52 protein-coding genes (1 of these 52 cut by a window edge) are annotated in these 55,453 nt (G+C 74.6%); 27 read left to right on the top strand and 25 right to left on the bottom strand.

The genetic code is table 11. The annotated features are described in order from the left end of the window. Positions 1-1,405, top strand: the 3' portion of a protein-coding gene (locus tag AC3EVP_RS29585; RefSeq protein ID WP_435135131.1) for a carboxylesterase/lipase family protein. The gene continues 326 nt to the left of window position 1, outside the view; 1,405 of the gene's 1,731 nt are visible here — the last part of the coding sequence; its start codon lies beyond the left edge, outside the window; it ends in the stop codon at positions 1,403-1,405. 67 nt (positions 1,406-1,472) lie between these two features. On the opposite strand, the gene AC3EVP_RS29580 is transcribed toward AC3EVP_RS29585, so the two are convergent. Further along, positions 1,473-2,207 (bottom strand): dienelactone hydrolase family protein, encoded by a 735-nt coding sequence (locus AC3EVP_RS29580; protein ID WP_435135129.1) that lies wholly within the window; start codon positions 2,205-2,207, stop codon positions 1,473-1,475. 338 nt (positions 2,208-2,545) lie between these two features. On the opposite strand from AC3EVP_RS29580, the gene AC3EVP_RS29575 reads away from it, so the two are divergent. Genes AC3EVP_RS29575 through tgmC form a run of 3 tightly spaced genes read left to right on the top strand, consistent with a single transcriptional unit; the run spans position 2,546 to position 4,853 of the window. Continuing rightward, complete coding sequence (locus AC3EVP_RS29575) at positions 2,546-2,758, top strand: putative ATP-grasp-modified RiPP (protein WP_435135231.1); 213 nt, start codon at positions 2,546-2,548, stop codon at positions 2,756-2,758. Further along, positions 2,755-3,723, top strand: a complete 969-nt coding sequence (gene tgmB / locus AC3EVP_RS29570; RefSeq protein WP_435135127.1) for an ATP-grasp ribosomal peptide maturase — start codon at positions 2,755-2,757, stop codon at positions 3,721-3,723. Before AC3EVP_RS29575 ends, tgmB begins: the two co-directional genes overlap by 4 nt. Then, a complete protein-coding gene (gene tgmC / locus AC3EVP_RS29565; RefSeq protein WP_435135125.1) occupies positions 3,720-4,853 on the top strand; it encodes an ATP-grasp peptide maturase system methyltransferase in 1,134 nt (377 codons plus the stop codon). Before tgmB ends, tgmC begins: the two co-directional genes overlap by 4 nt. 9 nt (positions 4,854-4,862) lie before the next feature. Here tgmC and AC3EVP_RS29560 read toward each other — a convergent pair whose 3' ends face one another. Together AC3EVP_RS29560 and AC3EVP_RS29555 are read right to left on the bottom strand one after the other, a co-directional pair. Further along, positions 4,863-5,312, bottom strand: a complete 450-nt coding sequence (locus AC3EVP_RS29560) for an SRPBCC family protein (RefSeq protein ID WP_435135123.1) — start codon at positions 5,310-5,312, stop codon at positions 4,863-4,865. A gap of 39 nt (positions 5,313-5,351) precedes the next feature. Beyond that, positions 5,352-6,917 (bottom strand): SDR family NAD(P)-dependent oxidoreductase, encoded by a 1,566-nt coding sequence (locus AC3EVP_RS29555; protein ID WP_435135121.1) that lies wholly within the window; start codon positions 6,915-6,917, stop codon positions 5,352-5,354. Between the two features lie 221 nt (positions 6,918-7,138). On the opposite strand from AC3EVP_RS29555, the gene fahA reads away from it, so the two are divergent. Further along, a complete protein-coding gene (gene fahA / locus AC3EVP_RS29550) occupies positions 7,139-8,377 on the top strand; it encodes a fumarylacetoacetase (RefSeq protein ID WP_435135119.1) in 1,239 nt (412 codons plus the stop codon). A 21-nt stretch (positions 8,378-8,398) separates the two neighbouring features. On the opposite strand, the gene AC3EVP_RS29545 is transcribed toward fahA, so the two are convergent. Next, positions 8,399-9,244 carry a UbiA family prenyltransferase gene (locus AC3EVP_RS29545; RefSeq protein WP_435135229.1) on the bottom strand — a complete coding sequence of 282 codons (846 nt, stop codon included), beginning with the start codon at positions 9,242-9,244 and terminating at the stop codon, positions 8,399-8,401. A 134-nt stretch (positions 9,245-9,378) separates the two neighbouring features. Here AC3EVP_RS29545 and AC3EVP_RS29540 point away from each other — a divergent pair, with 134 nt between their 5' ends. Genes AC3EVP_RS29540 through AC3EVP_RS29530 form a run of 3 tightly spaced genes read left to right on the top strand, consistent with a single transcriptional unit; the run spans position 9,379 to position 12,033 of the window. Beyond that, the gene (locus tag AC3EVP_RS29540) at positions 9,379-10,452 is read left to right on the top strand and encodes a type III polyketide synthase (protein ID WP_435135116.1); all 1,074 of its coding nucleotides are present in this window, start codon (positions 9,379-9,381) and stop codon (positions 10,450-10,452) included. Between the two features lie 7 nt (positions 10,453-10,459). After that, complete coding sequence (locus AC3EVP_RS29535; RefSeq protein WP_335979429.1) at positions 10,460-11,020, top strand: isoprenylcysteine carboxyl methyltransferase family protein; 561 nt, start codon at positions 10,460-10,462, stop codon at positions 11,018-11,020. Then, a complete protein-coding gene (locus tag AC3EVP_RS29530) occupies positions 11,017-12,033 on the top strand; it encodes an NAD(P)/FAD-dependent oxidoreductase (protein ID WP_435135113.1) in 1,017 nt (338 codons plus the stop codon). Before AC3EVP_RS29535 ends, AC3EVP_RS29530 begins: the two co-directional genes overlap by 4 nt. A gap of 51 nt (positions 12,034-12,084) precedes the next feature. Here the strand turns inward: AC3EVP_RS29530 and AC3EVP_RS29525 are convergent, their stop codons facing one another. Next, on the bottom strand, positions 12,085-12,732 hold the full coding sequence (locus AC3EVP_RS29525) for a DUF6529 family protein (RefSeq protein WP_435135111.1): 648 nt from the start codon (positions 12,730-12,732) through the stop codon (positions 12,085-12,087). Further along, on the bottom strand, positions 12,690-13,262 hold the full coding sequence (locus tag AC3EVP_RS29520; protein WP_435135108.1) for a COG4315 family predicted lipoprotein: 573 nt from the start codon (positions 13,260-13,262) through the stop codon (positions 12,690-12,692). The genes AC3EVP_RS29525 and AC3EVP_RS29520 overlap by 43 nt, the downstream gene beginning before the upstream one ends. Before the next feature lie 269 nt (positions 13,263-13,531). Between AC3EVP_RS29520 and msrA the strand changes: the two genes are divergently transcribed. Beyond that, complete coding sequence (gene msrA, locus AC3EVP_RS29515) at positions 13,532-14,047, top strand: peptide-methionine (S)-S-oxide reductase MsrA (RefSeq protein ID WP_435135105.1); 516 nt, start codon at positions 13,532-13,534, stop codon at positions 14,045-14,047. A 136-nt stretch (positions 14,048-14,183) separates the two neighbouring features. Here msrA and AC3EVP_RS29510 read toward each other — a convergent pair whose 3' ends face one another. Continuing rightward, positions 14,184-15,035 (bottom strand): discoidin domain-containing protein, encoded by an 852-nt coding sequence (locus AC3EVP_RS29510; protein WP_435135102.1) that lies wholly within the window; start codon positions 15,033-15,035, stop codon positions 14,184-14,186. 15 nt (positions 15,036-15,050) lie between these two features. Beyond that, positions 15,051-16,649 (bottom strand): alkaline phosphatase D family protein, encoded by a 1,599-nt coding sequence (locus AC3EVP_RS29505; protein WP_435135099.1) that lies wholly within the window; start codon positions 16,647-16,649, stop codon positions 15,051-15,053. 322 nt (positions 16,650-16,971) lie between these two features. Between AC3EVP_RS29505 and AC3EVP_RS29500 the strand changes: the two genes are divergently transcribed. Both AC3EVP_RS29500 and AC3EVP_RS29495 read left to right on the top strand, forming a co-directional pair. Then, positions 16,972-17,622, top strand: a complete 651-nt coding sequence (locus AC3EVP_RS29500; protein WP_435135096.1) for a VOC family protein — start codon at positions 16,972-16,974, stop codon at positions 17,620-17,622. A gap of 905 nt (positions 17,623-18,527) precedes the next feature. Continuing rightward, positions 18,528-18,725 carry a DUF397 domain-containing protein gene (locus AC3EVP_RS29495; RefSeq protein ID WP_335979411.1) on the top strand — a complete coding sequence of 66 codons (198 nt, stop codon included), beginning with the start codon at positions 18,528-18,530 and terminating at the stop codon, positions 18,723-18,725. 362 nt (positions 18,726-19,087) lie between these two features. On the opposite strand, the gene AC3EVP_RS29490 is transcribed toward AC3EVP_RS29495, so the two are convergent. The 3 genes from AC3EVP_RS29490 to AC3EVP_RS29480 form a co-directional block, all read right to left on the bottom strand. Then, a complete protein-coding gene (locus AC3EVP_RS29490) occupies positions 19,088-19,771 on the bottom strand; it encodes a hypothetical protein (RefSeq protein WP_435135093.1) in 684 nt (227 codons plus the stop codon). 50 nt (positions 19,772-19,821) lie between these two features. Continuing rightward, on the bottom strand, positions 19,822-20,673 hold the full coding sequence (locus AC3EVP_RS29485; RefSeq protein ID WP_335979407.1) for a helix-turn-helix domain-containing protein: 852 nt from the start codon (positions 20,671-20,673) through the stop codon (positions 19,822-19,824). 242 nt (positions 20,674-20,915) lie between these two features. Next, the gene (locus tag AC3EVP_RS29480; protein WP_335979405.1) at positions 20,916-21,812 is read right to left on the bottom strand and encodes a LysR family transcriptional regulator; all 897 of its coding nucleotides are present in this window, start codon (positions 21,810-21,812) and stop codon (positions 20,916-20,918) included. Positions 21,813-21,887: 75 nt separating this feature from the next. Between AC3EVP_RS29480 and AC3EVP_RS29475 the strand changes: the two genes are divergently transcribed. From AC3EVP_RS29475 to AC3EVP_RS29465, 3 genes are all read left to right on the top strand, one after another. Continuing rightward, positions 21,888-23,414, top strand: coding sequence for an MFS transporter (locus AC3EVP_RS29475; protein ID WP_435135089.1), 1,527 nt, complete (start codon positions 21,888-21,890; stop codon positions 23,412-23,414). Between the two features lie 191 nt (positions 23,415-23,605). Further along, complete coding sequence (locus AC3EVP_RS29470) at positions 23,606-24,502, top strand: NAD-dependent epimerase/dehydratase family protein (RefSeq protein WP_435135087.1); 897 nt, start codon at positions 23,606-23,608, stop codon at positions 24,500-24,502. A gap of 419 nt (positions 24,503-24,921) precedes the next feature. Continuing rightward, positions 24,922-25,632 (top strand): G1 family glutamic endopeptidase, encoded by a 711-nt coding sequence (locus tag AC3EVP_RS29465; RefSeq protein WP_435135084.1) that lies wholly within the window; start codon positions 24,922-24,924, stop codon positions 25,630-25,632. A gap of 161 nt (positions 25,633-25,793) precedes the next feature. On the opposite strand, the gene AC3EVP_RS29460 is transcribed toward AC3EVP_RS29465, so the two are convergent. Continuing rightward, positions 25,794-26,630, bottom strand: coding sequence for an SDR family NAD(P)-dependent oxidoreductase (locus tag AC3EVP_RS29460; RefSeq protein WP_435135081.1), 837 nt, complete (start codon positions 26,628-26,630; stop codon positions 25,794-25,796). A 166-nt stretch (positions 26,631-26,796) separates the two neighbouring features. Further along, entirely contained in the window at positions 26,797-27,459 is a 663-nt protein-coding gene (locus tag AC3EVP_RS29455) for an SGNH/GDSL hydrolase family protein (protein ID WP_435135078.1), read from the bottom strand. 146 nt (positions 27,460-27,605) lie between these two features. On the opposite strand from AC3EVP_RS29455, the gene AC3EVP_RS29450 reads away from it, so the two are divergent. Beyond that, the gene (locus AC3EVP_RS29450; protein WP_435135075.1) at positions 27,606-28,658 is read left to right on the top strand and encodes a zinc-binding alcohol dehydrogenase family protein; all 1,053 of its coding nucleotides are present in this window, start codon (positions 27,606-27,608) and stop codon (positions 28,656-28,658) included. Between the two features lie 499 nt (positions 28,659-29,157). Here the strand turns inward: AC3EVP_RS29450 and AC3EVP_RS29445 are convergent, their stop codons facing one another. Together AC3EVP_RS29445 and AC3EVP_RS29440 are read right to left on the bottom strand one after the other, a co-directional pair. Then, positions 29,158-29,943: a hypothetical protein gene (locus AC3EVP_RS29445; protein WP_335979387.1), complete on the bottom strand. Its 786-nt coding sequence runs from the start codon at positions 29,941-29,943 to the stop codon at positions 29,158-29,160. Further along, a complete protein-coding gene (locus tag AC3EVP_RS29440; RefSeq protein ID WP_335979386.1) occupies positions 29,933-30,535 on the bottom strand; it encodes a sigma-70 family RNA polymerase sigma factor in 603 nt (200 codons plus the stop codon). Before AC3EVP_RS29440 ends, AC3EVP_RS29445 begins: the two co-directional genes overlap by 11 nt. 686 nt (positions 30,536-31,221) lie before the next feature. Here AC3EVP_RS29440 and AC3EVP_RS29435 point away from each other — a divergent pair. Continuing rightward, on the top strand, positions 31,222-32,085 hold the full coding sequence (locus AC3EVP_RS29435; RefSeq protein WP_335979385.1) for a bifunctional 5,10-methylenetetrahydrofolate dehydrogenase/5,10-methenyltetrahydrofolate cyclohydrolase: 864 nt from the start codon (positions 31,222-31,224) through the stop codon (positions 32,083-32,085). Between the two features lie 106 nt (positions 32,086-32,191). Here AC3EVP_RS29435 and AC3EVP_RS29430 read toward each other — a convergent pair whose 3' ends face one another. After that, entirely contained in the window at positions 32,192-32,662 is a 471-nt protein-coding gene (locus tag AC3EVP_RS29430) for an RrF2 family transcriptional regulator (RefSeq protein WP_435135070.1), read from the bottom strand. 198 nt (positions 32,663-32,860) lie between these two features. Here AC3EVP_RS29430 and AC3EVP_RS29425 point away from each other — a divergent pair, with 198 nt between their 5' ends. Both AC3EVP_RS29425 and AC3EVP_RS29420 read left to right on the top strand, forming a co-directional pair. After that, positions 32,861-35,578 (top strand): FAD/NAD(P)-binding protein, encoded by a 2,718-nt coding sequence (locus tag AC3EVP_RS29425; RefSeq protein ID WP_435135067.1) that lies wholly within the window; start codon positions 32,861-32,863, stop codon positions 35,576-35,578. 459 nt (positions 35,579-36,037) lie between these two features. Further along, on the top strand, positions 36,038-36,865 hold the full coding sequence (locus tag AC3EVP_RS29420; protein ID WP_488179831.1) for a hypothetical protein: 828 nt from the start codon (positions 36,038-36,040) through the stop codon (positions 36,863-36,865). Positions 36,866-36,972: 107 nt separating this feature from the next. Here the strand turns inward: AC3EVP_RS29420 and AC3EVP_RS29415 are convergent, their stop codons facing one another. Continuing rightward, positions 36,973-37,794 carry an AfsR/SARP family transcriptional regulator gene (locus AC3EVP_RS29415; RefSeq protein ID WP_335979377.1) on the bottom strand — a complete coding sequence of 274 codons (822 nt, stop codon included), beginning with the start codon at positions 37,792-37,794 and terminating at the stop codon, positions 36,973-36,975. A gap of 695 nt (positions 37,795-38,489) precedes the next feature. Here AC3EVP_RS29415 and AC3EVP_RS29410 point away from each other — a divergent pair. The 3 genes from AC3EVP_RS29410 (at position 38,490) to AC3EVP_RS29400 (ending at position 41,869) form a co-directional block, all read left to right on the top strand. Next, positions 38,490-40,586, top strand: coding sequence for an MMPL family transporter (locus AC3EVP_RS29410; RefSeq protein ID WP_435135060.1), 2,097 nt, complete (start codon positions 38,490-38,492; stop codon positions 40,584-40,586). A gap of 208 nt (positions 40,587-40,794) precedes the next feature. Further along, entirely contained in the window at positions 40,795-41,247 is a 453-nt protein-coding gene (locus AC3EVP_RS29405; protein ID WP_335979374.1) for a carboxymuconolactone decarboxylase family protein, read from the top strand. Positions 41,248-41,425: 178 nt separating this feature from the next. Then, the gene (locus tag AC3EVP_RS29400) at positions 41,426-41,869 is read left to right on the top strand and encodes a DUF6059 family protein (protein ID WP_435135057.1); all 444 of its coding nucleotides are present in this window, start codon (positions 41,426-41,428) and stop codon (positions 41,867-41,869) included. Between the two features lie 20 nt (positions 41,870-41,889). Here AC3EVP_RS29400 and AC3EVP_RS29395 read toward each other — a convergent pair whose 3' ends face one another. From AC3EVP_RS29395 to hemG, 3 genes are all read right to left on the bottom strand, one after another. Next, positions 41,890-42,336 carry a YdeI/OmpD-associated family protein gene (locus tag AC3EVP_RS29395; RefSeq protein WP_335979371.1) on the bottom strand — a complete coding sequence of 149 codons (447 nt, stop codon included), beginning with the start codon at positions 42,334-42,336 and terminating at the stop codon, positions 41,890-41,892. Positions 42,337-42,501: 165 nt separating this feature from the next. Next, a complete protein-coding gene (locus AC3EVP_RS29390) occupies positions 42,502-43,110 on the bottom strand; it encodes a mycothiol-dependent nitroreductase Rv2466c family protein (RefSeq protein ID WP_435135055.1) in 609 nt (202 codons plus the stop codon). Positions 43,111-43,157: 47 nt separating this feature from the next. Continuing rightward, positions 43,158-44,639 (bottom strand): protoporphyrinogen oxidase, encoded by a 1,482-nt coding sequence (gene hemG / locus AC3EVP_RS29385; protein WP_435135052.1) that lies wholly within the window; start codon positions 44,637-44,639, stop codon positions 43,158-43,160. A gap of 222 nt (positions 44,640-44,861) precedes the next feature. On the opposite strand from hemG, the gene AC3EVP_RS29380 reads away from it, so the two are divergent. Further along, positions 44,862-45,638: an alpha/beta fold hydrolase gene (locus AC3EVP_RS29380; protein ID WP_435135050.1), complete on the top strand. Its 777-nt coding sequence runs from the start codon at positions 44,862-44,864 to the stop codon at positions 45,636-45,638. A gap of 169 nt (positions 45,639-45,807) precedes the next feature. On the opposite strand, the gene AC3EVP_RS29375 is transcribed toward AC3EVP_RS29380, so the two are convergent. The 5 genes from AC3EVP_RS29375 to AC3EVP_RS29355 all read right to left on the bottom strand — a co-directional run bounded on the left by AC3EVP_RS29375 (position 45,808) and on the right by AC3EVP_RS29355 (position 50,885). Then, positions 45,808-46,683 (bottom strand): NmrA family NAD(P)-binding protein, encoded by an 876-nt coding sequence (locus tag AC3EVP_RS29375; protein WP_435135047.1) that lies wholly within the window; start codon positions 46,681-46,683, stop codon positions 45,808-45,810. Between the two features lie 90 nt (positions 46,684-46,773). Next, a complete protein-coding gene (locus AC3EVP_RS29370) occupies positions 46,774-48,540 on the bottom strand; it encodes an FAD-dependent monooxygenase (protein WP_435135044.1) in 1,767 nt (588 codons plus the stop codon). A gap of 226 nt (positions 48,541-48,766) precedes the next feature. Beyond that, the gene (locus tag AC3EVP_RS29365) at positions 48,767-49,534 is read right to left on the bottom strand and encodes a gamma-glutamyl-gamma-aminobutyrate hydrolase family protein (RefSeq protein ID WP_435135042.1); all 768 of its coding nucleotides are present in this window, start codon (positions 49,532-49,534) and stop codon (positions 48,767-48,769) included. Continuing rightward, a complete protein-coding gene (locus tag AC3EVP_RS29360; protein WP_435135039.1) occupies positions 49,531-49,890 on the bottom strand; it encodes a non-heme iron oxygenase ferredoxin subunit in 360 nt (119 codons plus the stop codon). Before AC3EVP_RS29360 ends, AC3EVP_RS29365 begins: the two co-directional genes overlap by 4 nt. 206 nt (positions 49,891-50,096) lie before the next feature. After that, a complete protein-coding gene (locus AC3EVP_RS29355) occupies positions 50,097-50,885 on the bottom strand; it encodes an SDR family oxidoreductase (protein ID WP_435135036.1) in 789 nt (262 codons plus the stop codon). A gap of 334 nt (positions 50,886-51,219) precedes the next feature. On the opposite strand from AC3EVP_RS29355, the gene AC3EVP_RS29350 reads away from it, so the two are divergent. From AC3EVP_RS29350 to AC3EVP_RS29330, 5 genes are all read left to right on the top strand, one after another. After that, positions 51,220-51,666, top strand: a complete 447-nt coding sequence (locus AC3EVP_RS29350) for a carboxymuconolactone decarboxylase family protein (RefSeq protein WP_335979354.1) — start codon at positions 51,220-51,222, stop codon at positions 51,664-51,666. Positions 51,667-51,726: 60 nt separating this feature from the next. After that, the gene (locus tag AC3EVP_RS29345) at positions 51,727-52,407 is read left to right on the top strand and encodes a sulfotransferase family protein (RefSeq protein ID WP_435135033.1); all 681 of its coding nucleotides are present in this window, start codon (positions 51,727-51,729) and stop codon (positions 52,405-52,407) included. Positions 52,408-52,499: 92 nt separating this feature from the next. Beyond that, entirely contained in the window at positions 52,500-53,063 is a 564-nt protein-coding gene (locus tag AC3EVP_RS29340) for a hypothetical protein (protein WP_435135030.1), read from the top strand. Further along, on the top strand, positions 53,060-54,100 hold the full coding sequence (locus AC3EVP_RS29335; RefSeq protein ID WP_435135027.1) for an alpha/beta fold hydrolase: 1,041 nt from the start codon (positions 53,060-53,062) through the stop codon (positions 54,098-54,100). Before AC3EVP_RS29340 ends, AC3EVP_RS29335 begins: the two co-directional genes overlap by 4 nt. Positions 54,101-54,316: 216 nt before the next feature. After that, positions 54,317-55,453: FAD-dependent monooxygenase (locus AC3EVP_RS29330; RefSeq protein ID WP_435135024.1), on the top strand; the 1,137-nt coding region annotated here is incomplete at its 3' end.

Here is a 55,453-nt window from a genome sequence, read left to right as displayed (position 1 = left end):
CCCCTGGACCAGCGTGTTCAGCGCCGTGCGGGAGGGCGCCGCGTGCCCGCAGCCGGCCGTGGACGGGGAGGCGCCGCCGGCCGTGATGAGCGAGGACTGCCTGAACCTCGACATCCAGGAGCCGACGACCGCCGCGCCGGGCGCCAAACTGCCGGTGATCGTCGACATCCACTTCGGCGGGTTCCTCCTCGCCAACCCGCTGGACAACTCCGAGATCGCCTCGAACGGCCACGCGGTGGTCGTGTCCATCAACTACCGCCTCGGCATCCTCGGCTTCCTCGCGGACAAGTCCCTCGGCGCGCATTCGGGCGACTACGGTCTCCAGGACCAGTACATGGCGCTGCGCTGGGTGCGGCAGAACATCGCGGCTTTCGGGGGCGACCCGGAAAACGTCACGCTGGAGGGCTCGTCGGCCGGCGGGGCCAGTGTGTGTGCCGCCATGGCGTCGCCCGAGGCGAAGGGGCTGTTCCAAAAGGGAATCAGCGAGAGCGGGTTCTACAACTACAACGACGACACCATCTGGTGGACCGCGGACTGCAAGTCCGACCTTCCCACCGAGGCGCAGGCGCAGGAACTCGGCGCCTCGTTCGCGGCGAAGGTCGGGTGCGGGTCGTCCGGCGACGTGGCGGCCTGCCTGCGGGCCGTGCCCGAGGACACGCTCGTCACCGCGGCGGGACAGCTCTTCACGCCGACCAGCGGCGGTGCGATCGGTCCCATCGTCAACGGCACGACGCTGCCGGTGTCGCCGGCCCAGGCGTTCGCCACCGGGCGGATCAACCAGGCGAGCCTGGTCATCGGGGTGGCCCGCGACGAGATCAACGGCAGCATCTACCAGCCGTCGGTGCTCGCCACCACCCCGGCGCAGTACAAGGCCCTGCTCACCCAGCAGTTCGGGGACAGCACCGCCGCGGTCATGGCCCGCTACCCGCTGGCGCGCTACCCCGACTCCTCCCCGCTGATCGCCTACCGGACGGTCATGGCCGACGCCTTCAGCGTCTGCCCGTCCCTCCGCGCGGCGGCCGAACTGGCCCGGCACACCACCGTGTTCTCCTACGTCTTCGACGACACCGACGCGCTCTCCCCCAACGGGGGCTACCCGCTCGGCTCGCCCCACAGCGGCCAGGTCGTCTACCTCTCCCCCGACTTCTTCGAACCCCCGGCCGTCCAGTTCGACCCCGACCAGGCCGCGTTCCGCGACCAGCTCGTCGCCCAGTGGTCCGGCTTCGCCCGCACCGGCAACCCGACCGTCGACGGCGCCCCCGCCTGGTCGCCCTTCCGCAACACCTCCGGCGCCACCGGCGGGCTCGTCATGGACCTGGCCCCGGCCGGAGACAGCGTCCTCACCCCCGCCTCCGTCCTGGCCCAGCAGCACAACTGCGGCTTCTGGCAGCAGACGAACGGCTAGGCAGGCAGCCGCCGTTGCCCCGGCCGGCCGTCACGCGCGGCCGGCCGGGGCAACGGCCCGGGGGCGGTCAGGGCGTCCGGAGGGTGCGGGCCAGGAGGGGGAGCAGGCGGGTCCAGTGGCGTCGCAGCCCGGCGGGGTCGAAGGAGTCGGTGTCGGACATGGTGAAGCCGTGGACGGTGCCGGGGTAGACCTCGGAGGTGGAGGCGATGCCGGCGGCTGCCAGGTTCCGGTCGAGCTCGGCGAGGGCGTCCGGCGTCATGTCGCCCTCGGCGTGGCCGAAGTGGACCTCGGCGGTCAGCCGGGCGAGGTCGTCGGGCCCGACGGCGCCCACCGGTGCGTGGAACGCGGCGACGGCGGCCACCTGGTCCGGGTGGGCCACGGCGGTGCGCAGCGCCAGCAGTCCGCCGACGCAGTAGCCGGTCACCGCGACCGGCCCGGCGGCGACCTCGGGCCGGGCGGCGAGGTACCGCAGGTACGCCTCCGCGTCGCTCAGGACGCGGTCGGTGGTGTGCGCCTTGATCAGCGGCATCACCTGCGCGAACACCGCGGGCCGGGTCTCCGCCCCGATGTACGCGGGCAGTTCGACCACCGGCGTCGGGCCGTGGCGGTAGAAGTAGTTCGGCACCAGCACGTAGTACCCGTGCCCGGCCAACTCCTCGGCCAACTCCCGCACCACCGGCCGGATACCGAACCCGTCGGCGTACATCAGCACCCCGGGGTGCCGCCCGCCGCCCTCCGGCAGCGCCGCGAACCCGTCGGCCACCCCGTCCGCCGTCGGAACGTGCAACGTCTTGATGGACATCAGCTCTCCTGTCGTCGTCGATCCTCCACACCCCTGACCAACGCGACGAAGGCGGCCCCCGCCCGGCGCTCAGAACACCCCCGGGTCACCCATCCGTGCATGGCGCGACGCCGTCCCGGTCCTCATACCCCCGGAGCATACCCACGGGTCGTCACCCGGAGGCCGGTGGGCCGACCACTTCTGCGCCATCACGTGCGCGTTCGTTCTTGTGTTGCCCGGCGAGAGCGTCAAGTCCAGTGCGTTCGGGGGCTTTTGAGGCGGGTAGCCATAGCGTGTCCCGCTGATGAAGGAGGATGTGGGTGACTTATTCGACGCCGAAGCCATGGGGGCTGACCCGGATGAGACCGTTCCCGGTGTCGGCCGCCGTCGTCGCGGGCAACGTCGTACTTGACGCGGAAAGCCAGACCGGACGATGGATCGGACCGGATGGATGCAGCGCGCAGAGCATGGCGCGCCACAAACGGAGCGAGACCAGCAAAGAGACCAAGACGAAGACCTCACTCGACGGAAACTCCGATGAAGGCAGTGACCAGGAAGGGGACACTGATTGACCAGGCCGTCGCCTGTCCTTGTCGTCACCCGACTCGACGACGTGACGGCCGACGGTGTCATCGCGGAACTGGGGCAGCGCGCGGTTCCCGTGGTCCGCCTGGACCCCGGGGACTTTCCCGCGGACGTCACCGTGAGCGTCCGCACCGGGTCGCTCGGCCTCACCGGTGATATCCGCACACCGACCCGTACGGTCGCGTTGGACCGGGTCCGGTCGGTGTTCTGGCGACGGCCTCGGCCGTACACGGCGCGGGCCGGGCTTGAGGACCGAGACGCCCAGTGGTGCATTGACCAGGCCCGGTACGGGCTCGGCGGCATCCTGGCGTCGCTGCCGGAAACGCACTACGTGAACCATCCCTGGCTGAACCGTGCCGCCGAGTACAAGCCTGCCCAGCTCTCGGCAGCCGCCCGATACGGGCTCCGCGTTCCGCCCACGCTTGTGACGAACGACGTGGACGAGGCCCGGCAATTCGTGGCCAGGTACGGGCCGGCCGTCTACAAGCCGCTCTACAACAGCGAATACGCCGACGCCGACGGACACGGGCTGACGGTCTGGGTGGAAGAAGTCACGTCCGAGGAACTGGACGCCGGGGTGGGCCATACCGCACATCTTTTCCAGCAGCGGGTGGCCAAAGTCGCGGACATCCGACTCACCGCGGTGAGCGGTTCCCTGTTCGCCGTGCGGATCGACGGCTCGCCCGGCTTGGACTGGCGCCGACACTATGACGACCTCTCGTACAGCACGATCGACACGCCGCACGACGTGGCGAAGAGCGTATGGGGCTACCTCTCGCACTTCGGCCTGACGTACGGTGCTTTCGACTTCGGGCTCGACGCCGCGGGCAGGTGGCACTTCTACGAGTGCAATCCGAACGGCCAGTTCGCGTGGTTTCCCGAACCCATCACCACTCGCATCACCGCAGCCATCGCCGATCAGCTGGAGAACCCCGGACGGGACCGCACATGACCACCAGCGCCTTGCTCCGCCAGGAACTCGCAGCTGAACTCACCCTGGGCGGCGGAATCACCGACCCCGCGTGGCGGGCTGCCGTGGAGGCCGTGCCCCGCGAACTCTTCCTGGGGGAGAGCGTCTTCCGCCCGGAGGGGGCGGGGTGGGAGCCCGTTCACCGCGGCCAGGTCGGGGACGAGGAGTGGCTGCGGCTGGTCTACTCGAACACCACATGGGTGACCCAGGTCGAAGGTGTCAGCGCCGACAGCGCCCGCGGAGCGATGACCGGGCGCCCCACGTCGTCCGGCACCCTGCCCTCCCTCGTCGTGCGGATGCTGGAACTCGCCGACGTCGAGGAAGGTGACAAGGTCCTCGAGATCGGGACGGGCACCGGCTACTCCACCGCGATCCTGTGCCACCGGCTCGGCGAGGAGGCCGTCTACTCCGTCGAGTACGACGAACACCTCTCCGCCGGCGCAGCGCAACGGCTCCGCGCCGCGGGGTTCGCGCCGCATCTCGTCACCGGGGACGGCCTGCGGGGCAGCCAGGCGGGCGCGGAGTACGACGCGGTCGTCGCCACGTGCGCGGTGCGCAGCATCCCACCGTCGTGGCTGTGGCAGCTGCGGGACGCGGGTAGCGTGGTGACAACGCTCAGTGGGTGGATGCTCGCCTCGGGTCTGATCCGGCTCGTCGTCGACGACGAGGGCGTGGCGCGCGGCCGCTTCACCGGGGACGAGGTCTCGTACATGCTCGCCCGCCCCCATGATCGCCCGCCCCGTCCCACCTACTATCCGCACCCGGGCGCCGCCCGCACGACGCCTGTCGATCCCGCCGTGCTGGACGACTGGACCGGCCGTTTCGTCGCGCAACTGGCGGCGCCCTCGGCGGAGTTGGTGCGCACCGCGGAAGGCGTGGCCCTGCTCGACGTGGCGACGGGTTCGCAGGCGTGGACAGAGCCGGACGGCGGTGGCTGGACCGTGCACCAGGACGGCCCGCTCCGGTTGTGGGACCAGGTCGAGGACGCACTGACGCAGTGGCAGCAGGAGGGTGCGCCGGACCAGAGCGCGTTCGGCATGACCGTGACCGAGTGGGACCAGACGGTGTGGCTCGGCGACCCGGACGGGCCGAGTTGGCGGCTGCCGACGTGACCCCGCGGGTCAGGCGGGGGTGGTGAGGAGGGTGGTGAGGGCGCGGGTGAAGAGGGGGCGGGCGGTGAGGGTGGTGGGGCGGGCGAAGAGGGGGTCGGGGAGGCCCCGGACGCGGAGGTCCTCGCGCCAGCGGACGTGGGTGCCGGGGGTGGTGGGCGAGGGGCGGACGGAGAGTTCGGCCCAGCCGAGGACGACCCGGCCGGTCTTGACCAGGCGGCAGTGTCCGCGGCCGTCGGCGCCGGGCGGCTGCCACTCCTCGACGCGCATGGGGTCGGCGAAGGAGAGCGGGCCGAGGCCGGTGCGGGCGACGAAGACGGTGCCGGCGCCGGACGGGGGCGGGGTGAGCACCTCGATCCGGGTCAGCGGCACCGTGGCGGTGTGGCGTTCCCAGGCGGTCAGGCGCCGCCACGCCTCGTCCGGCGGGAGGTCGGTGGTGCGTTCGACGGTGAAGAGGGCCACCCGGCAAGGGTAGGGCGCGCGCTCACACCGCCCGGGCCCTCACCACGCCGAGGGGCGGTAGTCCTTCAGGAAGCAGCCGTAGAGGTCCTCGCCGCGCTCGCCGCGCACCACGGGGTCGTACACGCGGGCGGCGCCGTCGACGAGGTCGAGCGGGGCGTGGAAGCCCTCGGCGGCGAGCCGCACCTTGTCCGGGTGCGGCCGCTCGTCGGTGATCCAGCCGGTGTCGACCGCGGTCATGAGGATGCCGTCGGTCTCCAGCATCTCCTGCGCGCTGGTGCGGGTGAGCATGTTGAGCGCGGCCTTGGCCATGTTGGTGTGGGGGTGGCCTGGGCCCTTGTAGCCGCGGCTGAACTGCCCCTCCATGGCGGAGACGTTCACGACGTACTTGCGCCGGGCGGTGGCCGCCGCCATGGCCGGCCGCAGCCGGCTGATGAGGACGAACGGCGCGGTGACGTTGCAGAGCTGGACCTCGAGCAGTTCGACGGGGTCCACCTCGCCGACGGTCTGCACCCAGGTGTTGCTGGCGTCGAGGTCCGGTACGAGCCCGCCCGCGTCGATCGCGGTGCCCGCCTCGATCCGGGCGAGCGAGGCGGATCCGCCGACCAGGGCGAGGCCGGTGACGTCGTCGGGGGTGAGCAGTTCACCGCGCGGTGAGGGCAGCGCGGCGGCGGTCTGCGCGCCCGACCCGAAGGCGCCGAGCACCTCGGAGGCGGGCAGCTCCCCGGCGGGCAGCGGCGCGCTCTCGGCGGCGACCAGCTCGCTGTAGGCGCGCGGCGAGCGGCGTACGGTCTGGGCGGCGTTGTTGATGAGGATGTCCAGCGGCCCGTCGGCGGCGACGGAGTCGGCGAGCGCGACCACCTGCGCCGGGTCGCGCAGGTCGATCCCGACGATCTTCAGCCGGTGCAGCCAGTCCGCGCTGTCCGGCATCGCCTTGAAGCGGCGGATCGCGTCGTTCGGGAAGCGCGTGGTGATCGTGGTGTGGGCGCCGTCGCGCAGCAGCCGCAGCGCGATGTACATGCCGATCTTGGCCCGGCCGCCGGTGAGCAGCGCGCGCCGCCCGGTCAGGTCGGTGCGGGCGTCGCGGCGGGCCCGGTTCTCGGCCGCGCACGGCGGGCACAGCTGGTGGTAGAAGGCGTCGACCTCGACGTAGCGGGTCTTGCACACGTAGCAGGAGCGGGGCCGCTCCAGGATGCCGGCGAGCTCGGTGCTCACGGAGGTGGCGAGCTGGATGCCGAGGGTCTCGTCGTCGATCCGGTCGGCGGCGCCGGTGGCGGTGGCCTCGGTGACGGCCTTGTCGTTGGCGGTCTTGGCGGCCCGGCGCTCCTGGCGGCGGCGCTGCTTGACCGTGCGGTAGATCCCGGCGGTGGCACGGCGTACGGCGATCGCGTCGGGGTGGTCGACCGGGAGGTCGTCCAGCTCGGCGAGGACGGCCAGGCACAGCGCGAGGCGCTCGGGGTCGATCCCGGGGACGTCCGAGGGGTCGGCCGGGGGCACGACAGCGGCAGCGGCACCGGCACCGGCGGGGTCGCCGTCGTCGGGCAGGCCCTCGCCGCCGTGGGCCGGGTCCGGCCCGGGCCCGTACAGGTCCTGCGTGGTCGCCGTCATGAAACCGCTGCTCTCCGTGTGATCCCCATGGGTGCCGGGTTCTGCGCCCCGCCCACCCGTGGGGCGAACTTTACGTTTGCCGCCCGGGCAGCTCCAAACCCGATTGCCGCCCCGCCTCGCGCCGCCCCCGATACCCTCGGGACGTTTCCGTGATCATCGCGACCACGGCACCGCCCGTACCGCACCAGCCGCACCCGCACCCGCACCCCCGTGGAGGTCCGTTGAGCCCCGCCGACCCGTTCGACCTCCCGCACGACGCGCCCTACGGCGTGCACAACCTCCCGTACGGCGTCTTCAGCACCCCCGCCGACCCCGCCCGCCGCCGCCTCGGCGTGCGCTACGGCGACCACGTGCTGGACGCCGGCGCCGCCGCCCGCGCCACCGGCGCCCCGACCGACCTCGCGGACCTGCTGGCCGCGCCGTCGCTCGGCCCGCTGCTCGCCGCGGGCCGCCCCGCCTGGACGACGGTGCGCGTCGCCCTCACCTCCTGGCTGACCGCACCGGAGCACCGCGCCGCCGTCGCGCCCTGCCTGCTGCCGCTGACGGACACGGTGCCGCACCTGCCGTTCGAGGTCGCGGACTACGTCGACTTCTACGCCTCGGAGCACCACGCCTCGAACGTCGGGCGGATCTTCCGCCCGGGCGCCGACGCGCTGCCGCCGAACTGGAAGCACCTGCCGATCGGCTACCACGGCCGGGCGGGCACCGTGGTGGTGTCCGGCACCGACGTCGTACGGCCCTGCGGGCAGCGCCGGGAGCCCGGCGAGCAGGAGCCGTCGTACGGGCCCTCGGTGCGGCTGGACATCGAGGCGGAGGTCGGCTTCGTGGTCGGCACGCCCTCGGCGCGGGGCGAGCGGGTCGCGCTCGCCGACGCCGACGACCACGTCTTCGGGCTGTGCCTGCTCAACGACTGGTCCGCGCGGGACATCCAGGCGTGGGAGTACGTCCCGCTGGGGCCGATGCTCGGCAAGTCCTTCGCCACGTCGGTGTCGGCGTGGGTGACGCCGCTGGACGCGCTGCGGTACGCGCGCACCGACCCGCCGCCGCGCGACCCGGCCCCGCTGCCCTACCTCGACGACCGCGCCGCGCCCGTCCCGTACGGCCTGGACCTCGCGCTGGAGGTGCGGCTGAACGGGCACGTCGTCGCCCGGCCTCCGTTCGCCGGGATGTACTGGACGTACGCGCAGATGCTCGCCCACCTCACGGTCAACGGCGCCTCGCTGCGCACCGGCGACCTCTTCGGGTCCGGCACCGTCAGCGGGCCGGTGCGCGAGACCCGGGGGGCGCTGATCGAGCTGTCCTGGAACGGCGCGGAGCCGCTGCGGCTGCCCGACGGCACCGAGCGGGCGTTCCTCGAGGACGGCGACGAGGTGGCGATCTCGGCGACCGCGCCGGGCCCGGACGGCGCCCGCCTCGCGCTGGCCGAGGTGCGCGGCCGGGTCCGGCCCGCCCGCCCCTGACCGTGACCGGCGCCGCGGCCCTCACGCCAGCGCGCCGCCGTGCGCGAGGAGCAGGACGACCGCGGTGACGGCCATCGCCAGCGTGGTGAGGAAGGGCGCCCGGCTGCCGGTGCCGGCGCCCGCGGTGCGCACCGTGGCGACCGCCAGCCCGCCGGTCACCGCGAGTGCGGCCCACCCGGCGCGGCCGACCGGCCCGGGCGGCCCGAGGACGAGGACGACGGCCGCGGCCAGCAGCGGCACCGGCGCGAGCAGCCGGCTGCGGCGCCGCCCGATCCGCTGCGGCAGCCCGCGCACCCCCGCGGCCAGGTCCGCGTCGATGTCCGGCAGCACGTTCGTCACATGGGCGCCGACCCCGAGCAGCGCGCCCGCCGCGACCGCCCAGCCCGGCGGGCCGGGGTGCCCGGGCAGGCCGAGCGTCACGAACGCGGGCAGCAGCCCGAACCCGACGGCGTAGGGCAGCCAGGACAGCGCGGTGCGCTTCACGCCCAGGTTGTACGCCCAGGCCGCCGCCACCCCGGCCAGGTGCGCGGCGCCCGCCGCGGCCCCGCACGCCAGCGACGCCACGACGCACACGGCGAGCGCCGCGGCGGCCGCGGCCGCGGCGGTGGCACGCGCCGGCACCCCGGCGGCCAGCGGCTTGTCCGTACGGCCGGCCGCGCGGTCCCGGTCGGCGTCCACCACGTCGTTGCACCAGCCGACCGACAACTGGCCGCCGAGCACCGCGACCGCGACCGCCGCGCACCCGCCCGGGCTCTGCCCGGACGCGGCCGCGAGCGCCGTCACCAGCACGGTCACCGCCGCGGTCGGCTCCGGGTGCGACGCCCTGACCAGGCCCCGCACCGCGCCGCCGCGCACCCTCGCCTCCATTGCCACGTCCGCCACGCTAGGCGGCCCGGGCACGGCAGCGGCCCCGGCTCGCCGCGCCCGCGACGGGTGGGTCGTCCGGGCGGCTCTCGGTCGCGCCTGGCCGGATTTGCGGTAGTTCTTCCTATGCTGAGGCGATGAGCCGAATCGTGGGCGTCCACGCTGTGCTGCCGCCGCACCGGTACGAGCAGCGCGACATCGCGGACGCCCTCGTGGCGATGGGGGCGGCGGGCGGGCAGGGCCGGGGCGTGCTGGACCGCTTCCACGCGGCCTCGACCGTCAAGTGCCGTTATCTGGCCCTGCCGTTGGAGCAGTACGCCGCCCTGGACGGCTTCGGCGCGGCGAACGCCGCGTACGTCGACGCGGCCACCCGCCTGTCGGAGGAGGCGCTCCGGGGCGCCCTGGCACGCGCGGACCTCGCCGCCGACGACGTGGAGCTGGTGGTGTCGACGTCGGTGACGGGCCTCGCGGTGCCGTCGGTCGAGGCGCGGCTGGCCGCCCGGTGCGGGCTGTCCCCGCACGTCAGACGGGTGCCGATCTTCGGGCTCGGCTGTGTCGCGGGCGCGGCCGGGCTGGCGCGGGTGCACGACTACCTCGAAGGGCACCCGGCGGGCGTGGCGGTGCTGCTGTGCGTGGAGCTGTGCTCGCTGACGGTCCGCCCCGGCGAGCCGTCCGCGGCGGGCATGGTGGCGAGCGCACTGTTCGGCGACGGCGCGGCCGCGGTGGTGGCGGTGGGCCGGGACCACCCGGCGGCGCGGACGGCCCCGCCCGGCCAGGGCCCGTGGACCGTGGCGACCCGCAGCCGCCTCTACCCCGACACCGAGGGGCTGCTCGGCTGGGAGACCACCGACCGCGGCTTCCGGATCGTGCTCGGCCCCGACCTGCCGGACACGGTGCTGCGCCATGTCGGCCCGGAGGCACGGGACTTCCTCGCCGGCCACGACCTGAAACCGGTCGACGTCGGCGGCTGGATCTGCCACCCGGGCGGCCCGAAGATGCTGGAGGCGGTCCGGGCCGGCCTCGATCTGCCCGCCCGCGCCCTGGAGCCGTCGTGGCGCTCGCTGGCGAAGGTCGGCAACCTCTCCTCCGCGTCGGTGCTGCACATCCTGCGCGACATCCTCGACGGGCCGCTGCCGCTGGCCGGGATGCCCGGGCTGATGGTGTCGATGGGCCCGGGCTTCAGTTCCGAACTCGTCCTCCTGACCTGGTAGGCCGCTGATGACGTCCTTCGCCCCGCCCGCCCCGTACACCGTGCTGGTGGCGCTGGTCGCCGTCGAACGGCTGGCCGAACTCCTCACCGCGCGGCGCCACACCGCGTGGAGCCGCGCCCGCGGCGGCGTCGAGCACGGCCGCGGCCACTACCCGGCGATGGTGCTGCTGCACACCGGGCTGCTGGCCGGGTGCCTGCTGGAGACCGGGTGGGGCGGGCGGCCGTTCACGCCCGCGCTCGGCTGGCCGATGCTGGTCCTGGTCGTGGCCGCGCAGGCGCTGCGCTGGTGGTGCATCCGCACGCTCGGGCCGCGCTGGAACACCCGGGTGGTCGTGGTGCCGGGGCTGCCGCTGGTGGCGGGCGGACCGTACCGGTGGCTGCGCCACCCCAACTACGTCGCGGTGGTCGTCGAGGGCGCCGCGCTGCCGCTGGTGCACGGCGCGTGGGTCACCGCGCTGTGCTTCACGCTGCTGGACGCGCCGCTGCTCGCGGTCCGGCTGCGCTGCGAGAACGCGGCGCTGGCCGCCGCCCCGGGCGCGGCGCCGGCCGTCGCGGTGGCCGCGCCGTGATCGACCTGCTCGTCGCCGGGGGCGGCCCGGCGGGGCTCGCCACTGCCATCCACGCGGCGCGGGCGGGCCTGGAGGTGGTGGTGGCCGAGCCCCGGCCGGGCCCGGTGGACAAGGCGTGCGGCGAGGGGCTGATGCCCGCGGCCGTGGCGGCGCTGTCCGGGATCGGGGTGGCCGTCGGCGGCCGCCCGCTGCGCGGCATCCGCTATGTCGACGCCCGCCACGCCGCCGAGGCGCACTTCCGGGCCGGGCCCGGCCGGGGCGTACGGCGCACCGAACTGCACGCGGCCCTGGCCCGCCGGGCGGCCGAACTCGGCGTGCCCGTCCTGCCGTTGAAGGTCGACGCGGTACGGCAGGACGCGGACGGGGTGGCCGCCGCCGGCCTCACCGCGCGCTACCTCGCCGCCGCGGACGGCCTGCACTCCCCCATCCGGCGCGCCCTGGGTCTGTCCGGGCCGCCCGGCCCCGCGCCCGCCCGCTACGGCCTGCGGCGGCACTTCGCGGTGCCGCCGTGGAGCGACTGCGTCGAGGTGCACTGGTCCACCCGCGCGGAGGCGTACGTCACGCCGGTCGGGCCCGACCTGGTCGGGGTCGCCCTGCTGACCTGCGACCGCGCGCCCTTCGACGAGCATCTGGCCGCCTTCCCGGCGCTCACCGCCCGCCTGCCGCCCACCGCGGCGACGGCGGTGCGCGGCGCCGGCCCGCTGCGGCAGCCCGTCCGGGCCCGGGTCGCCGGCCGGGTCCTGCTCGTGGGCGACGCCGCCGGGTACGTCGACGCCCTGACCGGCGAGGGCGTCTCACTGGCCGTGCGCGGCGCCGCGGAGCTCGTCCGCTGTGTGCGCGCCGGCCGGCCGGAGGCGTACGAACGGGCGTGGTCCGCGATGTCGCGGCGGCACCGCGCCCTGACCACGCTGCTGCTGCGGGCCCGCGGCTGTCCGGGGACGGCGGCCCGGATCGTGCCGGCCGCGGCGCGCTTCCCGGCGCTGTTCGCCGCGGTGGTCAACCGGCTCGCGTGACCCCGCGGGCCCCCCGACCCGGCTGGTATGGCCCGGCTCGTTCGCGGCCGGTCAGCCCGGCGGGAAGACGCTGGAGAAGCCGGGCACGGTGTAGCCGCCCAGTACCCACAAGGACGCGGTGTACCAGAGCAGGGCCGCCGTGACGAGCAGCAGCGAGCCCACGGCGGGGAGCAGCACCCCCGGCAGCCGCCTGCTGCGCACCACGATCACCTTCGCCACGAACGCGCCGTAGAAGACGCACCCGGCGAAGGAGTGCAGCGCCGCGCGCGCCGAGGTGGTCTCGATGCCGTACGTGACCAGGCAGTGGTAGGCGATCGGCAGCGAGAAAAGGAAGAGCAGGTAGCCGAGCACGCGGTGCCCGGTGCGTACGCGGGCGGGCGCGGCCGGCACCCGGGGGATGCGGCCGGTCATCCACAGCGCGATCCCGTACTGGAGCAGGACGAGGCAGAACAGGGCGCTGCCGAGCCGGGCCTTGAGGTCGATCGCGTCGATGCCGTGCTGCCCGTAGAGCCCGCTGGTGTAGTCGGGGGTGTGCTCCCGGCCGAAGACGTAGAGGCCGGCACCGACGGCGAAGGGCGCCAGGCCGGCGAGCACGGCGAGGGCGGCGCGGGCACCCGGCCCGTGCCGCCGCCCGCCGGGCTCGCCGGCCTGCCCGCTCAGCTCGTGACCTGCTTGCCCTGGGCGTTCACGACGTACCACAGCGCGCCGAACTGCTTCAGGCCCTGGCCGTTGGTCTGCCCGGGGCTGGTGTCGCCGCTGTAGTAGTAGAGGGGGTGGCCGTTGTAGCTGACCTGGTTGATGCCGCCGGAGCGCTTGGCCACGCCGAGCATCTTCTGGTCGGCGCCCTTGCCGGGTTTGGCGGCGCCCTTGGTGGTCAGCAGCGGCGGCCAGGCCACGGCGCAGGCGCCGGTGCAGGTGGAGACGTTCTTCGTCTTGTCGGCGAGGAAGAGGTAGAGGGTGCGGCCCTTGCCGTCGACGAGGATCGTGCCGAGCTTGCCCGCGCTCTTGGTGGCGACGGTGGCCTGGCCCTTGGCGATCGCGGAGCTGACCGAGGCGGAGGGGCCGGTCGGGGTGGTCGCGGTGGTGGCGCCGCCGTAGCCGCCGGAGCTGTTGGCGCTCGGGGACGAGCCGGCGGCGGAGGTGGCTTTGGTGCTGGAGGAACAGCCGGCCAGTGCGGCGGCGATCAGGGCTGCGGCGGCGCAGGTGGCCACCCGGGCAGTGCGCTTCATCTGAGGGCTCCGAAAGGTGAGCGGGGAGACAGGATCACAGCGTCGCGCCGCGCCGCCCCGGCTCACGTGTCCGGCGCACGCACGCGCCTCCCGCTCCACCCTGACGGCGCATTTCAGTGCGGCCACCGGGGTTCGCGCCGTCGCCGCCATGGCGCAGACCCCCGCTGCGCGGCGGCTGCGCGGGTATGGAATCGCGGCGGGCCGGAAAGCGTTCACCTTCGTGCAGGATCGCCGAGAACGCGAGCGAGCTCACGAGTGGGAGGACCGAGATGGCCGCGCAGACGCAGAGGGCCGTACTGGCCGGCGGATGCTTCTGGGGGATGCAGGACCTGATCCGCCGGCAGCCGGGCGTGATCGCGACCCGGGTCGGCTACACCGGTGGCGACGTCCCGAACGCCACCTACCGCAACCACGGCACGCACGCGGAGGCGATCGAGATCCTCTTCGACCCCGAGCGCACCGACTACCGCGCGCTGCTGGAGTTCTTCTTCCAGATCCACGACCCCAGCACGCCCAACCGCCAGGGCAACGACATCGGGCTGAGCTACCGCTCGGCGATCTACTACGTGGACGACGCGCAGAAGGCCGTCGCCGAGGACACCATCGCCGATGTGGACGCCTCGGGGCTGTGGCCGGGCAAGGTCGTCACCGAGGTGGCGCCGGCGGGGCCGTTCTGGGAGGCGGAGCCGGAGCACCAGGACTACCTGGAACGGTATCCGGAGGGGTACACGTGCCACTTCCCGCGGCCGAACTGGAAGTTGCCGGTGCGGGCGGACCGGGGCTGAGGCCGTAGGGCCGGGGCGCGGGCCGGGGCTGAGGCCGTAGGGCCGGGGCGCGGGCCGGGGGCCTGTCGGTAGGGCGCCGGGGCGTGTCGGCAGGGGCGGGGCCGCCAGGCCCCGCCCCCTTTGCGGCGGTGCGGGGTCAGGACGCGTACGCCTCCAGCTCCGCGACGCGGGAGTACGTCGGCCCTTCGTTGCTGGCGAGGGTGATCACGCGCAGGGCGGTCGCCGTCTGCGGGGTGAAGGCCGAGGCGGCCTCGGCCGCGGTGTTGTCCCGTACCTGGGCGACGGTCTGCCAGCTGCCGTCGGTCAGCAGTTCCACGTCCCACGCGGACAGGCCGTAGCCGGCCGCAGGGTACTTCGCCGAGTCCAGCGTGTACAGGTCCACCCGGCCGACGGTGGTGGGCTCGTCGAAGGTGACCTGGAGCCAGTCGGGGAAGCTGCCCTTGGTGGCGTCGTTCCAGCCGCCCCCGGCGCCCCACTTCGCGGAGGTCCGGTCGCCGTCCACCGCCCCGCAGGCCGGGTAGTTGGGCAGGTTCTCCGACGACGCGGAGACCTGCATGTAGCGCACCAGGTTCCCCGTGTCGTTGACCGGCGCCGCGTTGACGTGCACCGGCAGGGACAGCTGCTGATCGCCGGCGTGCACGCTGATCGTGTAGTCGCCCGGCGGCGTCGTACGCGGCGCGGACACGTCGATCTCCACCTTGAGCGTGTACCCGGGCGGCAGGTAGCTGGAGACCAGCGAGCGGGACACCGTCAGCGGCGCGGGCGCGTCGATGAACGCGTCGGCGTACACCGCGGCGGAGCCCGCGTTGCCGAACTGCAACTGGAAGCCCTGCACCGCGCAGGGCACCGGGTCGACCAGCACCTGGCCGACGTCGGAGCCGAGCGTGAGCTGCTGGCCGGCCGCCGCGGCCCGGCCCGGCGCGAACACCGCGCACAGCAGCACCACGGCGGCCGCGGCCAGCCCGCGCAGCCCCCGCGAAGTCGTCACTCGCATGCTCTCCCCCTACGCCGGGTTGAGGCCGGGGTGCCCGGCCTCGACGGTGAACTTCCTGATCGTGCTGATCGGCGCGCCGACCTGGTCGATGTACGGCACCGCGCGGTAGGACGCGTGCAGCGCGTGCGGGGTCAGCTCCACCACGATGTAGCCGCGCCGTTCGTTGACGAGCTTCAGGTGCGGGTTGTGGTCCAGGAAGTTCTGGCCGTTGACGGAGACGTCCACGCCGTTGCCGCCGCTGCTGATCGAGGTGCCGACCAGTTCCACGCCGATCGTCGGCGAGTCCGGGTCGTCGAAGTCGCGCTTGATGTCCATCGCGTACGCGGCGTGCACGTCGCCGGTGACCACCACGGGGTTGCGGGCGCGCAGCCCGGCCAGCCCGTCGAGCAGGGCGGTCTGCTCGGCGGTGTAGCCGTCCCAGGCGTCCATGTTGTACGTCGGGGTGCCGCTCGCGTCCAGGTCCATCCGGCTCAGCACGACCTGGTTGGCGAGCAGGTTCCAGGTGGCGTGCGAGGCGCGCATCCCGTCGAGCAGCCAGCGCCGCTGCTGCGCGCCGGCGAAGGTGCGGGCGGGGTCGTCGCGGCCGGGGTTGTCCGGCTTCCACAGGTCGCCGTCGGCCTGGTCGGAGCGGTACTGCCGGGTGTCGAGGACGTTGACCTCGGCGAGCCGGCCGAAGGTGAGGCGGCGGTAGAGCAGGTAGTCCGGGCCCTGCGGCGCGGGGGTGCGCAGCGGCATGTGCTCCCAGTAGGCGCGGTAGGCGCTGGCCCGGCGGACGGTGAAGTCGTCGATGGGGGCGAGGGTCTTGGAGTACAGGCCCGCGTAGTTGTCCTGCACCTCGTGGTCGTCCCAGGTGCCGATCCAGGGCGTGTTCTGGTGGGCGGCTTGCAGGTCGGGGTCGGACTTGTACAGCGCGTACTGGAGCCGGTAGCGGTCGAGGGTGTCGGCCTCGGTGCGGAACTGGTCGGGCACCGGGTCGGCGGTGTTGCGCAGCCCGCCCGCGGCGGAGATGCCGTACTCGTAGATGTAGTCGCCGACGAACAGCACCGCGTCGACCTCCTCGGCGGCGAGGTGGGCGTGCGCGGTGTAGTAGCCGTCGGGCCAGGACTGGCAGGAGGCCACGGCGAAGGTGAGCCGGTCCGGGCGGTCGCCGGGCGCGGGCGCGGTCTTCGTCCGCCCGACCGGGCTGAGGTGGCCGTCGGATCTGAAGCGGTACCAGTAGTGGCGGCCGGGCCGCAGCCCGCGCACGTCGACGTGCACGCTGTAGCTGTACTCGGGCTGCGCGGTGGCGGTCCCGGAGCGCACCACGTGCCGGAACCGCTCGTCGCTGGCGACCTGCCAGCTCACCGGCACCGCGTGGTAGGGCATGCCGCCCAGCGGCTCGTACGGCTGGGGGGCGAGCCGGGTCCAGATCACCACCGCGTCCGGCAGCGGGTCGCCGGAGGCGACACCGAGGGTGAACGGGTCGCCCGGTAACGGCGTGGCGGCGCCCGCCGCTGCCGCGTGCGCCACGTTGACGCCGAAGGCGAGGGCGGTCGCCGCGCCCGTCACGGTGAGGAACCGCCGCCGGGTGTGCCGGGCCGCCTGCGGTGGGAATGCGTCGGATGTCACGTGTGAGGCTCCTTCCAACGTCGGGCGGCCGCCCCGGAAGTTCGGGCGGCCGCCTGTTCATTAGCAAGGTGCCATATGGCCGCCGTACGGCCTCCAGGCGTGCGCAAGATGACCGGAATCCGTCCGAACTCCGCTCCTTCGGGGGTGTTCGCCGGCCCGCACCGGCAAAGTGCACCCGGCGGGACGGGCCGGCGGGGCGCCGGGCGGCGCAAGGCGCGGGCGGTTGGGGCCGCGCCGCCGCCCGGGTGGAATCCGGCGGCCCGCCACGGCCTCGCCGCCCGCCTGGGGCACCGCCGGGCCCGGCGGTGTTACGTTGCCGCGCATGGTCGAACGCATCACACCGAGGCAGTTCCACGAGGCGGCCGGGGTCGACGACTGGCGGGTGCTCTTCGACGGCGCGAGCGCGTACTTCCGCACCGGGTCGTTCGCGACCGGCGTGCGGCTGGTGGACGCGATCGGCGCCCTCGCGGACTCCGCGAACCACCACCCCGACGTGGACCTGCGCTACCCGGGCGTGACGGTGCGGCTGACCACCCATGAGGTCGGCGGGCTCAGCGAGCGCGATGTCGCCCTGGCCCGGGCGGTCTCCGGGGCGGCCCGGGAGTTGGGCGCGCCCGCCGACCCGGGCGCGCTGAAGTCCGTCCAGATCACGGTGGACGCCCTCGTCGGCCCGCAGGTGATGCCCTTCTGGCGCGCCCTGCTCGGCTACCGCGACGCGGGCGAGGCCGACCTGGTGGACCCCAACGGCAGCGAACCGCCCTTCTGGTTCCAGGAGATGAGCACCCCGCGCACCGAGCGCAACCGCCTCCACATCGACGTCGCGGTCCCCCACGACCAGGCCGAGGAGCGGATCGCCGCGGCCATCACCGCCGGCGGCCGCCTGCTCTCCGACGCCCACGCCCCCGCGTGGTGGACCCTCGTGGACCCCGAGGGCAACGAAGCCGACGTGGCCACCTGGATGTCCCGCGACTGACCCACCCACCCCTTACCGCTGCCCCGCCCCCTTCGCTCCTGCTCCCTTGCCCGTTGCCCCTGGCAACGGCTCCGGCACTCGCCTCTCAAGGAGAAGGTCCGACCCGCTGCCCCGGGGCACGTATTTTCCATATTTCCCTCACGGGAACTACATTCCGCGATCATGCGAGCACACGTGGCAGTTCGGCTCGCGCTCTTGGCATAGTCATAAGTCAAATGACCACCCGAATGGCGCGGATCGGGGTTCACAACCTAGTGGACCCGCACACAGGGATGGGCCGAAATCGAGCAGCGACGGGCAGATTCACCCGGGAACGTACCGCTTCCGCCTTCTTGGCCACCGCCGCACCGGGCTCGGGCGGCGCCCGCGGAATCCGGGAATCCCAGCCGCTGGCCCCGCCCGCAGACGTACCAAAGGCCACTACCTCGCAGGTGAACGGGGCGAGTTCGCCCACGACCGGCCATCGGCCGCTTCGACGCCCCCGCCACCAGGCTTCGTTGATGGGGTGTCAAACATGCCCCGCATAAGCCGGTGCGCGGCACGATCGGGCGACCGCGCGTACGCCGGCTCGCTATTGGCGTTCGGGCGCGCCCGAGCGGGCGTTCGTAGCCCTCTCATCGAGACCATGACCGCCTGCAGCCGCCGCACATGCCCTTCGGTATGCTTCTTGCCACCGGTCGACCCGGTGCTTTAGCGTTCAACGCGGGCTGGGTTGTGTCTTGCCACCGCAAAATGGGTATCCCCCTTATTCGGAGGCGCGGCACGGGTATGGACCGCTCTGTGCGCGGAGACAGGTACTGCGGAATTCCACCGCACCATTTCCGCTCACCGAAGCGATCCGGACCGAGCGGCGCGCGACTGCGGGACCGGCCTACGACCGGCCGGTTGGGGGGATGGTGATCTTGATGCCCGACACGTCCGGCGGATGGCGCAAGAGCAGCTTCAGCGGAAACGAGTACGAGTGCGTGGAGGTGGCTCTCCATACCGACCAGGTGCGGGCTCGCGACTCGAAGGACCGTACCGGCCCTCAGTTGGTGTTCCCGGCCCAATCCTGGCGCGAGTTCGTCGCGGCCGTGGCGACCGGGCAGTTCGGGACACCGTGATCGTCGTGGCGAGTGTGGGAGAGGCAGGCGCGTGAGCAGCACCGACGGCGAGGACCGCGTGCAGCGCTCCCGTGCCCCTTCACCGTCCGTGCCCGGCGCGCGGTGGCGGCGCCGGCTGGCGCTGGTCGCACTCGGCGCGGGCAGCGCCGCGTTCGTGCTCGTCGCCGCCGGCCTCACAGCACAGGTGGTGGACGGACCCGCGGCCCGGACCGCGGTGTGGCTGGCGACCGCGGTCGTCCTCACCGCCGCACTCGGCCTCGGGGCGGCGTGTGCCCAGGTGATACGGGCGCAACGTCGCTGCGCGCCCCCGTCCCCGTACCCGTCCCCGCCGGCATCCGCTCCGGACGCGGTTCACCCCGACCTCACCCAGGCTCTGACGGCTGGTCAGGGCCCGAGTTCCGGCCCGGACGGTCATGTGACCGGGGACTCGATGGACCCGCCGCCGGAGTCGCCGTGTGCTCCGACACGGCCGGGCTCGTCCCGGAACCGTCGGCCGTCGACCGGCTGGTCGGCCCGCTGACGTCGTCCCGGGCCCCGCCCGCCGAGCGCGTCAGCGACGCGACGATCCGCTGGAGCGGCGGCCGCCTCCTGCCCGCCACGCACGCGGGCACCACGACTCCGACCAGTACGGTGGCCACGCAGCTCCCGACCGTACCGAGCGGAAGCAGGGCGCGGTGGTGCGACAGCTCCACCAGCACCGCCACCGGCAGGCCGCAGACCGCGAGGCACGGAAGGATCAGCCCAAGCACGATAACGGTGCGCCGCTGCTGCTGCGCACGCGAGGTCTCCACCCGCCGAAGGGCATCGGCGTCGGCCGAGGTGCGACGCTCGTACGCTTCGGTCTCGGCGCCGATGCGCTCCATCTCCTGTGCGTGCCGACGCGCCCGGTACTCCAGCACCTGATCGAAGCGCCCCCGGTCGCCCAGCGCGCTCAGCAGCACGTCGTTGTCCGAGACGTGCCCGGCAGCCGACCGGTCCGCGCCGGGCTCGTCGTCGCCCGGGTCCGCACCGTCCTCAGCGCTGCCGTCCTGCGCAGTACTCCGCATTGTTGGCCTGAAACTCTCTCGGTCTCCAGCAAGAACCCGACGACAGGTGTTCAGTCCTTGCCGGTCTCCTCCTTGGCCTGCTCGATCAGCGCGCGGGCGGCCTCTCCGTGCCTGGCTCCGGCGGTGAGGACTTCGAAGCACTCCTGGTAGCGGGCCAGCAGGGCGAGGTCGTCCCCGGTGGTGACGCTGCCGGTGGCCTGCTCCAGGTAGAGCACGTCGGCGTCGTCGGTGAAACCCAGCAGGACGAAGCTGCCCATCGTGCTGTAGTGCGCCCCGAAGTCCAGCGGCAGGACACTGAGGTCCACGCGCGGATGCCCGGCCACCTCCAGCAGGTGGTCCAGTTGTCCGCGCATCACCGCCGGGCTGCCGATCCGGCGGCGCAGTGCGGCCTCGTCGATCACGAAGGAGAGGTTCGCCGTCCCGTCGAGCAGGTGCGTCTGGCGGTCCTGGCGCAGTGCCGCCACCCGCGCCACCCGCGCCGGCTCGACCCGCGGCTCGAGAAGCGCCTCGGTGTAGCCGCCGGTCTGCAAGTGCCCCGGCACGACGACCGGATGGTAGGCGGACACCTGCTCCGCCGCACCTTCCAGGCCCAGATACTGGCCGAACGACGGGGACAGCACGTCGTGGTACTTCGCCCACCAGCTCGACCCCTTGCTGTTGCGGGCGTCCGCCACCAGTTGCTCCACCTGCGCCCGCTCGGTCACCTGGTAGAGATCGGCCAGCGCACGGACATCGGTGACGGACACACCGACCTGACCCGTTTCGATCCGGATCAGCTTCGACGGTGACCATTCCAGCAACTTCGCGGCTTCGCGCTGCGTCAGGCCGGCGTGCTCCCGAGCCCGGCGCAGGTCCCTGCGGAGTTTGCGCCTGGTCACGCTCGGGTCCACCGTTCGGGTCATGTCACTCCTTCGGCCAACTCGCCACGCGGGCGGTGACATCAGCACGTCCCGTGGCCAACTTCTCACTCTGCTAGGCGCATTGTGCGACTAGCTATTCGTCGCACTCTAGCTGACGCCCCGCCAGCAGAAGGTCGCACCTCGTGTTCCGAGGGTCACCGGTCGCAGTTGCCTGGGATGTTCCGGGCGGGCATACCGTGACCAAACGGCCGGCGCGCACATGCAGGCGGGCGTGGGGGCCGTCGTCAGGCCAGAGCCGTACGGATGGTGGTGCGGAGCCAGCGTTGGGGTGGGTCGGCGTCCAGGCGGGCGTGCCAGAGGAGGCGGACGTCGAGTTCGGGGAGGTCCGCGGGCAGCGCGAACCAGCGGATGCCGAGCGTCGCCCCGTACTGCTCGGCGAGGCGCTGCGGGACCAGGCCGACGTAGCCGCTGGAGGCGACCAGCAGCGACGCCACCGCGAACGTCGGGACGACCGCGGCGACATGGCGGCGCAGGCCCGCCGCTTCGAGCACGTCGTCGAGCGGGCCGCGGGCCCGGCCGCGCCGGGAGGCGGACACGTGCGGGTGGCGGCACAGTTGGGCCAGGGTCGGGCGGCGGGCCGCGCCCAGCGGGCTGTCGGCGCGCACCACGCCGACCAGCCGCTCCCGGTACAGCACGGCGCTGCGGATGTCGGGCGCCGCGACATCGCCGACGCCGATGTCCAGGTCGACCGAGCCGTCCCGCAGCGCCTCGACGCTCTCGCTGCCCTCGGCCACGAAGCGCAGCACCACCCCGGGGGCGGCCGCCGCGACGGCGTCGACCACGGCGGGGGCGAGGGTCGCGGCCACGCCGTCGTTGATCCGGACGGTGAAGGTGCGCTCCAACTCGGAGACGGGCACCTCCCGGTCGCCGCTGACCAGCGCGGACGCCTCGTCGAGCAGGGACCGCACCCGCGGCGCGGTGCGCAGGGCGAACGGCGTCGGCGCCATCCCGCGGCCGGCCCGCACCAGGATCGGGTCGTCCATCGCCCGCCGCAGCCGGCCCAGCGCCCGGCTGGTCGCCGGGATGGACAGGTGCAGCCGCTCCGACGCCCCGGTGACGCTCCCTTCCTGGAGGAGCGCGTCGAACACGCGCAGGAGGTTCAGATCGAGCTGCTCGGCCATAGTTGCATGGTACGCAATGTGTGATTGCTGAAGTTGCGTGGCACGAAGGGCACCGGGGTTCGTAGCGTCGTCGGCATGCCAACCCACGCAACGATCAGCGGCCGTGCCCCGGCGCCGGACGGCCCGCGGCTCTCCCACGGCGGCGCCGCGCCGCGCGGCCTGACAGCGGTCATGTGCGCCTGCGTCGTCCTCGTCGTCGGCATGGTCGCCGCGGTCAACCTCGCCGTCCCGCTGCTCGCGTCGAGCGGGCTCCACCCGTCCGCGTCGGCGCTGATCTGGATCGTCGACACGTATGTGGTCGTCTTCGCCTGCCTGGTGATCCCGGGCGGCGCCGCGGGCGACCGGTTCGGCCGCAAGGGCGTCCTGCTCGCCGGGCTGCTGCTCTTCGCCGCGGGCGCGCTGCTCTCGGCCCTCGCGCCGGGCCTGCCGCTGCTGCTCGCCGGCCGCGCGGCCACCGGTGTCGGCGCCGCCGCGGTGCTGCCCAACACGCTGGCGGTGCTGCTGCACGCGGTGCCGGACGCACGCAAGGGCGCGGCCGTGGCCACCTGGGCGTCGATGACCGGCATCGGCGGGGTGGCCGGCAACGTCGGCGGCGGCGCGGTGCTGTCCGGGGGCGCCTGGCGCTGGCTGTTCGCCGCCGCCGTCCCGGTCGCGCTGCTGCTCGCCGCGCTCACCGCCCGGATCGCCCCGGTCTCCGCCCGCCACGACCGCCGGCTCGACCCGCTCGGCGCGGCGCTGCTGGTCGCCGCGTCGGTCACCCTGCTGCTCGGCATCGTGCAGGGCCCGGAGCAGGGCTGGGGCAGTCCGCTCGTCGTCACCGGATTCGCCTGCTCCGCCGCGCTGTTCGCGGTATGGACCCTGGTCGGACTGCGGGCCGCGCACCCCCTGCTCGACCCGCGGCTGCTGCGCCTGCCGGCCCTGCGCAGCGCCTGCCTGGGCATGACGGCGGTCTTCTTCGGGATGTTCGCGCTGTTCTACGTCAACGCGTCGTTCCTCCAGTACGTCAAGGGGTTCGGCGTGCTGCGCACGGGCCTCGGCATCATCCCGCTGACCGTGCCGCTCATGGCCGGAGCGCGCCGCAGCGGCCACCTGGCGCGGCGGATCGGCCTGGACGCCACCCTCGCGCTCGCCTTCGCCTTCGTGGGCGGCGGGCTGCTGGGCCTGTCGACGGTCGGCGCGGGCACGCCGTACGCCGCCTACGCCGGATGGCTGCTGGTCACCGGCACCGGAGTGGCACTGGCCCTGCCGGCGCTCTCCGGCGCCATCGCCGGTTCGCTGCCGCCGGCCCAGGCCGGGGTCGGCGCCGGACTCCAGGCGACCACACGGGAGTTCGGCAGCGCGCTCGGCGTGGCCGTCATCGGCACGGTGCTCACCGCGCGCTTCACCGCCGCGCTCCCGGCCGACGTCGAGGCCGCCGGTCACCCGCGCACCGTGGCGCAGGCTCTCGCCGCCGCCCCGGCCGACCGCGCGCCCGCCGTCGTCGGCGCCTTCACCTCCGGTGCGGACGCCGGGCTGCGCGCCGTCGGCGTCGCCGTCCTCGCCGCGGGCGCCCTCGTCCTCCTCCTCTCCCGCCTGACCGGCCGCGCGGACGCCCGGCTCTGACCGGAGGCGGCTGGGTGAAAGCAGCGGACCGGAGGCGGTGGACCGGGCCAACGGCGCGACGGCGCCGCGGACTTCACGCCCGGCCCACGCCCCGAGACCCCCACCCCCACGGCGCGCCCCGCACGGGCCGCCGACCACCCCACCAGCCGCGGCACCCGACGTGCCGCGGACCGAACCGAAGGAAGAACGACATGCGTGTATTCGTCACCGGAGCGACCGGCTGGATCGGCTCGGCCGTCGTCGACGAACTGCTCGGCGCCGGACACGAGGTCGCCGGGCTCGCCCGCTCGGACGCCTCGGCCGCGGCGCTCGCGGCGAAGGGCGCCCGGGCCGTCCGCGGCGACCTGGACGACCTCGGCGGCATCCGCGGCGCGGCAGCCGCCGCCGACGCCGTGGTCCACCTCGCCAACAAGCACGACTTCGCCGACCAGGCGGGCACCAACAAGGCCGAGCGCGGCGCCGTACAGGCGATCACGGACGCGCTCGCCGGCTCCGGCCGGCCCTTCGTGGTCGCCTCGGGCCTGGCGTTCCTGACCCCGGGACGGGTGGCGACCGAGCAGGACCGGTCGCCGTTCCACGGCGTCGACTCCCTGCGCGGCGGCAGCGAGAACCTCGCGCTGGAGGCGGTGGAGCGCGGGGTCGGCACCGTCGTCACGCGCTTCGCGCCCACCGTGCACGGCGCGGGCGACCACGGCTTCCTCGCCGGGATCGTGGCCACCGCCCGGGACCGGGGCGTCTCGGCGTACATCGGCGACGGCACCGACCGCTGGGCCGCGGTCCACCGCGGCGACGCGGCCCGTGTGGTGCGGCTGGCCCTGGACCGCGAAGTGGCGGCGGGCACCACGCTGCACGCCGCGGCGGAGGACGGCATACCCACCCGGCGGATCGCCGAGGTGATCGGGCGCGGTCTCGGCCTGCCGGTCGTCTCCGTCCCGGTCGGCGAGGCGGCCGGACACTTCGGCTGGCTCGCGAAGTTCTACGGCACGGACATGGCGGCGAGCAGCGAGGCCACCCGTACGGTACTGGGCTGGACGCCGCAGGGCCCGAGCCTCGCCGAGGACCTCGACGGTGGCCACTACTACCGCTGAGCCCCGCTCCTACGGCTGAGCCCGCGCCCCCGGCCACCGGCCACGCCCCCACCCGCCCCTCCCGACGCCCGCGGCGCTCGCGCCGCGGGCGTCCGGCGTACCGTCCTTCGCCGCCCTGCCGTAGGGCCCGAACCCGCATACGGCGTACGGTACTTGCCGCCCCGCCCCACATCAGCGGCGAACTCCCGCCCGGACCTGGCCACTTCGGCGTGCCAGCTGTCACCACTCCGAGTGTTGTCATGTTCACGCCATTGCGGCATCCGGTAGCAGCCCGCCCCTTCCGCCCCACCCGGCACAGCCCGCAGCATCGCTACAGCGGCCTGATCGGCCAGCCTCCACCCACAACCACGTGGGCATGCGGACGGCCGGCCGACTCCCCCCACCACCCTCGCAACTCCCACACCTTTGGAGTTCACCGGATGCACAAGTTCCGCACAGCCGCCCCCGCAAGGGCGGCCGCCGCCGCACTGCTCGCACTGTCCTGCGCCTCCCTCGCCGGACCCGCGAGCGCGGTCGCACCCAGCGTCGAGTTCGGCACCGCGCACTACGCCCAGCCCCTGCACGGCTTCTCCGGCGACAGCAACTGGGGCGGCTACGTCGCCCGCGGCTCGGGCTTCACCGACATCTCCGGCTCCTGGACGATGCCCGAGGTCACCTGCAACTCGACGAACGACCTGTACGCGCCGTGGATAGGCATCGACGGCTACGGCTCCTCGACCGTCGAGCAGACCGGCGTCCAGGTCGACTGCTCCAGCGGCAGCCCGGAGTACTCGGCCTGGTACGAGATGTACCCGGCCGCGCCGGTCTACTACGACGAGTCCGTCGACGCGGGCGACGCCTTCACCGCCAGCGTCGTGGACAACGGCGGCGGCGCGTACACCCTGAAGCTGTCCGACACCACCAAGGGCTGGTCCAAGACCACCCAGAAGTCGCTGTCCGCCGACGACGTGAGCGCCGAGGCCGTGATCGAGTCGCCCACCGGCAGCTACCCGTCCTTCGACGAGCAGGACTTCAGCGGCATCACCGTCAACGGCCAGTCCTTCGACACCTACGGCCCCGAGGCCATCGACAGCGGCCAGTACACCGAGACCGCGCTCAACGGCGGCTCGTTCTCCATCATCCCGGGCTGACGCACCGTCACATCGCGGTACGGCCAGGCGCGTTCGCGAAGGCGGCGCGCCGGCCGGCCCGGTCGACTCCCCCCACGGGATACCGGTCCCCGAGGCACCCCGCCTCGGGGACCGTACCCGTCTCACCCGGCGACCGCCCGATACCGGGCCGCGCCCGTTGCTCAGGCGCCGGCGCCGCCGTCGACCGGCAGGATCGCGCCGGTCACCATCGAGGCGCGGTCGGACAGCAGCCACGCCGCCGCCTCCGCCACCTCGCGGGGCTCGGCCATGCGGCCGAGCGGGGTGGACGCGGCGATGGCCTTCACGACGCCCGGCGTGGCCGCCTCCCACGCGTCGATCATCTCCGTGGCCGTACCGCCCGGGGTGATGCCGTTCACCCTGATCCCATGCGGCGCCCAGCTCACCGCGGCACTCTCGGTGATGCTGTTGAGCGCGCGCTTCATGGCGCCGTAGGCGGGCAGCGCCGGGTTGGCGCGGCGGCTGCCGATGCTGGAGGTGTTGACGATCGCCCCACCGCCGCCGCGCCGCATGAGGGCCGCCTCGGCGTTCATGGCGGTCCAGTGCGCGCGGAAGTTCACGGCGAACTGCTCGTCGATGACCTCGTCGCTCGTGGTGTCAAGCGGGCCGGGGTGCTGGCCGGCCGCGCCGTTGTTGAAGGCGCCGTCGAGCCGTCCGTGCAGCTGCTCGACGCGGTCGACCGCGGCGCGGACGCTCGCGCGGTCGGCGAGGTCGAGGGGGACGGCGTCCGCCGTGCCGCCGGCGGCGCGGATCTCGGCGGCGATCCGCTCCAGCGCGTCGGTGCCGCGGGAGGCGAGGACGACCGAGGCGCCCTCGGCGGCGAAGAGGTACGCCGCGGCCGCGCCGATGCCGCGGCTGGCGCCGGTGATGAGGACGACCTTGCCGGCGAGCAGGCCGATGGGGGCGGCGCCCCGATCGCCCCGGTTGCCGCCGTTGTGCTGGTTGTGCGGGTTGTTCTGATCATCCCTGTTGTTCGTCATGCGACCAGCCTCGTCGAACGGCTCGGGCGCATACAGGCACAGCCAGTACCTGGCTGGGCCGCGACGGGGGCGGCGGGTCCGCGGTAGCGGCACAGGCAAGGGGGCGCCGCCGGTCCCGTCCCGGCGGCGCCCCTGCCCGTGCCCGGCCGTCAGGCGGCCCCAGCCGTCAGGCCGTCCCGGCCGCCCCCAGCTCGCCGATCACCGCGAGGAAGGCGCGGGCGATCACTGCGTGCCCGGCCAGCACCGGGTGGACCCGGTCCCCGGCCCAGTCGGCGGGCGCGGTGTGCGCGAGGACCCGGTCGAAGGCCGCCTGCACGTCGATCAGCGGCAGCCCCTTCTCCGCGGCCACCTCGCGGGCGGCGGCGACGTAGCGGTCCGACTCGGTCCGCCAGGGGTCGGAGGTGTCGCCCTCGATGAGGTACGGCGTGGCGAGCACCAGCCGGCAGCCGGTCTCCGCAATGGCCCGGTCCAGCAGCCCGGAGAGCGTCGTGCGGTACTCCTCGACGGACACGGCCTCGTCCGCCTTGCCCTCGATGCCCCGCCAGCAGTCGTTGATGCCGATCTTCACGAACAGCCAGTCCGGCCGCTCGGCCAGCACGTCGGCCTGCCAGCGCCCGGCGAGGTCGCGCACGGTGTCGCCGGAGACCCCGCGGTTGGTCCAACGCAGGGCGAGCTCGGGGGCCTGTGCGGTCACCAGGGCCTGGATCAGGCTCACATAGCCGCCGCCGTAGGGCGCCCTGTCCTTGGTACGGCCGGCATCGGTGATGCTGTCGCCGATGAACAGCACATGGCTGCCCTTCTCGAAGGGAAGCGTGATGTCAGCGGGCATAGTCCTCGGACTCCTGTGGGTGCGCTCGGTCGGTGATCGTTCACACCGTACGAGGTCCCCTCCCCCGCAACCAGACCGTGGCCGGTGGTAACGGGCACGGCGGGCGCGGATTGCCGCGCCGGTGGGGGCGGCGCATGCTGGGGGGTATGGACGAGTCCGCCGGTGCGGGGGACGTGGGCGGCTGGGTGGTCGCGGAGCCGAGGCCCATCGCCTCGGGACCGCTGCGTCCGGTGCGGCGGCCGGTGCCGCGGCCGGGACCCGGCGAGGTCGCGGTGCGGGTCGAGGCGTGCGGGGTGTGCCGTACGGACCTCCACCTCGCGGAGGGCGATCTGCGGCCCCACCGGGCGGGCACGGTTCCGGGCCACGAGATCGTCGGCCGGGTGGTCGCCGCCGGTGAGGGCGCAGACCGCTTCGCGCCGGGCGACCGGGTGGGCGGCGCGTGGCTGCGCGGCACCTGCGGAGTGTGCCGCTACTGCCGGGCCGGCCGCGAGAACCTGTGCCCGTCGTCGGTCTACACCGGATGGGACGCCGACGGCGGCTTCACCGAACTGACGCTGCTGCCCGAGGAATTCGCCTACCCGCTGCCGGGCGGCGCCGACCCGGCCGAGCTGGCGCCGCTGCTGTGCGCGGGCATCATCGGCTTCCGCGCGCTGCGGCGCGCCGCGCTCCCGGCCGGCGGCCGGCTCGGGCTGTACGGCTTCGGGGCGTCCGCGCACCTGGCCGCGCAGGTGGCGCTCGCCGAGGGCGCGACCGTCCATGTGCTGACCCGGTCCGCCGCGGCCCGGCGGCTCGCCCTGGACCTGGGCGCCTCGTCGGCGCGCGGCGCCTACGACGCCCCGCCCGAGCCGCTGGACTCGGCGATCCTCTTCGCCCCGGTCGGCGACCTGGTGCCGGTCGCACTGGCGGCCCTCGACCGCGGCGGCACCCTGGCGGTCGCCGGCATCCACCTGTCCGACATCCCCGCGCTGAACTACCAGCACCACCTGTTCCAGGAGCGGAACCTGCGCAGCGTCACCTCCAACACCCGTGCGGACGGCCGGGACTTCCTCGCGACCGCGGAGCGGATCGGCATCCACCCCACGGTGACCCGCTACCCGCTCGCCGCGGCGGACCGCGCACTGGCCGACCTCGCCGCCGACCGCGTCAACGGCGCGGCGGTCCTCATCCCGCCCAGCGCCCCTACCAGCGACGTCAGTTGACTCACCGTCAGGTCGGTGGGCCGGGACGAGTCGTCCGCTCGGCGCGAGCCCCTTTGCCGACGGCGGCAATCGGGTGAAGTTCCGGCCCGGCCTCACGCCTGCGAGTGAGTACCGCTCCCACCCGCGGATAATGATCGTTACGTTGTTCCCCTCGGACCTTCGCGGTCGCGCCCCTGACAGACGCGCCCGCGAAGGTCCGCTCCCTTCACCCTCCCCCGGCCGTCTCCGCCGCCCCGCGCTCCGCCGCCCTCCTGGCGAGGACGCCCGCCTCCAGGACGCCCAGACCGCGGGCCGGCGGCGAGGGCGAGCGCGAGCGCGCGGGACGCCTTCTCCAGGCCGGCACGGTCCTCCGGCCCGGCCACCGCGAGCAGCCGGTCGACCACGGCGAGCGCCGCGGGCAGTTCGTCGAGGACGACGAACCCGTCACCGCCGGTCGGCATCTCCTCCTCCTTCCGCGACGGCCCGCCCGCCGGTCGAGCGGGTGTCGGAGCCGTCGGGCTCAGGCGCCGGCGGCCACCCGGCCGCCGGTCATCTCCTCGATCTTCGCCGCGAAGCCGTCCGCGGGGAGCGGGAGGTCGAGGGAGTCGTCGACGAAGCGGACGGCGGAGCGGACGTAGCCGACGACGGCGGTCGCCTCGTCGGGGACGGTCTTGCGGCGGGCGACGGCGTGCAGGCAGGTGGCCGCGGCGGCGGTCTCGCGGTCGCGGCCCTCCCGCACCGCGCGGGCCCACAACTCCTTCCCGCGGCGCGGGATCTGGTCGTGCCACCAGTTGGCCTCCTGTACCTCGCCGAGCGCGAGGTGGTGCAGGAAGAGGCAGAACTTCGCCTCGCCGTCGTCCGCGCCGGAGGCGAACTGCCACCAGAAGCGCGCGCTGTCCTCGCGGGCGGCGAGGTGCAGGACGCAGGCCAGCACCCGGGCGCCCTCGGGTTCGAGGATGCGGCTGGGGTCGTCGGCGGCCTCGACCGAACCGCTGACGAAGGCGGACATCGTCTGGAGCGCGTTGGCCTGGGTGATGACGATCTTGCACAGGTGGCGCAGGTCGTCCGCCGCGTCCAGCCGCTCGCGGTCCTCGGTCTCGCCGCGGTGGCCGGACTCCCAGCGGCCGGGCCGTACCGGCTCGCACCACAGGTCCGGGCTGGTGGCGTCGTCGAAGGTGAGCGCGCCGGACATGATGTGCCGCATCGCGGCGGCCTCGGCGAGCCGCGCCTGCGCGGCGACCAGCTCCTCACGGGTGTACTCCGGCGTGCGCAGCCGCGCCTTCGCCAGGATCTGCTCAAAAGGCATCGACACGGGCATCTTCGCGTCCCTTCAGGTCGGGGTCGAGCGCCGCGGCGAGCCGGCGCCGCGCGTCGCGGGCGGTGGAGCGGACGGTGGCCTCGGTGATCCCCAGCAGGTCCGCGGTCTGCCGGACGGTGTAGCCGAGGCTGTACCGCATGAGGAACACGTCGTGCTGGCGCTCGGGCAGCGCGTCGATGGCCTCCCACAGCGCGATGCTGACCTCCAGCGCGCCGATCGGGTCGACGGTGTCGTGCGCCAGCTCGGTGGTGAAGATGGCGTCGGCCAGCTTCTGCCGGCGGCTGCGGGAGCGGGCCGCGTCCCGTACCCGGTTCTTCACCAACCACCAGGCGTAGGCGGCCGGTTCGGGCTGGGCCAGGGCCTTGCGCCAGTGCCGGAGGAGTTCGAGCATGGCCTCGTGCACCGCGTCCTCGGCGTCCGCGCGCGAGCCCAGGTACATCTGCGCCCAGCGGACGTACGCGCCGCGGTAGAGCGCGTGGAACGCCTGGAAGTCCAGCGGCTGGACGGCGGCGTCCGGGTCCGGGTCGTCGTCGGCCTTCGCGCGGGGCAGGCGGTCGCCGTGTGCCTCGTCGTGGTTCACCGGGTGCCTCCCCGTCCGCGGCGGGCGCATCCCACGGCCCCGCCGGCAGCCGCGGGCGCGGCTCCGCTCTGATCTGTCGTCACGGCCCTCGCCGTTCCTCTCGCTGAGGGAGAAGAAGCGCCACCCCCCGTGTGCACTCCGGGACCGCACCTTCGCGGTCTTGCCTACATAGCGTTCGGCGCCGCCCAAACGTGCACCCGACGGCAGGCATATAAACGCACCAATACGTACCGACTGGTCGGTTCCGCACCGGCGCACGACCGCCCCCTGCCACCCGGCCGCCGCCCCCGCACCGGCCACCAGCGCGAACACCGGCCGCCCGACCGGTCCGTCCGCCACCGGGGGCCGCAGCGCACCGGCCCCCGCGACTCCGCTGTGACGAACACCACATCAGCATGGCCCGCCGCCCCCGGCGCCCCGCCCACCCGGCCGCCCCTCGCGCCGCGTGCGCGACCCTTCACCCGTGCACCGCGCTCGCCGTGGCCGTCGGCGCCCGCGCCCGCCCGAGGCACGGGTCATCCGCGACGGCAACCACACCATCGTCTTCACCTGGGGCCGCGGGCCCACGGGCGAGCCCGCCCCGGTTCCGTGCCCCCTGCACGGAGGCCATATTCTTGGCGTGGTACCCCCGTACGCAGTCCTTGCCACCGGGTGAATCGTCCGCCGACAGAAAGCGGTTCGCCGCCATGACACGCACGATCAAGGGCGCCGAGATCGCCCGCGCCATCCGCACCCGGGTCGCCGAGCGCGTGGCCGAGGCCGCGCCCGGCGGCCGGGTGCCCGGACTCGCGACCATCCTGGTCGGCGACGACGCCGCCAGCGCCGTGTACGTCGCCGCCAAGCGCCGCGCCATCCGCGAGGCGGGCATGCGCGACGTCCACCACCACCTGCCGGCCGACGCCACCCAGGAGCAGGTGGCGGCCGTCATCGACGCGCTGGCCGCCGACGCCGACGTGCACGGCATCCTGCTGCAACTCCCGCTGCCCCAGGGGCTCCAGGCCGCACCGCTGATCGACCGCATCCCCGTCACGAAGGACGTCGACGGCCTGACCACCGCCAGCGCCGGGCGCCTGGCGCGCGGCGAGCGCGGACTGCGGCCCTGCACGCCCAGCGGCGTCATCGAACTCCTCGACGCCGAGGGCATCGAGCTCAAGGGCGCGTGCGTCGCCGTCGTCGGCTGGGGCGAGCTGGTCGGCCGCCCGCTGGCGCAGCTGCTGCTCCAGCGCGGGGCGACGGTCACCGTCGCCCACGAGTTCACCGCCGACCTCGGCGCCGTCACCCGGCCCGCCGACGTCGTCGTGGTCGCCACCGGGGTGCGCGGACTGGTGGGCCCGGAGCACATCAAGCCGGGCGCGACCGTCATCGACGTCGGCATCCACCGCACGCCCGAGGGCCTGCGGGGCGACGTCCGCACCGCCGAGCTCGACGGCATCGCGGGCCGCATCACCCCCGTGCCCGGCGGGGTCGGCCCGATGACGATCGCGATGCTCCTGGTCAACACCCTCCAGGCCGCCGAGTGGGACGCCGAGCGCGAGCCCGTCCCCGCGTAGCGCGTGGCCGCGCGGCCTCCCCCACGTCCTCCGGGACGGGCTCGGGGGCCGCGTCGGCCGGGGCTCGTGCTGGGGTACGCCGCCGGTCCGGCGACGCGACGGGGAGCTACGGGCGCGCGTCGGGCGCGTCGGGCGCGTCGGCGAGGTAGGTGCGGGCGCGGGTGCGGACGACGTCGGGCAGGTCGCCGGCGGCGAGGTCGGCGAGCTTGGTGGTCTCCAGCACCTCGCGCAGGCTGGTGCGGACCGCGCGCCAGACGTCGGGCAGGGGCGCGGCCGGGCCCGGGTAGCTCAGCCCGGTGAGGCTGAGGTCGCGGACGTTGGCGAGCGGGCCGTCGACGACCCGGATGACGTCGGCGAGCGAGATCTCGTCGGCGGGCAGCGCCAGCGCGTAACCCCCTTCGGGGCCGCGGATGCTCTGCACGAGGCGGCTCATCCGCAACTCCCGCAGAATGCCGAAGAGAAAGCGGACCGGGATGTCCTGGCGGGCCGCCAGCTTCTCCGCGGTGAGCGGGACCTCGGAGGCCGCGAGTTCGGCCATCGCCCGCACCGCGTAGTCGGTCTTGGCTGTGATCCGCACGGCCCAACTCTCTCACAGACCCGCCGGACCGGCCCCGTACGGGCGCGGTCCGGCGCCCGGACCGGAGTCCGGCTGGAGTCCGGGTGGAGTCCCGGGGGATTTGGCGCAACGCCCTTGCCGAGTGCAGGTATTTCACTGAAATAGTGAATTACGGGCCCCGGCCCGCCCCAGCGCCCTTCGTCCGCACAGGAGGCTCCCATGTCGTCAGGCATGCCGTCAGGAAATCCCGCCCGGACGGTCGCCGTCGTGGGAGCCGGCGCGGCGGGCACCATGGTCGCGATCCAGTTGTGCGAAGCGGGGCGGCGCCGCGGGTTCCGCTTCGAGCTGGTGCTCGTCGACCCGGCGCCGGAGGCGGGCCGCGGCGGCGCGTACGCCACCCGCGACCCGCGGCACCGCCTCAACGTCCCGGCGGGCAACATGAGCTGCCACCCCGACGACCCCGGGCACTTCGTCCGCTGGCTGTGCCGCCACGGCGAACCCGACGTCAGCCCCGCGGACTTCGCGACGCGCTACCGTTACGGCGCCTACCTGGCCGACACCCTCGGCCAGGCCGTCATCGCCGCCCGCGGCACCGTCCGCGTACGGCGGCTGCGCACCCGCGTGACCGGATACGCCGAAGCCGGCGCCGCCGCCCGGCTCACCCTGGCCGACGGCGGCACGCTGGACGCGGACTGCGTGGTGCTGGCCACCGGCCCGGCCGCGCCCGACGCCGGCTGGGCGCCCGGCGCGCTGGCCGCCGACCCGCGCTTCGTCGCCGACCCCTGGGCGCCCGGGGCCCTGGACGCGCTGCTGGCCGAGGGCGAGAACGGCGACGTGCTGCTGGTCGGCACCGGCCTGACCGCGATGGACCTGGCCATGACGCTGGACCGGCCGGGGCGCACCCTGCACGCGGTGTCCCGCAACGGCCTGCTGCCGCAGGCGCACGCGGTGGCGCCGCTGCCGCCCGCGCCGCTGCCCCCGGCGCTGCGCGCCGAGCACACCCCGGACCTGCCGCTGAGCCGGCTGCGGGCGGCCGTGCACCGCCACGTGGGCCGCACGATCCGCGCCCAGGGCGACTGGCGGCCGGCGGTGGACGGGCTGCGCCCGGTCACGGCCCGGCTGTGGACGTCGCTGACGGCGCGGGAGCGGGCGGAGTTCCTGGCGTGCGACAGCGCGCTGTGGAACGTCCACCGGCACCGTATGCCGCCGGCCACCGCGGAGTGCGTGGCGCGGATCGCCCGGGCCGGTCGGCTGCGCACCCACCGGGGCCGGGTGGTCGCGGCCGGCGAGGGCCCGGGCGGCCTGGCCGTCACCGTCGCCGGCGGCGGCGCCCGGCGGGAGTTGGCGGTGGGGTGGGTGCTGGACTGCACCGGGCCGGGCCGCACCGCGGACCCGCTGTGGCAGGGCCTGCTCGCCGGCGGCCGCGCGGTGCCCGACCCGACGGGGATGGGCGTCGCCACCGCCGACGGGCGGCTGCTTTCCGCGCACGGCCGCGCGGACCGGCATCTGTGGACACTCGGGGCGCCGCGCCGGGGCGAGTTGTGGGAGACCACCGCGGTCCCGGAGATCCGGGTGCAGGCCGCGGCCGTGGCGGCGGCGGTGTTCGGCGCGCTGGCCGGCCCGCGGCCCGCGCGGCGGCCGCGGCGCCCGGCCGACGGCATGGGGTTCGCGCTGTCCACCGGCGCGGACTCCGCGGCGGCCTACCGCGCCGGGGTGGCGCGGCTGCTGAAGGTGAGCGCCGGCGCCGAGGACGCGTTCGCCCGCGCCACCGCGCTCGACCCGGGCTTCGCGCTGGGCCACGCCGCCCTCGCGCTGGTGGGCCACGAGACCGGCGCGGACGTGGACGTGGCCGGCGCGCTGGCCGCCGCCGAGCGCTCGGCGCGCGAACGCGCCGACGACCGCGAGCGGGCGTTCGTGGACGTCGTCTCCCGCCGGGTGCGCGGCACCGCCGCCGACGGCGACGCGGCGCTCGTGCGGTATCTGGGCGCGCATCCCGGTGACGCGCTCGCGCTGGCCGTCGCGGTGCCGACCATCGCCTTCTCCGGCCTGCACGACCTGGAGGAGGTCAGCGCGCTGCGCCTGGTCGAGCAGACCGCCGCCGCGCACGCCGGGCACTGGTTCCATACCTCGCTGCTGGCCTTCCTGCGCCAGGAGCAGGGCCGTTACGACGAGGCCGGGGTGCTGGCCGAGCGGGCGCTCGCCGCCGAGCCCGCGTCCGGGCACGCCATGCACGCGCTGGCCCATGTGCACTACGAGTGCGGCGACCACGAGGCGGGCCGGGCGCGGCTGGACGCCTGGCTGGCCTCGCGCGGCCGCGGCAGCGCCCACCGGGCGCACTTCTCCTGGCACGCGGCCCTGCACGAGCTGGCGTTGGAGGACACCGGCGCGGTGCGGCGGCGCTGGGCGGGGCAGCTCGCGCCGGCGAAGGTGCGCGGGGTGCGGGCGCTGGTGGACTCCGGCTCGCTGCTGTGGCGGGCCCGGGTGACGGGCAGTTGGGCCGGCCGGGTGCCGATCGACGACGTGCTGGGCGCGGTGGGCGCGGAGATCCTGGAGCGCCCGGCGACCGCCTTCACCGCGCTGCACGCGGCGCTCGCGCTCGCGGCGGCCGACGACCTGGCGGGTCTGAACCGGCTGCGCGTGCACGCGCTGGGGGCCGACGCGGTGCAGCGGGAGGTGGTCGCGCCGCTGTGCGAGGCGCTGGCCTGCGTCGTGGAGGAGCAGTGGGCGGAGGCGGCCGGGCGCCTGGAGCGGGTGCTGCCGCTGCTGGGCGGGGTGGGCGGCAGCGCCGCGCAGCGCGAGGTGGTGGAGGAGACGATGCTGTACGCGCTGGTGTCGGCCGGCCGGCACCGGGCGGCCCGGCTGCGGTTGGAGGAGCGGTTGGCCCGCCGTTCCTCGCCGCGGGACGACCGCAGTCTGGCGGCGCTGTCGATGGCGTGAAACCGCCGCCGACCGGGGCGCCTCCCCGGGGCCCACTACCCGGCAGGCACCCCGGTCGGCGGCGGCGGAGTATGGTTCCGGTTCTGCGGCACCATGTCCGAAGTATGCTTCCGGTACAACGCAACTGTGTCCGAAGAGAGCCGCGCACCGCCCGGTTCAGGACCGAATCCCGTGGGTACGTGCTGTCCATGGTGTTCACTTTGCTTCGGGAAAGGACACAGTGTGGTGATCAGCGCGTCGGGGGATGCCTCCGCCGGGTCCGAACCTCCTGAACGCCGGACCCCTCGGCTTGCGGGTCGTGACCAGCCCGCGAGGCTTTCCGAGTCGATCTTCCGCATTCCTGTCGCATTGCTTCGCGACGCGGACTCGCCTCGGTTGGAGGGTATAGATCGCAACCACGTACGTTCTCTGGTGGCGACCGAGGGAAAACTCCCACCCATCATCGTGCATCGTCCGACAATGAAGGTTGTCGACGGGATGCACCGTCTGCATGTGGCGCGATTGAACGGCCAGCGGGAGGTAGAGGTCCGTTATTTCGACGGATCGGAATGGGAAGCGTTCCTGCTGGCCGTGGAGTTGAACATGCGGCACGGATTGCCGCTGACCTTGTCGGACCGCAAGAAGTCGGCCATGAAGATCCTCGAGGGCTGCCCGGAGTGGTCGGACCGGGGCATAGCCGCCCGAACGGGATTGTCCGGCAAGACCGTTGGCGCGCTGCGCCGGAAGGCGGCGGGCCGCATCGCGCAGGCGCCGGTGCGGGTCGGCCGGGACGGCCGGGCCCGGCCGCTGCACCGGGAGGAGAGCGGCCGGGCGGCCGTCGGGCTGCCGCCCGGCCGGTCCGCGGACCCGCCGGCGGAGCGGCTCGCGGGCCGGCCCGTCGGGCCGGCCCGGGAGCAGCTCGGGGCGGCGCTGCCGGCGCCCCGCAGCCGCTTCACCCCGCGGCTGGTCGGCGGCGAACGCGCCGACGGCGCCGCGGTGTCCGGGCCGGGGGCGCTGTCCGCGGCGGCGCCGGCCGCGCACGCCCTGGGCGGGTACGCCGACCCGGACACGCAGTTGGCGTCGCTGAAGCGCGATCCGGCGCTGAAGTACAGCAAGGACGGCCGGGAGATGATCCGCTGGCTGGAGACGCATGTCGTCCGGGACGCGGATCTGGGGCTGGTGCTCCAGGCCCCGGCCCATCAGGCCAGGAAGATCGCCGTCCTGGCGCGGGCGTGCGCGGCGAACTGGAACGGCATCGCCATGCGGATGGACCTCGCGGGCGACGACGCCCCGCCGTCGTCGGGCTGATCCGTCCGGCCGGTGCGGCCCCGCCCGGGGCGGCCGGACTCCGGCGCTCGTGTCGACTGAGGAATTTCCTCAGTCGACACGGCCCCCGGACGGCCGCGCGCCGCGCTTCAGTTGGGGTACCAGCCGAAGGCCGAGGACGGGCGCGGGCCGGCGGCCACGTCGAGGCGCGGGTCGACGGTGAGGATCGCGTGGTGCAGCCGCTGCAACTGCGGCGAGGGGTCGACGCCCAGGTCCTCCACCAGCCGTGCGCGCAGCCGCTGGTAGACGTCGAGTGCGGTCGCCTGGCGGCCCGAGCGGTACAGGGCGACCATCGCCTGGGCGTGCAGGCCCTCGTGTTCGGGGTGGCGGGCGATCAGGTCGGTGAGCTCCGCGATGAACTCCCGGTGCCGGCCCAGCCGGAGTTCGGCGTCGATCCGCCGCTCCACGGCCACCAGCCGGCTCTCCTCCAGCCGGGCCGCCTCGATCTCCAGCACCGGTCCCATCCGCACGTCGACCAGCGCGCTGCCGTCCCACAGGTCGAGGGCGCGCCGCAGCAGGTCGGCGGCGGTGACGTCGTCGCCCACGTCGTAGGCGCGCTGGCCGGTGGCGACCAGGCGCTCGAACTCGTGGACGTCGACGTGCTCGGGCCGCACCTGGAGCAGGTAGCCGCCGTAGCGGGTGACCAGGACGTCCTTGGCGGTGCCCGGCTCGTCCGGTCCCATCGCCCGGCCGAGCCGCCGGCGCAGCTGGAGGATGTACGTCTGGAGCGTGGTCAGCGCGCTGGCCGGCAGGTTGCTGCCCCAGATCTCCTCCATGAGGGTCGAGATGGGCACCACCCGGCCGGGGTAGAGCGCCAGCAGCGCCAGGATCTGGCGGGGCTTACTCGCGGTGGGGACGACGGTCAGTCCGTTGACATCGACCTGTAAGGGGCCAAGGACCTTCGCTCTCACTGGTTCCTCCTCGCGTCGGCCGGCCGCACGTGGACGAGCCGGCACCGAATCCGATCCGTAGCGCATGTCGCACGGGCACAATCACGCGGCCTCTCTCTGCGAAACGAGCCGTCGAGTACGTAACCACTGACGCGACCCGACTCCACAGGTTGTCCGCCGCTCTTCCGACGGTTCTCCAACGGCGCATGAGGCGTTGTCGAACCGCGAGGGGCGGACCAGCGCGATTCTCGCGACCGGTCGCCGGAGCGGCAAGTGCGGCTCTGACGTACTGTCAGGGAACGCCTGCTGTCCGTCACGAACAGGTCAGGCGACCCTTGAGCCGGGTGGGGCGCGGCGGTCCGGTGGGACGGGTGGGAGCCGCCACCGGAAACCGGCGGCCGGAACCTGTGGCAGCCGCCGCGCCCGGGCCGGCCGGCACGTCGCCGTCCGTGACGGACGCCCGGCCGACTTCCCCTGGGGCACGCCCGCTCGGCCCGGTCGCGGCCGGCTGTCACATGTTCCGGCCGCCGGCCGTCATAGCAGTGACCGACGAAGCCGCGTCCCGACGCGCACGCCCCACCCCGCTGACCGGAGCCGTGGAGAACGGCCTCCCCGACCTCTTGCGAGCTGGCATGACTACCAAGAATGAGCAACCGATCACACAAAGTGTCAGGTCGGGGCCCAAAGACGGCTTCACCGCGGGCTATGCCCGGCTGGTGAGCGGGCGCCGCTCGAAGTGGGCGGTGCTGGTGATATGGCTGGTCCTGATCGCGGCCGGCGGATCGCTCGGCGCCAAGATCGGCCACGTCCAGAACAACGACCAGGAGACCTGGCTGCCCTCCAGCGCCCAGTCCACCCAGGCGGTCAAGATCGCCGAGAAGCACTTCGCGGACCGGCACACCAGCGGCGCGGTGATCGTCTACACCCGCGCCGGCGGCCTCACCGCGGCCGACACCGCGAAGATCACCGCGGACAGCGGCGCCCTGAAGGACGTCGCCGTCGGCCCGGTGTCCGCCCCCGAGTTCTCCACCGACCACGTCGCCGCCTTCATCAGCCTGCCGCTGCGCACCAGCCCCAGCGACAACAACGTGCTCACCCACGCCGTGGACCGGTCGGAGAAGGTCGTCCGGGACGGCGCGCCGGCCGGGCTCGAGACCAAGGTGTCCGGTGAGGCAGGCAGCATCCGGGACTTCGCCGACGTGTACAGCGGGATGGACGGCGCCCTGCTGGGCGCGGCCCTCGCCGTGGTCGCGATCCTGCTGCTGCTGACCTACCGCAGCCCGGTGCTGTGGCTGGTGCCGCTGCTGTCGGTCTTCCTGGCCGCGGAGGTGGCCAGCGGCGTGGTGTACCTGTTCGCCGCGCACGCCGGGCTGCTCGTCAACGGCCTGAGCACGTACATCCTGATGATCCTGTGCGTGGGCGTCGGCACGGACTACGCGCTGCTGCTGATCGCCCGCTACCGCGAGGAACTGCACCGGCACGAGGACCGGCACGAGGCGATGCGGATCGCGGTGGGCCGCTCGATCTCGGCGCTGTCGGCCTCCGCGGCCACCGTCGTGCTGGCCTCGCTGTGCCTGGTCTTCGGCCGGATGACCTCCACCCGCGGGCTCGGCCCGGTGGTGGCGATCGGCATCGCGGTGGTGTTCCTGGCGATGACCTCGCTGCTGCCCGCGCTGCTGGTCGTACTCGGCCGCTGGACGTTCTGGCCGTTCGTGCCGCGCCACACCCCCGGCTACCGGGCGGGCGCGGAGCAGGAGCACGGCGCCTGGGCCAGGGTGGCCGGCGCCGTCGCCCGCCGGCCGCGGGTGGTGTGGGCCTGCTGCATCGTGGTGCTGGCCGCCCTCGCCGCCGGCACCGCCACGGTGGAGACCGGCCAGACCCAGGCCCAGCAGTTCACCAAGTCCGTCGGCTCCATCGAGGGCCAGAAGGTGCTGGCCGCGCACTTCCCCGCCGGCGCCTCGGAGCCCGCCGACGTCTACGTGCCCAGCCAGGCCGGCGACAGCGCGCTGCGCGTGGTGGAGTCCGTGCCCGGCGTGCAGAGCGCGGACATCGAGCGCACCGCGGGCGGCTGGACCCACATCACCGCGGTCTTCAAGGACGCCCCGGACACCCCGGCCGCCCGCGCCACCGTCCACCGCATGCGCAGCGCGCTGGGCAGCGCGCCGGGCGAGACCTCCGACGCGGTCGTGGGCGGCCAGAGCGCCATCGCCCTCGACACCGCGAACGCCACCAAGGACGAGGAGATGCTGCTCATCCCGCTGGTCCTGCTGGTGGTCCTGGCCATGCTGATGCTGGTGCTGCGGTCGGTGGTCGCGCCGATCGTGCTGCTGCTGTCGGTGATCCTGTCCTACGCCGCCGCGGTCGGCGCCGCCTCGCTGCTCTTCCACGCGATCGGCTACCCGCACATGGACCGCAGCCTGCTGCTGATCGGGTTCCTGTTCCTGGTCGCCCTCGGCGTGGACTACACGATCTTCCTGATGGCGCGGGTGCGCGAGGAGGTCCGGCGCCGCGGGCACCGCGAGGGCGTGCTCACCGGCCTGACCGTCACCGGCGGGGTGATCACCTCCGCGGGGATCGTCCTGGCGGCCACCTTCTGCGTACTGGCCACCATCCCGACCGTCTCCTCGCTCCAGGAGGGCCTGCTCATCGCGGTCGGCATCCTGCTGGACACCTTCCTGGTGCGCAGCCTGCTGGTGCCCGCCCTGTCGCTGTCGATCGGCCCGGGCATCTGGCGCCCGGGCCACCCCGAGACCCAGGCGCCGCCCGACGGCGGGCGCCCGGTGGAGACCACCCGCGCGGACGTCGGCGCCTGACCGGCCGCGACGGGTGACGAGGGGCGTCGCGCCGACCCCCGCGGTGCGGCGCCCCGCTTTCCCGCCCCCGGCGCACCACCGCCGGGGGCCGTTCGGGTGCCGGTGCGCCCCCGCTGTCACACTCCCGCGGCGGCGGTCGTCATAGAAGTGGCGCCGCCCCGCGGCGGCGCCGTGTGTTCACCCCCGAAAGGCACGAAAGGCAATGACCATGGAAGCGCGCATGAAGAACCCGGCGATGATCCTCGGCGCCACCCAGTCCATCCAGGACATGTACAAGGCGATCTACTCCGGCGGCGTCCCGAAGACGACCCTGGACCTGGTCCACCTGCGCGCCAGCCAGATCAACGGGTGCAGCTCCTGCGTGGACTCCGGTGCCCGCGGCGCCCGCAAGAGCGGCGAGACCGAGGAGCGGCTGTTCGCCGTCGCCGCCTGGCGCGAGACCACCCTGTTCACCGACGAGGAGCGCGCCGCGCTGGCGCTGGCCGAGCACGCCACCCGGCTGGCCGACCGCAGCGACCCGGTGCCGGACGCGGTCTGGGACGCGGCCGCCGACCACTTCGACGAGAAGGGCCTGGCCGCGATCGTGCTGATGGTCGCGCTCACCAACTTCTTCAACCGGCTCAACGTCACCACCCAGCAGATGGCCGGCGACTGGGGCTGACCGGCCCCGCGCGGCACTGCCCCGGGTCCCCGCCCGGCGGGGACCCGGGGCCGTCCGCGTGCGCGCCCGGCGGCCCCGCACCTGCTTGAGCGGGCTTCCAGCCCGGCTCCAACCGTGCCGCGGACAGTAGCGTCACCGCCTCCCGCACCGGGGGGCACGACGCGAAGGGACCCCGTCCATGGCCGCCCTCGCCCTGCTCAGGCGCTTCGTCGGCGAGGTGTGCCGCTCCCTGGGCGCCTACGGGGCCATGCACGCCCTGGGGCTGTGGGTGCCGGGCTGGCCGCCCTTCGACCAGGAGCCGGAGCAGCCGGACGGCCCGCCGCCCGCGCACCCCGAACGCCTGCGCCCGCAGGACCCGCTGAGCGCGCTGGAGCGCTCGCTGCTGCGCCAGTGGCGGCGGCAGGACCGGCAGGAGCGGCGCCGCCGCCGGCAGGCCGAGCGGCGGCACCTGGAACGGCAGCGGGAAGAGCACCGCCGACGGCAGCGGGAGCAGCACCGCGAGCAGCGGCGGGAGCAGCAGCGCGAGCGGGAGCGGGACGCACGGGAGCAGCACCGCGAGCGGAAGCGGGACGCACGGGAACGGCAGCCGGACGCACGGGAGCAGCGGCGCCCGAAGCGCTGAGCGCCGCTCCCCCGGCCCGGTCAGGACAGGTCCTGCTCCCGCAGCGTCAGCAGCGCCTTGGCGATGCGGCGGGCCCGGGTCTCGGGCTTCTTCGCGCTCTCGACGGCCCGGATGTGCTCGCGCTTGCGGCTGGGCGTCAGGCTGTTGTAGGCCGTGGCGGCCACCGGGTCGGCCTTCAGCGCCGCGGCGAAGTCCTCGGGCTCGGTCACGGTGCGCGGCGCGGTGTCCAGGGCGAGTTCGACCTCGACCTCCTCGCCGGTGTCGACGCCCGCGGCCGCCCGGTTGGCCTTGCTGAAGCCGATCAGGTGCCGGCCGCGCATGATGGCGAGCCGGCTGCGCCAGGTGTGGCCGTTGACGGTGATGGTCACCGGCGGCCGCGCTCCCCCGCCGAGTTCCTCGACGATCTCGGGCGGCACCTCCAGCCCGCGCATGGGCTCCGGGGGCTCGACCTGGGTCCGAAACTTCATCGTCTGCTCCTGTCGGCGGGGCCGGTCCGGGTCCAGTGTCGCGATCCGGCCGCGGGGGCGCGGCCCCCTCGGCGTTCTGCGAGCATTATCACCATTGGCCGTGCCCCGTCCGCAACGGCGAACGGGGCACGGCGTGTTCGGGTGTGAGGAGCGGGCCGGCCGCGGTCAGTCGAAGCTCGGCCTGCGGTCGCGGGTGCGCTTCAACTCGAAGAACCCGTCGGTCGAGGTGACCGCCAGCACCCCGTCCCACAGCTTCGCGGCGGCCGCGCCGCGCGGCACCGGGGTGACCACCGGCCCGAAGAACGCGTTCCCGGCCACCGAGATCACCGGTGTGCCGACGTCGTCGCCGACCTGCTCCATGCCCTCGCGGTGCGAGCGCCGCAGCGCCGCGTCGTACTCGGCGGTGTCCATCGCCTCCGCCAGGTCGCCGTCCAGGCCCGCGGCTTCGAGCGCCGCCGCGGCGGTGGCCCGGTCCCGCGGCGCCTTCTCATGGTGGTAGCGGGTGCCCAGCTCGGTGTAGAGGCGGCCGAGCACCTCGGGGCCGTACTTCTGCTCGGCGGCGGCGCACACCCGCACCGGGCCGATGCCGCTCGCCGCCCGCCAGCGCTCCGGCAGGTCGCGGCCCTCGTTGAGGACGGCGAGGCTCATCACGCGCCAGCGCACCTCCACCGGCCGCAGCAGCGCCACTTCGTGCATCCAGCGCGATGCGATCCACGCCCAGGGGCACTGCGGATCGAACCAGAAGTCGACAGGGGTCGGGGTGCCTTGCGCCACGTCGGGCCTCCAATGGGACGGAACGGGGATGCGGTGCGGACGGCACGTCAGTCCCGGGCCCGCGCCGCCGCCGGGGCGACCGGCGCGGCGGCGCGCAGCGAACCGAGCACCTGGTCGGCGGCCCCCCGCGCGCTGACCACGCACTGGCCGATCCCGACGCCGTCGTACACGGCGCCGCAGACCGCGAGGGAGGGCTGCGCGGCCACGGACGCGCGAATCCGCGCCACCCGGTCGAGGTGCCCGACGGTGTACTGGGGCACCGCGTCAGCCCAGCGGCTGACCCGGGCCGCCACCGGGTCGCCCACCACCCCGGCGGCGCCGGCGACCTCGGCCGCGGCGAGCGCGACGAGGTCGGCGTCGTCGCGCTCCAGCACGGCGCCGTCGCCGCTGCCCCCGGCCTGGCAGCGTACGATCTCCACCTCGCCGGCCAGGTGCGGCCACTTGACGGTGGAGAAGGTGACGACCTTCATCGGCCGCCCGTCCACCGCGGGCAGCCGGTAGCCGCTGTGGCCCAGGGCACGCATGGCGTCGAGCGCGCCGCGCGGGTAGGCGAGGGTGATGATCACCGAGCCGGCGTGCGGGACTCCGCTGAGCTCACTCGCGGCGGCGCCGGCCCCGGGCACCCCGGCGAGCAGCCGGCCGGCCGCTCCGGCGGGCGCGGCGAGGACGACGGCGTCCGCGTCGACCACTTGCGTCCCGGCGGCGGTGTCCACGGTCAGCCGCCAGCCGTGTGCGGCGCGGGCGAGTTCCCGCACCGCGGACCCGGTGCGCACCGCCGAGCCGGGCGACGCGGCGAGCAGGGCGTCGGCGAGCACCCGGGGCAGCCGGCCCAGGCCCCCGACGAGGGTGGAGATGCCCGTGGGGGGCCGTACGCCGTCCGCCGGCAGCGGCGGGATCAGCGCGGCCGCCGCCTGTGCCAGGGAGGGGTGCCGGCGGGCGGCGCCGACCAGCGGGGAGAGCGTGGCCGCGGCGGACAGCTCGTCGGCGCGGCCGAAGTACGCGTCGGCCAGGAACGGGTCGACGAGCCGGTCCACGACCTCGTGGCCCAGCCGCGACCCGACGAACTGCGCCACCGACACGTCGCCGTCCGGCGCTGACATGGGCCGCACGGCGTCCTCGCGGGCCCGGTCCACCGCGGCGCCGGACAACAGGCCGACGCCGGCCAGCTCGTCCATGTCGCAGGGCACCCCCATGAACTGGCGGTCCGGCAGGGGGCGCAGGGCGCCGCCGGTCCTGATCGCCATCGCCTTGGTGCCCGCCGAGACGACCCGGTCCGCGAGCCCGGCCTCCTTCAGCAGCCGCGCGGTCTTGGGGCGCTTGGCGTACGTGGACTCGGCGCCCTCGTCGACGACGGTGCCGGCCAGCTCCGAGACGGCGAGCTGCCCGCCGATCCGCGACGACCCCTCCAGGACCGTCACCCGCACCGGTTCGTTCCGCAGGAAGAACGCCGCCGCGAGGCCCGCGACACCGCCCCCGACGACGACCACATGCGGGACTTCGCGCGTCCGAGACATTCCGTTGTCCGCCATTCCGCCGGCTCCCTCATGGATTGGGTGTGGCCCCAGTGTCGACAGGCCCGGCGGCAGTCCCGGTCGAGTCCGGGTGGACCCCGACCCGCGGCCCCGGCCCGCGGCCCCGGCGGTGGCGTGCGGCCCGGGCGGTGGCGTGCGATCGGCGCTCGACCGGCCGTCCACCGGCCTGCCGGACAGTGGCGGTACCGGCCACCACCAGCCCAGCCTGAGGAGAGCGCCATGCGGAAGGTCGTATCGCGGGACGGCACGACGATCGCCTACCGGTCGGCGGGCGACGGCCCGCCGATCGTCCTGATGAACGGCGCGTTCCGCGACCACACGATCTTCGACGCGCTCGTGCCCGAACTCGCCCCGCACTGCACCGTGTACGTCTACGACCGCCGGGGGCGCGGCGAGAGCGGCGACAGCCCGGCGTACGCCGTCGAGCGGGAGATCGAGGACCTGGCCGCGCTGATCGACGAGGCGGGCGGCGCGGCGGTGGTGTTCGCCGGGTCCACCGGCGCGAACCTCGCGCTCGAGGCGGCCATGGCCGGGCTGCCGATCACCAGACTGGCGCTGCACGAGCCGTACTTCCGCACCGCCGGGCACCCCAAGCCGCCGGCCGACTGCATGGAGGTGCTGCGGGGGCTGCTCGCGGACGGGCGGCGCGGCGAGACCGCGGAGTACTGGCTCACCGAACTGCTCGGCCTGTCCCCCGCGGTCCTCGCGGACTGGCGGCGCGGCCCGCTGTGGGCGACGAACGAGGCGAACGCCCACACGCTGCTGTACGACACCGCGATCCTCGGCGACTTCGAGGTGCCCGAGCAGCGCCTCGCGACGCTGCGGGTCCCCTCGCTCGTCGTCCACAGCGAGAGCACCGGCGACTGGCTGCGCGACGCCGCCCGCGCGACCGCCCGCGCCCTGCCCAACGGCTGGGGCATGGGGCTGCCGGGCACCTGGCACCGCATCCACACCGACATCCTCGGCCGGGTGCTCGCCGGTTTCGCCACCTCCTGAGCGGCGGCGCCGACCGCCCCAACCACCGCGTACGGCACGGGGACCCGCGGGTCCGCGTGCCGTACGCGCAGGTGCGCTCCCCGCGCCGACGGCGCAGCTCCGCCTGCGGCACACACGACCGGCCCGCCTCCCCTGTGCCGCGGAGGCGGGCCGGTCGCGGTGCGCGCGGTCAGTCCGAAGCGGCGGGCGGCACCGTCCAGTTCGCCCGCAGCCAGCTCTCCAGGCCGACCAGGTCCGGGCGCCGGCGGCGCAGCGCGGGCAGGTCCGCGCGGTAGCCCTCGCGGTCCAGCCAGTCGAACATCCGGGCCAGGTCCGGGCGGGCGGCCCGCAGCGGCTCGAAGGACTGCTGCTCGTACCGGGTCGGCAGGCCCGAGACGCGCGCGAACGCCTCGGCCATCTGCGGTCCGGTCAACTCGTCGCTCGCGATCTCGACCTGCCGGCCCAGCCACGCGTCCGGGTCGTCGAAGGCGTCCGCGGCGAACGCGCCGATGTCGGAGGTCGCGATGACCTGCACCGCGACCTGCGGGCGCAGCCACAGGCCGAGGACGAGCCCGCCGTCCGCGCGGCGCGGGCCGATGTCGCGCAGCACGTCGTGGAACATCGCCGGCCGCAGTACGGTCGCGGGCAGCCCGAGCTTGTCGATGTGCTGCTCGATGCGCCACTTGCTCTCGAAGTGCGGGATGCCGCTGCCGCGTTCGGCGCCGCCCACCGAGCTGTACACGAAGTGCGCGACGCCCGTGGCCGCGGCGGCGTCGGCCACTGTCCTGCCGTGCCGTTCCTCGGCGTCCGACCCGCCCGGCGTGCGGAAGGTCTGGACGCTGAAGACGCCGTGCACCCCCGTCATCGCCGCGCGCAGCGACGCCTCGTCGTCGAAGTCGCCGGGCACCAGCACCGCGCCCCGCGCAGCGAGCGCCTGCGCCGCCGCGGACTGCGGCGCACGCACCAGCGCGTGCACCGTCCGCCCGCGGCGCAGCAGTTCACGGGCCACCGCGCCGCCCTGTCTGCCGGTCCCGCCCAGGACCAGCACCGTCCCGTCCACCGTCACCGTCTGCCTCCGTCTCGGCTGCCTCAGCCGCCTGGTCGTTGCGCTGTGCGGGCCTTCCTGGACCGCTTGCCGTGTCCGGGCCGCGAACCGCTACGCGCCGGGGCCGGCCAGCAGCCGGGTGAGCACGTCGGCCAGGGTGGCCGCCGGGTCGTCCGCGGCGGTCGCGGCACGCCAGGCGACGTGGTTGTCCGGGCGCACCAGGATCGCGCCGTCCGCGGCGGTCCCCCGTACGGCCGCCCAGCCGCCGTCGGTGTCCGTGTACGGGGCGCCGGCGCCGCCGATGCGGACCGCGGTGACCGGGGTGGCGAGCTTCTCCGCGACCTGGGCGGCCGCCTCGCACCAGGCGGCCCCGTCCGGGCCGGTGAGCAGGACGAAGCCGCGCTCGGGGCCGGCCAGGTCGTGGGTCGACACGCGCCGGCCGTCGTGCTCCAGCCAGGCGTGCGGCAGCCGGTGCCCGGGCCGGGTCGTGGGGTGGTAGACGTCGCGCATCGCGGTGCGCGGCGGCGGCGCGCTGCCGTCGGGGAGCACCGCGCCCTGCTCGTAGGCGAAGCCGATCTCCAGGTCGTGGGCCTGCCCGCCGGCCCGGTGGGTGTCGAGGATCTCCGCGGTGCGCGCCCGCACCACGTCGCCGATCGGGGACTCCTCGAAGAACCGGGCGAACATCCGCTCCCGGCGCTGCTGGGGCGCGTGCGGGCCCAGCCCGATCGTCTCCAGGACCGTCTGGTGGTGGGAGGCGGCGGACACCGCCCAGTCGACGTTGTGCCGGCACACCGGGCGCCGCTCGGCCTCATAGCTGTCCAGGAGGGCGTCGCCGGCCCGGCCGGAGAGCACCGCGGCCAGCTTCCAGGAGAGGTTGTGGGCGTCCTGGATACCGGAGTTGAGGCCGAGGCCGACGGTCGGCGGCTGGCGGTGCGCGGAGTCCCCGGCCAGCAGCACGCGGCCCTTGCGGTAGTGCTCGGCGACCAGTGCCTCCACGGTCCAGTTCGTCACGTGGTGCAAGGTCAGCTCCAGGTCGGGCACGCGCAGCAGCTCGCGGATGCGGGCCGTGACCGCCTCCTCGTCCAGGCGGCCGTCCGGCATCGGCGGGAAGTGCAGCACCCACTCCTCGCACGCCTTGCCCCAGCTCGGCCCCATCTCGATGAGGTTGCTGCACAGGTCGGGGTCGTAGGCGTTGAGGAAGTGGGTGAGCAGCGTGCCCTCCTGCCACCACGGCGACAGGTCGGCGGCGAAGTAGGCGGTGGTGACGTCGAGGAGGCCGTGCAGGCCCTGCATCTCGATGCCGAGCGCGCCGCCGACGGTGCGGCCGCCGTCGGCGCCGATGAGGTACTGCGCCGTGACGGTGGTGGTCTCGCCGGTCGCGACCTCGCGGATCTCGGCCACCACGTGGTCGCCCCGGTCCTCGAAGCCGGTCATCTCGTGGCCGAAGCGCACCCGGCCGGGATTGCGCTCCTCCGCGGTGCGGCGCAGGATCGGCTCCAGCCTGACCTGCGGCAGCTTGACCGGCAGGACGGGGCCGGCCGCGGCGTAGCGCTCGCGCAGCACGCCGCCGCCGAAGGCGTCCATCTCGTGGATCAGCCGGGTGTCCATGGGCTCGTCCCCGGCCAGCGAGGTCAGCCAGCGCAGGCCGCCGAACAGCTCCAGGGGCGCGCCCTGCTCGGTCATCGGCCGGTCCAGTCCGTGCTGCCGGAAGATCTCCATGGTGCGCTGGTTGAGGTAGTGCGCCTTCGGCACGTGGGCGGTGTCGGAGTGCCGCTCCACCAGCAGATGGGCCACACCGTGGTCGGACAGGAAGTTGGAGGCGGCCAGGCCGCATCCGCCGCCGCCCACGATCAGAACCGGAACCTCGACTGCTGCCATTGTGGTCCTTCCTGGAGGTGGCAGCCGCGCGCTCGCGGGGGCTGCCGCACGGGCCGGGCCGCCGGTCGCCGGTCGGCCCGTCGCGTCCTGGCACTGACGCGGACTGGGGGTGGTGCGCAGGGGTGGTGGTGCGGGTGGTGGTGCGCGGGAGTGGTGGTGCGGGTGCGCGGCGGTGCGCTCGGGCCGCGGTGTTCTCGTAGCGTGCCGACGGCGTCTGTAGCCGCGGTCAAGGACGGGTGGACCCCGCGGGTTGCGGGTGCCTGCGCCCGGCCCGTGCGGCAGCGGCCCCCGCGAGCGCCCGGTGGAAGCGGTCGTCCGCGGTCTGGCCCGCCTCCCACTGCACGCCCACGGCGAAGGGCCGGCCGTCGGCCTCGACGGCCTCGACCGTCCCGTCGGGGGCCCACGCGGTCGCCGTCAGGCCGGTCCCGACGGTGTCGACGGCCTGGTGGTGGTGGCAGAACGACTCGGCGCCGCCGTCGCCCAGGATGCCCGCGACCCGGCTGCCGGGCCGGAGCTCCAGCGCGTGCCGGCCGAAGGTGAAGCCGGCGGTGGCCGGGCGGTGGGAGTCGTCGCCGGTGGTCTCCGGCAGGTGCTGGTGCAGGGTGCCGCCGCGCTGCACGTTCAGCAGCTGCATGCCGCGGCAGACGGCGAGCAGCGGCAGGTCCGCCGCCAGCGCCGCGCCGATCAGCGCCAGTTCGGCGCGGTCCAGGTCCGGGCGGACGGCCCGGGTGCTGGGGTGCGGCGGCTGCCCGTACAGCGCGGGGTCGACGTCGGGGCCGCCGGGCACCAGCAGGCCGTCGAGGGTGCCGGCGAGCTCCTGCGCGCCGTGGCCCAGCGGCAGCACCACGGGCAGGCAGCCGGCCGCGGCGAGGAAGTCCACATGGGACTGGAGCGCCAGGCTGACCGTCAGCGCGCTGCCCTGGAGGGTGACCGGCGCGGTCCGCGCGGCGATCCCGACGACCGGGCGCCGCTCTCCGGTTGCCGCGGCCGTCACGCCTGACCGCCCGTCAGCTCGCCGGACGGCTCACCCGCCGCGGCCGCGGGGCCCGGCGCGACGTGGACGTAGCCGTCCTCGACCTTCACCCGGTAGGTGGGGATCGGGCGCGTCGCGGGCGGGCCCGAGGGGGCGCCGGTTTTCAGGTCGAAGCAGGAGCCGTGGAGCCAGCACTCGATCGTCCCGTCGTAGACCTCGCCCTCGGCGAGGGGCACTTCGGCGTGCGAGCACAGCTCGCCGACCGCGTAGACCGTGCCGCCGCTGCGGGCCAGCGTGACCGCGGTGCCGTCGACCTCCACCGCGATCGCGCCTTCGGCCGGGACCTTCTCTTCCGGGCAGACCTTGACGAAGCTCATCGGTCGGGCTCTCCTCCTCCGTCGGATTCCGGCGGCCGCTCGGTCCCCGCCGGAGCGGGGCGGGGAGCCGGCCGCCCGCCACCCTGCCCGCGCGCGGTGGAGTACGGCCCGAGGAACGGACGAGGCTCGCTGCACCCGGGCCAGCCCGCCCCGCCCGGCTGCCCCGCCCGCCTGTCCCGCCCGCCTGTCCCGCCCGCCCGCGGCCGTCACCACGGCACCGGGCCCTCCTCGGCCAGCGACGCCCCGGACGGCCCGTCCGCGTCCAGCAGCGCCAGCCGTACGGCGATCACGGCGCCCTGGGCGGGGGTGCGGTGCCCGCGGCGGTGGTTGATGTCGGTGGCCACCACGCCGGGGTGGGCGGCGTTGACCTTGACCGCCGTGCCCCGCAGCTCCTTCGCGTAGGCGAGGGTCAGCGCGTTGAGGGCGGTCTTCGAGGACTGGTAGGCGATCATGTTGACCCCGGCGAGCGGGGAGTCCGGGTCGGCGTGCAGGGCCAGCGACCCGATGTGGCTGGACATGTTGACGATGCGGCCCGCCGGGGCGCGGCGCAGCAGCGGCAGCATCGCGCGGGTGACGGTGACCACGCCGAAGACGTTGGTCTCGTAGACCGCGCGCAGGTCGTCGGCCGTGGCCTGGCTGGGGGCGCCGGTGAAGCCGCCGGCGATGCCCGCGTTGTTCACCAGGATGTCCAGGCGGCCGTGGCGCCGCTCGATACGGGCCGCCGCCTCGGCGACGCCGGCGGCGTCGGTCACGTCCAGCCGCAGCGGTTCGGCGTCGATGCCGCCGGCGGCCAGCGCGTCGGCGGCCTGCTTGCCGCGTCCCTCGTCCCGGGCGCCGACCAGGACGCGGATGCCCCGCTGCCCCAACTGGCGCGCCGTCTCGTACCCGATCCCCTTGTTGGCGCCCGTGACGAGCGCGACCTTCCCGGCGGTGTCGGCTTCCCCGGCTTCCCCGACTTCCCCGGCTTCTCCGGTCACGGCGGCTTTCCCGGTCATCGCGGCCTCCCCGGTCATCGCGGCCCGTCCCTTCTGCGGTGGTCCGGCCGCCCCGGCCGGCGTGTGCGACGCTCCCTCCCGTGGTGGCGGGGGTTCCCCGAACTGTGCGCACCGGCACGGCGGTTGTCGACGCCCGGGCCGTTCAGGGCGTGCTCAACCGCGCCCGCTCCGCAGTCGAGCACGCCGGGTGCCACCGGCCGCACGGCGTTCCGGTGCGTTCAGTTGCCGCCGCCGCGTGCCGGGCGGCAGCCTGGGCCCCGGCACCCGCCGCCGCGCACCCGGAAGGGGGCGCTCGGGCGGCGCGGCTCGGCCCCGACTCCCAGGAGATGACCCGATGCCACCGCGGATGAACAACCCCTCGCTGATCGTGCCGGACGCCCTGCAACCGCTGCTCGACCTGTCCAAGGTCATCGGCGCGACCGGTGTGCCGCAGCGGACCCTGGACCTGGTCCGGCTGCGGGTGAGCCAGATCAACGGCCGCCGCTACACGCTGCCGGCCGACCTCGGGCCGGCCGCCGCGGCCGACGAGCGGCTGCCGCGGGTGGCCGGGTGGCGCGCGGCGGACTGCTTCTCCGGGGCCGAGCGCGCCGCACTGGCGCTGGCCGAGGCGACCACCGAGATCAGCGGGCGGGAGGACCCGGTGGCCGACGAGGTCTGGGCGCAGGCCGAGGCGCACTTCACGGCGGAGGAACTCGCCGCGCTGGTCCTCCACATCGGCCTGGTCAACCTCTGGAACCGGGTCAACGTCTCCACCCGGCAGGTACCGGCCGACTGGCGCTGACGCGCGCCGACCGCCTCGGCAGGCGCCTGCCGACCGTACGCACGGAGGGAAGTCATCACGATGCTCAAGCTCATCAACGCCGGCCTGGGCCGGACCGGGACGACGTCGTTGCAGGTGGCACTGGAGCGGCTGGGCCTGGGCCCCTGCTACCACATGTTCGACATCGTCGGCGACGAGAAGCGGCTGCGGCAGTGGGAGGGCATCGTCTGCGACGGCGAGGAGCCGGACTGGGCCGCGGTGTTCGACGGCTACACCTCCGCCGTGGACGGCCCGCCCTCCTTCTACTACCGCCCGATCGCCGAGGCGTTCCCCGCGGCCAAGGTGGTGCTCACGGTGCGCGACGCGGAGGGCTGGTACGACAGCACGTACCACACGCTCTTCCAGTTCGTGCTCAAAGGCCGGGAGGACCCGCCGCAGGAGGGCTCCCGGCAGGCCCGGGTGCTGCGGATGACGACCGCCATGACGTGGGACGGGCTCTTCGACGGCCGGTTCGAGGACCGGGCCCACGCGATCGAGGTGTACCACCGGCGCAACCAGCAGATCATCGACTCCGTCCCCCGGGAGCGGCTGCTCGTCCTCGACGTGCAGCAGGGCTGGGAGCCGCTGTGCGACTTCCTCGGGGTCGAGGTGCCGGCGGAGGAGTTCCCGCACGTCAACACCACCGCCTCGATGCGGGATCGGATGCGGCGGATGGGCGGCGCGGGCGGTCCGCTCGCGCCCGAGGGCGTCAACCGGCCCTGACCGCCCGTCCGTCGGCGCGAGGCAACCAGTGAGCAGCTGCGGCACCGGCCGGCCGACGCCGGCGGGCCGCCGGACACGATGGGGGAGACACGATGCGGAAGACGTCACGGAGACGAAGACTCGTCGCGGCGGTGGCCGCGGTGGCCGCGCTCGCCGGGGTGGCCGCGGCCGCACCGGCGCAGGCGGCCACCGGGCCCGCGGCGGCCAGGACGGCTGCGGCGGCGGTCACGGCGGTCACGCCGGCGGCGGGGACCATCAGCTGGGCGCCCTGCCCGGACAGCGACCCGCTCGTCGGCACCCTCCTCAAGGGGCTGGAGTGCGGGTCCCTGCGGGTGCCGCTCGACTACGCCGAGCCCGGCGGCCGGCAGATCACCCTGGCGCTGACCCGGGCCCGGCACACCGCGCCCGACGACCAGTACCAGGGCGTGGTGCTGCTCAACCGCGGCCAGTGGCCGGGCCAGTTCGGGCGGGACCTGCCCACCCGCTTCGCCACCGGCACCTCCGGCCTGCCGACCGGCACCGGCGCCCAGTACGACTGGATCGGCTTCGACCCGCGGGGCACCGGCGCCAGCGAGCCGATGGTCACCTGCGACCCGGCCTACCTGTGGCCGGGTCAGGCCCGGCCGGACTACGTGCCGCGCACGCCGCCGAGATGAGCACCTGGGTGGACCGGGCCCGCAGCTTCGCCCGCAGCTGCGGAGACGCCTACGGCGACGTGCTGCCGTACCTCGGCACCAAGGACGCCGCCCGGGACCTCGACAGCATCCGGCAGGCGCTCGGCCAGCAGCGGATCAGCTACTTCGGCTACGACTACGGCACCTACCTCGGCGCGGTCTACGCCTCCATGTTCCCCAGCCGGGTACGGCGGATGGTGCTGGACACCGTGGTCGCGCCGGCCGGCACCTGGTACGCCACGGACCTGGCGCAGAGCGACACCTTCGAGAAGAGCGCCGGCACGTACTTCTCCTGGATCGCCGCCCATGACGCCACCTACCACCTGGGCAGCACCGAGGCCGCCGTCGAGGCCCGCTACTACCAGGGCATGGACGCGGTGCGCCGAGCACCGATCAGCGGGCAGATCGGCCCGTCGGAGTACTCCGACATCTTCCTCGTCAGCCTCTACCGCCGCTCCTCCTGGGCCGCGAACGCCAAGGCGCTCGCCGACTGGGTGCTGCGCGCGGACCCGGCCGGGCTCCAGGCGGGCTTCGGCGTGCCGGGCACCCCGACGCAGAACAAGCAGGCCATGTACAGCGCGGTGCAGTGCGTCGACACGCCCTGGCCGCACGACTGGAAGCGCTGGCAGCAGGACTACGCGGCGCGGTACGCCGCCGGCGACCACATGATGACCTGGTCCGACGCCTGGTACAACGCGCCCTGCGCCTTCTGGCCGGTGCCGGCCGCGACACCGCAGCGGATCGGCAGCGGCGCGGACGTGCTGCTGCTCCAGGGCGACGACGTCGGCAGCTCCCCGCTGTCGGGCGCCCTGCGGATGCAGCGCGAGTTCCCCGACTCCCGGCTGGTGGTGGAGCACGGCGGCTTCGAACACGAGACGTCCATGTCCCGCAACGCCAACGCCTGTATGAACGCGTACGTCAGCGCCTTCTTCAAGGACGGCAGCCGCCCGGCGGCCGGCCCGGGCGCCGACGCGACCTGCGCGGCCAATCCGGCACCGGCGCCGCCCGCCGAAAGCTGACACCGGCTTTCACGAAGTGCCGCGACGAGGCGTCAACCGCGGAAATTCCGCGGTTGAACGCCTTTTCGCACGCGGTGTATCCGCCGCTTTTTCGCAAGGCTCCGCCGGCGTTTTCGCGCACCGCCTCTTCTCATTGCGAGCGCGCCCGGCGGCATGCAATTCTGAGCCGATGATTCACCACCCGCCCTATGTTGGAGGGCCCTTGTGGAAACTGGCGTGATCATTGTCGGGGCCGGCCCGGTCGGCCTGTTACTGGCGGGCGAACTCCGTCTGGGCGGCGTGGAGGTGGCCGTCTACGAAAAGCTCTCCGCCCGGTCCGGGGAATCCCGCGCGCTCGGTTTCAACCGGCGGGCCGCGGAATCCCTGGCGCAGCGCGGCCTGCTGTCCCGGCTGGCGCCCTTCCGCTGGGGCCCGATGGGGCACTTCGGCGGGGTGCGTTTCGACCTCGGCATTCTCGACGAGGACCACAGCGGGGTGCTGGGCCTTTCGCAGGCCCGCACCGAGGAAATGCTGGAGGGCCGGCTCGCCGAACTCGGCGTCCCGGTGCGGCGCGGCCACGAGGTGACCGGGCTGCGCGAGACGGCCGACGGCGTGACCGTGTCGTTCGCGGGGCCGGACGGCCCCGGCGAGGCGGCCGCCGCCTACGTGGTCGGCTGCGACGGCCCGCACAGCGCGGTCCGTGCGGCGGCGGGCATCACCGTGACCGGGCGGGCGGCGACACGGGGCATGTACACCGCGGAGATCAGCGGCGTCACGCTGCGCCCGCGGCCGATCGGCGAGCGGCTGCCGGGCGGGAACATGGTGGTGTGCACGCCGCTGGGCGAGGGCCGCTACCGCGTCGTGGTCCATGACCGGACCCTGCCGCCCGACCCCGACCCCGGCACCCTGACCTTCGAGCGGGTCGCCGACGCGTGGCAGCGGCTGACCGGCGAGTCGATCCACGGCGCGCGGCCGCTGTGGCTGTGGGCCTGCGGCAATGCGGCCGGGCTCGCCGACCGGTACCGGCAGGGCCGGGTGCTGCTGGCCGGCGACGCCGCGCACGCGATGCCGCCGCTGGCCGCGTGGGGGCTGAGCGCCGGTCTCCAGGACGCGGCGAACCTCGGCTGGAAGCTGGCGCTGGTGCTGGCCGGGCGGGCCCCGGACGGGCTGCTGGAGACGTACCACGCCGAACGCCACCCGGTCGGCGCGGCGCTGGTGCGCAACGCGCAGGCGGCGTCGATGCTCTACCTGGGCGACGACGCCATGGACCCGGTCCGCGAGGTGCTGGGCGAGCTGGTGGCGCACAAGGACGCGGCCGGGCAACTGGCCGGCGTCGTCAGCGGTTTGGGCATCCGGTATCCGATGGGCCCGGGC

It is taken from the genome of Actinacidiphila sp. bgisy144, from assembly GCF_057708105.1.
This window is presented reverse-complemented; position numbering and strand designations above follow the sequence as displayed.

Bases quoted from the DNA above. Each gene is read 5' to 3' on its own strand.
- AC3EVP_RS29340 (WP_435135030.1), top strand. From the start codon at position 52,500: ATGCGGAAGACGTCACGGAGACGAAGACTCGTCGCGGCGGTGGCCGCG.
- AC3EVP_RS29465 (WP_435135084.1), top strand. From the start codon at position 24,922: ATGCACAAGTTCCGCACAGCCGCCCCCGCAAGGGCGGCCGCCGCCGCA.
- AC3EVP_RS29490 (WP_435135093.1), bottom strand. From the start codon at position 19,771: ATGCGGAGTACTGCGCAGGACGGCAGCGCTGAGGACGGTGCGGACCCG.
- msrA (WP_435135105.1), top strand. From the start codon at position 13,532: ATGGCCGCGCAGACGCAGAGGGCCGTACTGGCCGGCGGATGCTTCTGG.
- AC3EVP_RS29350 (WP_335979354.1), top strand. From the start codon at position 51,220: ATGCCACCGCGGATGAACAACCCCTCGCTGATCGTGCCGGACGCCCTG.
- AC3EVP_RS29380 (WP_435135050.1), top strand. From the start codon at position 44,862: ATGCGGAAGGTCGTATCGCGGGACGGCACGACGATCGCCTACCGGTCG.
- AC3EVP_RS29540 (WP_435135116.1), top strand. From the start codon at position 9,379: ATGAGCCGAATCGTGGGCGTCCACGCTGTGCTGCCGCCGCACCGGTAC.
- hemG (WP_435135052.1), bottom strand. From the start codon at position 44,639: ATGGCGGACAACGGAATGTCTCGGACGCGCGAAGTCCCGCATGTGGTC.
- AC3EVP_RS29345 (WP_435135033.1), top strand. From the start codon at position 51,727: ATGCTCAAGCTCATCAACGCCGGCCTGGGCCGGACCGGGACGACGTCG.
- AC3EVP_RS29355 (WP_435135036.1), bottom strand. From the start codon at position 50,885: ATGACCGGGAAAGCCGCCGTGACCGGAGAAGCCGGGGAAGTCGGGGAA.
- AC3EVP_RS29555 (WP_435135121.1), bottom strand. From the start codon at position 6,917: ATGACGGCGACCACGCAGGACCTGTACGGGCCCGGGCCGGACCCGGCC.
- AC3EVP_RS29335 (WP_435135027.1), top strand. From the start codon at position 53,060: ATGAGCACCTGGGTGGACCGGGCCCGCAGCTTCGCCCGCAGCTGCGGA.
- AC3EVP_RS29435 (WP_335979385.1), top strand. From the start codon at position 31,222: ATGACACGCACGATCAAGGGCGCCGAGATCGCCCGCGCCATCCGCACC.
- AC3EVP_RS29425 (WP_435135067.1), top strand. From the start codon at position 32,861: ATGTCGTCAGGCATGCCGTCAGGAAATCCCGCCCGGACGGTCGCCGTC.
- AC3EVP_RS29535 (WP_335979429.1), top strand. From the start codon at position 10,460: ATGACGTCCTTCGCCCCGCCCGCCCCGTACACCGTGCTGGTGGCGCTG.
- AC3EVP_RS29370 (WP_435135044.1), bottom strand. From the start codon at position 48,540: ATGGCAGCAGTCGAGGTTCCGGTTCTGATCGTGGGCGGCGGCGGATGC.
- AC3EVP_RS29475 (WP_435135089.1), top strand. From the start codon at position 21,888: ATGCCAACCCACGCAACGATCAGCGGCCGTGCCCCGGCGCCGGACGGC.
- AC3EVP_RS29395 (WP_335979371.1), bottom strand. From the start codon at position 42,336: ATGAAGTTTCGGACCCAGGTCGAGCCCCCGGAGCCCATGCGCGGGCTG.
- AC3EVP_RS29495 (WP_335979411.1), top strand. From the start codon at position 18,528: ATGCCCGACACGTCCGGCGGATGGCGCAAGAGCAGCTTCAGCGGAAAC.
- AC3EVP_RS29470 (WP_435135087.1), top strand. From the start codon at position 23,606: ATGCGTGTATTCGTCACCGGAGCGACCGGCTGGATCGGCTCGGCCGTC.
- AC3EVP_RS29420 (WP_488179831.1), top strand. From the start codon at position 36,038: ATGAAGGTTGTCGACGGGATGCACCGTCTGCATGTGGCGCGATTGAAC.
- AC3EVP_RS29455 (WP_435135078.1), bottom strand. From the start codon at position 27,459: ATGCCCGCTGACATCACGCTTCCCTTCGAGAAGGGCAGCCATGTGCTG.
- AC3EVP_RS29500 (WP_435135096.1), top strand. From the start codon at position 16,972: ATGGTCGAACGCATCACACCGAGGCAGTTCCACGAGGCGGCCGGGGTC.
- AC3EVP_RS29545 (WP_435135229.1), bottom strand. From the start codon at position 9,244: ATGGAGGCGAGGGTGCGCGGCGGCGCGGTGCGGGGCCTGGTCAGGGCG.
- AC3EVP_RS29485 (WP_335979407.1), bottom strand. From the start codon at position 20,673: ATGACCCGAACGGTGGACCCGAGCGTGACCAGGCGCAAACTCCGCAGG.
- AC3EVP_RS29445 (WP_335979387.1), bottom strand. From the start codon at position 29,943: ATGCCTTTTGAGCAGATCCTGGCGAAGGCGCGGCTGCGCACGCCGGAG.
- AC3EVP_RS29575 (WP_435135231.1), top strand. From the start codon at position 2,546: ATGAGACCGTTCCCGGTGTCGGCCGCCGTCGTCGCGGGCAACGTCGTA.
- AC3EVP_RS29460 (WP_435135081.1), bottom strand. From the start codon at position 26,630: ATGACGAACAACAGGGATGATCAGAACAACCCGCACAACCAGCACAAC.
- AC3EVP_RS29400 (WP_435135057.1), top strand. From the start codon at position 41,426: ATGGCCGCCCTCGCCCTGCTCAGGCGCTTCGTCGGCGAGGTGTGCCGC.
- AC3EVP_RS29480 (WP_335979405.1), bottom strand. From the start codon at position 21,812: ATGGCCGAGCAGCTCGATCTGAACCTCCTGCGCGTGTTCGACGCGCTC.
- AC3EVP_RS29360 (WP_435135039.1), bottom strand. From the start codon at position 49,890: ATGAGCTTCGTCAAGGTCTGCCCGGAAGAGAAGGTCCCGGCCGAAGGC.
- tgmC (WP_435135125.1), top strand. From the start codon at position 3,720: ATGACCACCAGCGCCTTGCTCCGCCAGGAACTCGCAGCTGAACTCACC.
- AC3EVP_RS29580 (WP_435135129.1), bottom strand. From the start codon at position 2,207: ATGTCCATCAAGACGTTGCACGTTCCGACGGCGGACGGGGTGGCCGAC.
- AC3EVP_RS29405 (WP_335979374.1), top strand. From the start codon at position 40,795: ATGGAAGCGCGCATGAAGAACCCGGCGATGATCCTCGGCGCCACCCAG.
- AC3EVP_RS29450 (WP_435135075.1), top strand. From the start codon at position 27,606: ATGGACGAGTCCGCCGGTGCGGGGGACGTGGGCGGCTGGGTGGTCGCG.
- AC3EVP_RS29520 (WP_435135108.1), bottom strand. From the start codon at position 13,262: ATGAAGCGCACTGCCCGGGTGGCCACCTGCGCCGCCGCAGCCCTGATC.